Source organism: Gemmatimonadaceae bacterium (genome assembly GCA_035533015.1).
Taxonomy (GTDB): domain Bacteria; phylum Gemmatimonadota; class Gemmatimonadetes; order Gemmatimonadales; family Gemmatimonadaceae; genus JAGWRI01.
Window position 1 is genome coordinate 1 of record DATLUQ010000021.1, and the last position, 40,811, is coordinate 40,811.

At 69.5% G+C, this 40,811-nt stretch carries 36 protein-coding genes, 1 tRNA gene and 1 riboswitch; of the genes, 14 read left to right on the plus strand and 23 right to left on the minus strand.

Annotated features, from left to right (window positions below; translation table 11 throughout):
• The 5 genes from VNF92_04615 to VNF92_04635 form a co-directional block, all read right to left on the minus strand.
• Positions 1-1,049 (minus strand): HAD-IC family P-type ATPase (locus VNF92_04615; protein ID HVA57149.1); only part of this gene is annotated, 1,049 nt, incomplete at its 3' end.
• A 1-nt stretch (position 1,050) separates the two neighbouring features.
• Positions 1,051-2,766 (minus strand): potassium-transporting ATPase subunit KdpA, encoded by a 1,716-nt coding sequence (gene kdpA, locus VNF92_04620; GenBank protein HVA57150.1) that lies wholly within the window; start codon positions 2,764-2,766, stop codon positions 1,051-1,053.
• A 1-nt stretch (position 2,767) separates the two neighbouring features.
• Entirely contained in the window at positions 2,768-2,857 is a 90-nt protein-coding gene (kdpF, locus tag VNF92_04625; GenBank protein HVA57151.1) for a K(+)-transporting ATPase subunit F, read from the minus strand.
• 520 nt (positions 2,858-3,377) lie between these two features.
• Positions 3,378-4,940 carry an ATP-binding protein gene (locus VNF92_04630; protein HVA57152.1) on the minus strand — a complete coding sequence of 521 codons (1,563 nt, stop codon included), beginning with the start codon at positions 4,938-4,940 and terminating at the stop codon, positions 3,378-3,380.
• 13 nt (positions 4,941-4,953) lie between these two features.
• The gene (locus VNF92_04635) at positions 4,954-5,664 is read right to left on the minus strand and encodes a response regulator transcription factor (protein HVA57153.1); all 711 of its coding nucleotides are present in this window, start codon (positions 5,662-5,664) and stop codon (positions 4,954-4,956) included.
• Positions 5,665-5,845: 181 nt separating this feature from the next.
• A riboswitch (Fluoride riboswitch) is annotated at positions 5,846-5,911 on the plus strand.
• A 26-nt stretch (positions 5,912-5,937) separates the two neighbouring features.
• Between VNF92_04635 and VNF92_04640 the strand changes: the two genes are divergently transcribed.
• The 4 genes from VNF92_04640 to VNF92_04655 all read left to right on the plus strand — a co-directional run bounded on the left by VNF92_04640 (position 5,938) and on the right by VNF92_04655 (position 8,347).
• Positions 5,938-6,402: a hypothetical protein gene (locus VNF92_04640; protein ID HVA57154.1), complete on the plus strand. Its 465-nt coding sequence runs from the start codon at positions 5,938-5,940 to the stop codon at positions 6,400-6,402.
• On the plus strand, positions 6,399-6,806 hold the full coding sequence (crcB, locus tag VNF92_04645; GenBank protein ID HVA57155.1) for a fluoride efflux transporter CrcB: 408 nt from the start codon (positions 6,399-6,401) through the stop codon (positions 6,804-6,806). The genes VNF92_04640 and crcB overlap by 4 nt, the downstream gene beginning before the upstream one ends.
• A gap of 2 nt (positions 6,807-6,808) precedes the next feature.
• Positions 6,809-7,222 (plus strand): DUF190 domain-containing protein, encoded by a 414-nt coding sequence (locus VNF92_04650; GenBank protein ID HVA57156.1) that lies wholly within the window; start codon positions 6,809-6,811, stop codon positions 7,220-7,222.
• Between the two features lie 243 nt (positions 7,223-7,465).
• Positions 7,466-8,347, plus strand: a complete 882-nt coding sequence (locus VNF92_04655; GenBank protein ID HVA57157.1) for a sulfurtransferase — start codon at positions 7,466-7,468, stop codon at positions 8,345-8,347.
• 46 nt (positions 8,348-8,393) lie between these two features.
• Here VNF92_04655 and VNF92_04660 read toward each other — a convergent pair whose 3' ends face one another.
• Complete coding sequence (locus VNF92_04660) at positions 8,394-10,004, minus strand: amidase family protein (GenBank protein HVA57158.1); 1,611 nt, start codon at positions 10,002-10,004, stop codon at positions 8,394-8,396.
• 162 nt (positions 10,005-10,166) lie between these two features.
• Here VNF92_04660 and VNF92_04665 point away from each other — a divergent pair, with 162 nt between their 5' ends.
• The 5 genes from VNF92_04665 to VNF92_04685 all read left to right on the plus strand — a co-directional run bounded on the left by VNF92_04665 (position 10,167) and on the right by VNF92_04685 (position 15,139).
• Complete coding sequence (locus VNF92_04665) at positions 10,167-10,943, plus strand: hypothetical protein (protein ID HVA57159.1); 777 nt, start codon at positions 10,167-10,169, stop codon at positions 10,941-10,943.
• 68 nt (positions 10,944-11,011) lie between these two features.
• Entirely contained in the window at positions 11,012-11,581 is a 570-nt protein-coding gene (locus VNF92_04670) for a DUF4129 domain-containing protein (GenBank protein ID HVA57160.1), read from the plus strand.
• On the plus strand, positions 11,578-12,831 hold the full coding sequence (locus tag VNF92_04675) for a DUF4350 domain-containing protein (GenBank protein HVA57161.1): 1,254 nt from the start codon (positions 11,578-11,580) through the stop codon (positions 12,829-12,831). The genes VNF92_04670 and VNF92_04675 overlap by 4 nt, the downstream gene beginning before the upstream one ends.
• The gene (locus VNF92_04680) at positions 12,828-13,790 is read left to right on the plus strand and encodes a MoxR family ATPase (GenBank protein HVA57162.1); all 963 of its coding nucleotides are present in this window, start codon (positions 12,828-12,830) and stop codon (positions 13,788-13,790) included. Before VNF92_04675 ends, VNF92_04680 begins: the two co-directional genes overlap by 4 nt.
• Positions 13,787-15,139 (plus strand): DUF58 domain-containing protein, encoded by a 1,353-nt coding sequence (locus VNF92_04685; protein ID HVA57163.1) that lies wholly within the window; start codon positions 13,787-13,789, stop codon positions 15,137-15,139. The genes VNF92_04680 and VNF92_04685 overlap by 4 nt, the downstream gene beginning before the upstream one ends.
• Here VNF92_04685 and VNF92_04690 read toward each other — a convergent pair.
• From VNF92_04690 to VNF92_04700, 3 genes are read right to left on the minus strand one after another with little or no spacing between them, the layout of a single operon-like run.
• A complete protein-coding gene (locus VNF92_04690; GenBank protein ID HVA57164.1) occupies positions 15,062-16,951 on the minus strand; it encodes a stage II sporulation protein M in 1,890 nt (629 codons plus the stop codon). The two genes, VNF92_04685 and VNF92_04690, sit on opposite strands and share 78 nt — an antisense overlap.
• Positions 16,948-17,979, minus strand: coding sequence for a D-glycerate dehydrogenase (locus VNF92_04695; protein HVA57165.1), 1,032 nt, complete (start codon positions 17,977-17,979; stop codon positions 16,948-16,950). Before VNF92_04695 ends, VNF92_04690 begins: the two co-directional genes overlap by 4 nt.
• The gene (locus tag VNF92_04700) at positions 17,976-19,274 is read right to left on the minus strand and encodes a pyridoxal phosphate-dependent aminotransferase (GenBank protein ID HVA57166.1); all 1,299 of its coding nucleotides are present in this window, start codon (positions 19,272-19,274) and stop codon (positions 17,976-17,978) included. Before VNF92_04700 ends, VNF92_04695 begins: the two co-directional genes overlap by 4 nt.
• 95 nt (positions 19,275-19,369) lie before the next feature.
• On the opposite strand from VNF92_04700, the gene dtd reads away from it, so the two are divergent.
• Together dtd and VNF92_04710 are read left to right on the plus strand one after the other, a co-directional pair.
• Entirely contained in the window at positions 19,370-19,807 is a 438-nt protein-coding gene (gene dtd, locus VNF92_04705; GenBank protein ID HVA57167.1) for a D-aminoacyl-tRNA deacylase, read from the plus strand.
• Positions 19,792-20,400 carry a Maf family protein gene (locus VNF92_04710; protein HVA57168.1) on the plus strand — a complete coding sequence of 203 codons (609 nt, stop codon included), beginning with the start codon at positions 19,792-19,794 and terminating at the stop codon, positions 20,398-20,400. The genes dtd and VNF92_04710 overlap by 16 nt, the downstream gene beginning before the upstream one ends.
• On the opposite strand, the gene VNF92_04715 is transcribed toward VNF92_04710, so the two are convergent.
• Both VNF92_04715 and VNF92_04720 read right to left on the minus strand, forming a co-directional pair.
• Positions 20,364-21,428: a glycosyltransferase family 9 protein gene (locus VNF92_04715; GenBank protein HVA57169.1), complete on the minus strand. Its 1,065-nt coding sequence runs from the start codon at positions 21,426-21,428 to the stop codon at positions 20,364-20,366. The two genes, VNF92_04710 and VNF92_04715, sit on opposite strands and share 37 nt — an antisense overlap.
• Positions 21,425-22,405 carry a glycosyltransferase family 9 protein gene (locus tag VNF92_04720; protein HVA57170.1) on the minus strand — a complete coding sequence of 327 codons (981 nt, stop codon included), beginning with the start codon at positions 22,403-22,405 and terminating at the stop codon, positions 21,425-21,427. Before VNF92_04720 ends, VNF92_04715 begins: the two co-directional genes overlap by 4 nt.
• A gap of 126 nt (positions 22,406-22,531) precedes the next feature.
• Between VNF92_04720 and VNF92_04725 the strand changes: the two genes are divergently transcribed.
• A complete protein-coding gene (locus VNF92_04725; GenBank protein ID HVA57171.1) occupies positions 22,532-23,656 on the plus strand; it encodes a glycosyltransferase family 4 protein in 1,125 nt (374 codons plus the stop codon).
• Here the strand turns inward: VNF92_04725 and VNF92_04730 are convergent.
• The 3 genes from VNF92_04730 to trpE are packed head-to-tail and all read right to left on the minus strand — an operon-like array spanning position 23,628 to position 27,480.
• On the minus strand, positions 23,628-24,386 hold the full coding sequence (locus VNF92_04730; protein ID HVA57172.1) for a lipopolysaccharide kinase InaA family protein: 759 nt from the start codon (positions 24,384-24,386) through the stop codon (positions 23,628-23,630). The genes VNF92_04725 and VNF92_04730 overlap by 29 nt on opposite strands.
• On the minus strand, positions 24,383-25,945 hold the full coding sequence (locus VNF92_04735) for an adenylate/guanylate cyclase domain-containing protein (GenBank protein ID HVA57173.1): 1,563 nt from the start codon (positions 25,943-25,945) through the stop codon (positions 24,383-24,385). The genes VNF92_04730 and VNF92_04735 overlap by 4 nt, the downstream gene beginning before the upstream one ends.
• Positions 25,946-25,980: 35 nt before the next feature.
• Entirely contained in the window at positions 25,981-27,480 is a 1,500-nt protein-coding gene (gene trpE / locus VNF92_04740; GenBank protein HVA57174.1) for an anthranilate synthase component I, read from the minus strand.
• Between the two features lie 152 nt (positions 27,481-27,632).
• Here trpE and VNF92_04745 point away from each other — a divergent pair, with 152 nt between their 5' ends.
• Together VNF92_04745 and VNF92_04750 are read left to right on the plus strand one after the other, a co-directional pair.
• Positions 27,633-29,774, plus strand: a complete 2,142-nt coding sequence (locus VNF92_04745) for a hypothetical protein (GenBank protein HVA57175.1) — start codon at positions 27,633-27,635, stop codon at positions 29,772-29,774.
• A 101-nt stretch (positions 29,775-29,875) separates the two neighbouring features.
• Positions 29,876-31,990 carry an ATPase, T2SS/T4P/T4SS family gene (locus VNF92_04750; protein ID HVA57176.1) on the plus strand — a complete coding sequence of 705 codons (2,115 nt, stop codon included), beginning with the start codon at positions 29,876-29,878 and terminating at the stop codon, positions 31,988-31,990.
• Here the strand turns inward: VNF92_04750 and VNF92_04755 are convergent.
• From VNF92_04755 to VNF92_04795, 9 genes are all read right to left on the minus strand, one after another.
• Positions 31,987-32,847 carry an acyltransferase gene (locus VNF92_04755; GenBank protein HVA57177.1) on the minus strand — a complete coding sequence of 287 codons (861 nt, stop codon included), beginning with the start codon at positions 32,845-32,847 and terminating at the stop codon, positions 31,987-31,989. The two genes, VNF92_04750 and VNF92_04755, sit on opposite strands and share 4 nt — an antisense overlap.
• Entirely contained in the window at positions 32,844-33,599 is a 756-nt protein-coding gene (locus VNF92_04760) for a hypothetical protein (protein HVA57178.1), read from the minus strand. Before VNF92_04760 ends, VNF92_04755 begins: the two co-directional genes overlap by 4 nt.
• A gap of 31 nt (positions 33,600-33,630) precedes the next feature.
• Positions 33,631-34,266, minus strand: coding sequence for a ribosome biogenesis GTP-binding protein YihA/YsxC (yihA, locus tag VNF92_04765; GenBank protein ID HVA57179.1), 636 nt, complete (start codon positions 34,264-34,266; stop codon positions 33,631-33,633).
• Positions 34,263-36,662 carry an endopeptidase La gene (gene lon, locus VNF92_04770; GenBank protein HVA57180.1) on the minus strand — a complete coding sequence of 800 codons (2,400 nt, stop codon included), beginning with the start codon at positions 36,660-36,662 and terminating at the stop codon, positions 34,263-34,265. Before lon ends, yihA begins: the two co-directional genes overlap by 4 nt.
• A 118-nt stretch (positions 36,663-36,780) precedes the next feature.
• A complete protein-coding gene (gene clpX, locus VNF92_04775) occupies positions 36,781-38,028 on the minus strand; it encodes an ATP-dependent Clp protease ATP-binding subunit ClpX (protein ID HVA57181.1) in 1,248 nt (415 codons plus the stop codon).
• Positions 38,029-38,170: 142 nt separating this feature from the next.
• Complete coding sequence (gene clpP / locus VNF92_04780; GenBank protein HVA57182.1) at positions 38,171-38,821, minus strand: ATP-dependent Clp endopeptidase proteolytic subunit ClpP; 651 nt, start codon at positions 38,819-38,821, stop codon at positions 38,171-38,173.
• Entirely contained in the window at positions 38,821-40,068 is a 1,248-nt protein-coding gene (gene tig / locus VNF92_04785; protein HVA57183.1) for a trigger factor, read from the minus strand. The genes clpP and tig overlap by 1 nt, the downstream gene beginning before the upstream one ends.
• 180 nt (positions 40,069-40,248) lie before the next feature.
• Positions 40,249-40,330, minus strand: a tRNA-Leu gene (locus VNF92_04790).
• Between the two features lie 159 nt (positions 40,331-40,489).
• The coding region (locus tag VNF92_04795; protein HVA57184.1) for a hypothetical protein at positions 40,490-40,811 on the minus strand (322 nt) is incomplete at its 5' end.

The following is a 40,811-nucleotide window of genomic DNA, read 5'->3' on the forward strand; positions in this document are numbered from 1 at the left end:
CTGCGGCCCTCGGGAGTCTCGTCGGGGAGCGAGGCGAGCTGCGCGCGATCGGCGAGATGCTCCACGGTCACGCCGAATACCGGGAGGAACTCCACCGCCTGGCGGTTGCCGAGCGTGATCGTGCCCGTCTTGTCGAGCAGAAGGGTGTTGACGTCGCCGGCGGCCTCCACCGAACGGCCACTCATCGCGATCACGTTCTGTTGGATGAGCCGGTCCATCCCGGCGATGCCGATCGCCGAGAGCAGGCCGCCGATCGTCGTCGGGATGAGACAGACGAGCAGCGAGATGAGGACCGGCATGGACACCGTGGTGCCGCTGTACGCGGCGAAGGGTGCCAGCGTCGCGACGGCGAGCAGGAAGACGATCGTGAGTCCCGACAGCAGGATCGTGAGCGCGATCTCGTTCGGCGTCTTCTGCCGCATGGCGCCCTCGACGAGCGCGATCATGCGGTCGAGGAAGGTCTCGCCCTGGTTGGCGGTGATCCGGATGATCAGGTAGTCGGACAGGACCTTCGTGCCGCCGGTGACGGCGGAGCGGTCGCCGCCCGACTCGCGGATGACGGGGGCCGACTCGCCGGTGATCGCCGACTCGTCCACCGACGCCACGCCTTCCACGACCTCGCCGTCGCCGGGAATCACGTCGCCCGGCGTGCAGATGACGAAGTCGCCTACCCGGAGCTGCGACGCCGGCGTGGCGAGCACGGCGATCTTGTTCGTCGGGTCGTCCAGCTTCTTGGCCACGGTCTGCGTGCGCGCCGAGCGGAGCGAATCGGCCTGGGCCTTGCCGCGCCCCTGCGCCATCGCTTCGGCGAAGTTGGCGAACAGCACGGTGAACCAGAGCCAGACGGCGATCTGGAGCGTGAACCCGACGCCGGGCAGGTGCTGCGCGATGTCGCGCACGAGGACGAGCGTGGTGAGGATGCTGCCCACGAACACCACGAACATGACCGGATTCCGGATGATGTCGCGCGGGGCGAGCTTGGCGAACGCGTCGCGCACGGCGCGGCGCACGATGGGCGGATCGAACAGCGGACGGGCAGCGACGGCCATGTTAGAAGAGCCTCCCCGCGCGCATCAGGAAGTGCTCGACGATCGGGCCGAGCGAGAGCGCGGGAAAGAACGTGAGGGCACCGACGATCACGATGACGCCGATGAGGAGGATGACGAACAGCGGCGTCGTGACCGGGAAGGACGCCGTCGATTCCGGCGCCGCTTTCTTCTCGGAGAGGAACCCCGCCAGGGCGAGCATCGGTACGATCATCGCGAACCGGCCGACCAGCGTGTTCAGCCCCAGGGTCGTGTTGTAGAAGTAGCTGCCGCCGGTGAGGCCGGCGAACGCGCTGCCGTTGTTGCCGGCCGTGGACGCGTACGCGTACAGGATTTCGGAAAGCCCGTGCGGCCCGGCGTTGTTCAGTCCGGCCAGCCCCGCCTTCACGGACGCCGCCACGGCGGTGTTCACCAGAATCGCGGCAGCGAACACCAGGGCATAGAGCATCGCCATCTGTACTTCCCGCGCCTGGATCTTCTTGCCCAGGTACTCCGGCGTGCGTCCCACCATGAGTCCGGCGATGAACACCGTGAGCACGACCATCACGAGCATGCCGTAGAGGCCGGCCCCCACCCCGCCGAACACCACCTCGCCGAGCAGGATGTTCGTCAGCGGGACCAACCCGCCGATCGGCGTGAACGAGTCGTGCATGGCGTTCACGGCGCCGCACGACGCGTCGGTGGTGATCGTGGCGAACAGCGCCGAATTCGCGATGCCGAATCGGACCTCCTTGCCCTCCATGTTGCCGCCGGGGTTGGTTGTCGACGCCACCGTGTTCACGCCGAGCTGCCGGTGGATGGGGTTCCCGCGCGCTTCCGCCCAGTACGCGGTGGTCGTCCCGGCCATGAACAGCACGAACATCGCGGCCCAGAGCGCCCACCCGTGCTTCTGGTTCTTCACCATGCGGCCGAACGCGTAGGTCAGGCCGGCGGGAACGAGGAAGATCGTGAACATCTGCCAGAAGTTGGTCCACGGCGTGGGATTCTCGAACGGATGCGCCGAGTTGGCGTTGAAGAATCCGCCACCGTTCGTGCCGAGCTGCTTGATGGCCTCCTGGCTGGCCACCGGCCCCATGGCGAGGACTTGTTTCGCGCCCTCGACCGTCGTGACGGTCACGTAGTGCGCGAAGTTCTGGATCGCGCCCTGCTGGACGAGCAGCAGCGCGAACAGGAACGACGCCGGCAGGAAGACGTACAGCGTGCCGCGCACGAGATCGACCCAGAAGTTGCCGAGCCTGCCCGCGCTGTGGCGCGCGATGCCCCGCGTGAAGGCGATGGCGAGGGCGACGCCGACGGCCGCCGACGCGAAGTTGTGGAAGGCGAGCTGGGTCATCTGCGAGAAGTACGACATCGTCGTCTCCCCGCTGTACGACTGCCAGTTGGTGTTCGTCGTGAACGACGCCGCCGTCTCGAAGGCCTGGCGGTCCACCACGTTGGGCAGGTGCTGCGGGTTGAGCGGCAGCCACTGCTGGACCCGCAGCACGAGGTACGTGAGCAGCATCGTCGCCAGACTGAAGATCAGCATCGACGCGGCGTAGCGCGTCCAGTGCTGGTCCTCGTCCGGGTCGACGCCGCCCAGACGATAGAGCAGCCGCTCCACCGGGCCGAGCCAGTGGAGCGACCCGTCGTAGACCTTGACCAGATAGACCCCGATCGGCTTGGTCACGAGCAGCAGCGCCACCGCGTAGAACGCGATCTGAATCCAACCGTTGGCGGTCATGTCAGAACTTCTCCGGCCGGAGGAGCGTGTAGATCAGGTACACCAGGAGCAGCGCGGCGACGATCGCGCCGACCACGTTGTCGGTCGTCACGTCGTGCGCTCCTCGTGCTCGCCGCCCGCGCCAAGGCGTCGGCACGCGCCGACGTACGCCAGCATCAACGCGAAGAACGCGATGGCCGTGAGCACATATATGAAATCCAGCATGAACGGGCCGCCTGTGAGGAGTCGGGTTTCTGCGAACCGCAGGAACGCTATTCGGGGGGCGTGAAAACCGCGTTAACGAAGCAGTACGCGGATTGCCGGTGCGATGAATAGGGGATTCCCCGGCGTCACCGGCCGGAATCGTTCACGCGTCGTTAATGCGCGGGCCTTAGGGTTCGTCCCGGCCGGGGAGCGGCGATCGATGACGGTCGATCGCCGCGGCCCCGCTGCGGGGGAGGCCGCCATGGGCTGGGCCGTATTTCGTGCGTGGTCTGTCGCGATCGTGGTCGCGGCATTCGTCGCATATCTTGCGATGCAGATGGTCTTCGGCATCGACGTCGCGCGCCTTCTAGAGGCGGCCTCGATCGCGCGCCGTGAACGCAAGCGCGCGGTGATCGGCCGGGGCAGCCTCAGCCGGCCGGGGCGATCAGTGCGGGGACGTCCGCGGCCGGGAGATCGAAGGTGAACACGCTGCCGCCGCCGGGACGCGGCGCCAGGCGGACGTCGCCCCCCTGCGCTTCCGCCAGGCGGCGGGCGATCGCGAGCCCGAGCCCCACGCCGCCCACGTCGGGGGGGCTGCCCGGAGGCCGGTAGAAGGCGGTGAACACCCGCTCGCGCTCGTCCTCGGGGATGCCCGGCCCGCGGTCGGCCACGGCGAACTGCACCCGGTCACCGGCGCGCCGCACGTCCAGATCCACCGGCGAATCCTGGGGCGAGTACTTGAGCGCGTTTTCCAGCAGGTTCACGAGGACGCGCACGGCCTGCACCGTGTCGCACACCACGCCGATCGGGCCGGCTGCTTCGGCGTGGACGGCCACGGCGCGCGCGCCGCGGGCGGCGGTCACGCTCCGCACCGCCGCACCGACGATCTCGTCGGCCACGTTGAGTTCGATGCGCAGCGGCAACGAGCCGGCGTTGAGGCGCGACAGGTCGAGCAGGTCGGCGACCATGCGATTCAGGCGGTCCGCTTCCGCTTCGATGGACACGGCCTCTTCGGTCCCTCGCTCGGCGAGCCGGTGGGCCAGCGCCTTGATGGACGTGAGGGGCGTGCGCAGGTCGTGCGATACGGCGGCCAGCAGCGCGTCCTTGAGCTGTCCCGCCTGGCGGAACGCTTCGGCCCGGTCTGCTTCGGCCGAGAGGCGAGTGCGCTCCACCGCCAGCGCGGCGTAGTAGGCGAGCGCGTCGAGGAATTGGCGTTTGGCCGGATCGAGCGTGAACGGCGCGTCGCTGGAGATGCGAAGCACGCCCACGGTGCGCCCACGAACGCCGAGTGGCACGAGGAGCGCGCGCACGTCGTCGCCGATCGGCCAGAGCGGAAGCTGGCTCCAGCTCTCGCCGGGCGCCGGCGCGAGCGGGGCGATGCGCGTGGTGCGATCCGCGCGTTCGGTGGCCGGCGCTCCGGCTTGCGCGACCCACGCCGCCAGGCCGGCCGGATCGACGTCCGCGGCGCCGCCGCACGTGCCGGCCGCGCCAGCCCGCGAATACGTCGGACCGGGGAGCCGCGCCACGAAGATCTCGCAGCAGGCCACCTCGAGGGTGGCCTGTATCACGCGCGCGATCGCGGTGAGCGCGTCCTCGGCGCGGCCCACGTTCAGCGTCTCGGCGCCGAGCACGGCCAGGCGTTCCACTTCCACGGAACGTTGGCGTGCCGTCTCGGCGCGATCCTCGGCGCGCGCGAGCAGCTGCGCCGCCACGATTCCCGTGACGAGAAAGGCCACTAGCACCAGCCAGTCCAGCGGATCCTGGATGACCAGCGTGTAATACGGCGGGAGAAACGCGAAATCGAAGATGAGGAAGGCCACGGCCGAGAGCGCGATGCCGAGGACTCGGCCGCCCGCCGCGCTCCCGCCGAGGACCACGAGCAGGAAGAGCAGGGCGACGTGCGCCTTGTCCACGTGGCTGCGCACGAGGAACAGCCCGGCGCTCACGGCCGCGAGCGCGAGGAACGACAGGGGCCACGCCCAGCGTCGCATCGGGCGGCGGCCGTTATCCGGCATCGACGGGGTCGATCTCGAAGCGATAGCCCACGCCCGGTTCGGTCACGAAGTGGCGTGGCGTGTACGGATCGGCTTCGAGCTTGCGGCGCAGATGGGCCATGTACACGCGCAGGTACTGCTGTGGGTCGCCGTCCGACGACCCCCAGACGGCGCGGAAGAGCTGGGCATGGGTCATCGTCCGGCCGGCGTTGGCGGCGAGCACCTGCAGCAGCTGCCACTCGGTGGGACTGAGGTGCACGGCCGCGGCGCCGCGCGAGGCCGAGCGGCGCTCGACGTCGATCGTGAACGGGCCGATGGCCAGTGGCCCGCGCGGCGGAGCCGGGCGCCGAGCGCGGCGGAGCTGGGCGCGGATGCGGGCCCGGAATTCCACCGTGCCGAACGGCTTGGTCACGTAGTCGTCGGCGCCGGCGTCGAGGAGCCGCGCCTTTTCGCTCTCCGAATGGCGGGCCGACAGCACGAGGATCGGGGCCTGCGTGAACTCGCGCAGCCGGCGGCAGACCTCGACGCCGTCGCGATCGGGGAGGCCGAGGTCGAGGACGATGACGTCGGGATGTTCGCGTTGCGCAGCGGCTATCGCTTCGACGCCCGTGGACGCTTCAACGCACCGTGCCACGTCGAGCGCGACGGCGTCGCAGACGGCGGTGCGGATTTTGGGCTCGTCGTCCACTACGAGCAGCGTTTGCCGGGACGTCGTGGGCATACGGAGGTGGGGGGAAGCGTCCGGCGGGATTACGGACGGTCGCGGGAGGACGCGACGAGGCCGAGTACGCCGGCGGCCCCCACCTCGTGCCAATTCGCTCGCTGCATCGCGCCTCCCCATCGGTTGGACTTCGCGGTTCGCCCTTGCCTGTTGTCCGCGACCCGAACTATTCTTAAAAAGATAGATACAGGGTGATGGAGCTCACCCGCAACCGCCGGCACCATTGGCTGATGGCTCCTACGCAATCGCTGCGCGGGAGCCATACTTGTGTCCATGACCGACTTGCATCCGGTGCTCAACGAGCATCAGCGGCGCCACTTCGCGGTGCTCCTCGTGGGGCTCGACGAAGCGCTGGCGCGCATCGAAGAGTTGGCCGACCAGGATCGCCAGGCATGGGGCCCCCTCACCGAGTACGCGGACGACCTACCGCCGAGGTTCACCGCCGAGGCGTATCCGCTGATCGCCGACCTGCGGTCGCGCGTTCTCGCGTTGGGCGCGTTGCTGCGCACGGATAGCCGTCACATGTCCCGAGCGCGGAGCATCCGCGCGATGGTGACGTCGGCGACCATCCGGCTGGAAGACAGCCGGGCGCGCGGCCTGCGGGGCTACGGGGCGGTGGACCCGAGCGTGCACGAGCAACTCGACCCGGTGCTCGACGATCTCATCGAGCGATTCCGAGCGGTGGGGCGATTGGCCGCGTGGGAGGCGGCGGGCCCGAACCGGCCGGAGCGGTCATGAGATTTCTCATCAATGTCGGGTACGTGGCCGTGGGGGCGGCGATCGGCGGCGCGCTGCGCTACATCGCGACGGTGTTCATCCAGGGGCGCGCCGGCCCGGCCTTTCCCGTGGCCACCCTGATCATCAACGTCACGGGCTCGCTGCTGCTCGGCTTCCTGGTCGCATACCTGGCCGAAACCTCGGCCGTGCGGCCGGAATTGGGGCTGCTGCTCACCTCGGGCGTGTGTGGCGGGTACACCACGTTCTCGACGTTCAGCTACGAGACGTTCGCGCTGCTGCGCGACGGCGAGTACAATCGAGCGGCGGCGTACGTGCTCTTGAGCGTCGGCGCGTCGCTGGTAGCGATGTTCGCGGGGTTCGCGGCGGCCCATGGCGCCATCCACCTGCAGCGCGGAGGAGCGTGACGATGGCAGACCACCAGGCCGGCAGCATCACCCACGGCTTCAAGGGCGAGCGCATGCTGATGCGCGTGCATATCGGCGAGAGCGACAAGTACGAGGGCAAGCCGCTCTATCAGCAGATCGTAGAACTGTTGCGCAAGCGCCATTACGCCGGGTGCACCGTGTTTCGCGGGATCATGGGATTCGGCGCCACCGCGCACCTGCACACCGACCGGTTCCTCGAATTGTCCAGCGACCTGCCGATCGTCGTCGAATGCGTGGACACGCCGGAGCGCATCGAGGAGATCCTCCCGGAGCTGGACGACATGATCGGGGGCGGGCTCATCACGCTGGAGCGCGCCAGGGTGATCATGTATCGTGGCAACGTGCCTCCCGACCGGCGTACGGGGAGCTGGTCGATCGACCTCGGAGAGGGCTGAGGCATTCGCGGGGCAGTGCGGGCCGCTCCGCTCCGGTGGTGCGCTTGACGCGTTGGCCGGGGACGGCTAGCCATTCACACACAACCGAGACCCGTGGTCATTTCCCGCCTATTGCCGCCACGCAAAACAACGAGCTAAAACGCGACCCGGGCGGAAGTCGTCCCGGGACTTGTCGTTTAGGGGAACTTTCCGCGCGGCCGACGGCTCCCTGCAGTATCACGCCTCATCTCCGGGAGTTCGAACATGAGTACCGCGACGATCGCCGACCAGGCCATTCTTGCCAGGGAATACGCGCACCCCGAGTCGCTGGTGAGCACCGCATGGCTGGCCGAACACCTGAACGATCCGGCCCTGCGCATCATCGAGAGCGACGAGGACGTGCTGTTGTACGACACGGGGCACATCCCGGGGGCCCAGAAGGTGGATTGGCACCTGGACCTCAACGATCCTCTGGTGCGCGACTACATCGACCGCGATCGGTTCCAGGCGCTCGCACGCCGGTTGGGGATCGACGAGACGACGCCGGTGGTGTTCTACGGCGACAAGAGCAACTGGTGGGCCTGCTACGCGCTGTGGGTGTTCCAGCTGTTTGGATTCACGAACGGGCGCATTCTCGACGGCGGCCGCATCAAGTGGGAGCTGGAGGGGCGGCCGCTGGTGACCGACGTTCCCGTCCATCCATCCACGACGTACACGCCGCCGGCGCGCCGCGACGAGCGCATTCGTGCATTCATGGACGACGTGAAACGGCACGTGGCCGCCCATCGCCAACTCGTGGACGTGCGCTCCCCGGACGAGTACACCGGCAAGAAACTGCACATGGCCGACTACCCGCAAGAGGGCGCGCTGCGCGGCGGGCACATTCCCCGAGCGAAGAGCGTCCCCTGGGCCCGCGCGGCGAACGCGGACGGCACGTTCAAAACAGCCGACGAACTCCGCGCGATCTACGAACGCGAGCAGGGGCTCACGCCCACCGACGACGTCATCGCCTACTGCCGCATCGGCGAGCGCTCGTCGCACACCTGGTTCGTGCTCACCTACCTGCTGGGGTTCGAGAAGGTGCGCAACTACGACGGCAGCTGGACGGAGTGGGGGAACGCGGTGCAGGCGCCGATAGAACGGTAGGAGGGTAGGATGGATGACTGCGGAACGCGGTTTACGCTCTATCCTCCTACTCTCCCGCTGTGGGGCGGAGCGGCGGGGTGGTGGGCGGCGGCCGCCGGCGGTGCGTGGCCTGCTCGTACCCGTACGCCAGGGTGATGAGTGTACGCTCATCCCAGGCCCGTCCGAAGAACTGGAGGCCGGCTGGGAGCACGCCACCATGCGTGTAGCCCATGGGCACGGTGATGGCCGGGAACCCCGTGCTCGGTGAGAAGAACTGGTTGTTGTCGCCGGCCGGCGTGTTGAGATCGCCGATCAGCCGCGGCGGGTTGCTCCAGGTGGGATAGACCATCGCGTCCAGGTGCATGGAGTCGAGCAGCTGCGTGACGGCGGTCCGGAGCCGCGCCCGCATGGCCTCCTGGCTCGTACATCCGGGGTTGTTGGCCGCGGTGTCTTCCACGGCTTCGGCATCCTTGAGCCGCACCTCGATCGAGGGATGGTACTCTCGCGTCCGGATCAGCTCGGCCAACGTCTTGACCGGTGGAGTCGGGCTGAGCGAGGCCAGGTAGGCATTGAAATCGCGCTTGAACGTATTGCACCCGGCCGTCTGCAGGCGGCGGATGGCGGTCAGGTCGGGCACCGCCACGGGATCGATGATCGTCGCGCCCTGGCGCCGCAGGTCGTCCAGCGCCGCGGCGAACAGCCGGGCGATCTCGGGATCGAGCGTGGGCGTGTCGTACGCCTGGTGCAGCACGCCGATGCGCCTGCCGCGAAGCCCGTCCGGCACCAGCGCCGACGCATAGTCGGCGCTCACGTGGCCGCGGCTGGCGAGCGTGACCGGATCGCCCGGGTCGGGTCCGGCCATCACCTGCAGCACGGCAACCGCATCGGCCACGGTGCGCGCCATCGGTCCCGTGACATCGGCGCCGAGGAACAGCGGCACCACTCCCGACCGGCTGGTGAGTCCCATCGTGGGCCGGATTCCGACGAGCGCCTGGTGCGACGACGGTCCGCGAATGGAATTGCCGGTGTCGGTGCCGAGACCGACGACGCCCATGCTCGACGCCACCGCCGCCGCGGTGCCCCCGCTGGAGCCCGCGGTCACGCGATCCAACTCGTACGGGTTGCGCGTGTAGCCGGGGAGAATGGAACTGACGGTCTCGTAGGGGCTGAACGCCAGTTCGGCCATGTTCGACTTGGCGAGCACGATCGCGCCCGCGGCGCGCAGCCGGGCCACGACGAACGCGTCGCGATCGGGGGCGAACCCCTTGAAGGCGAGCGACCCACCAGTGGTCTGAAGCCCCTTCGTGTCGTAGTTGTCCTTCACGATGATTGGGATGCAGAACAAGGATCCTGCGGCGGCCCCGCGCGTGGCCACGGCGTCGAGGCTGTCGGCCACGGCGAGCGCGTCGGGGTTCACGAGGATGATGGCGTTGATCGCCGGTCCGTTCTTGTCGTAGGCGGTAATGCGATCGAGATACGCCTGCACGAGGCCGCGGCAGGTGATTGCGCCGCTGCGCAGGGCCGCGTGGACGTCGGCGATGCTCGCCTCCACGACGTCGAACGGTCGTGCAGCCGCGGGCGCCGGGGAGGCCTGCGCGGCGAGCCGGGCCGCGCCGAAGGCCATGGCGGCCAGTGCGAGGCAGCCGCGCGCCGCCGTACCGCTTCTGAATAGTCTCATTTCGCTCTCATGATTGTGGAAATGTCCCAGCGGGATTTACCACATTTTGCGGGAGTCTGCCGCCTGCACCGGTGGAGGCTAGCCGAGCGCGGGGGCCGGGCACATCTTCCCGGAGGCCGCCGACGGCTCGCGTCGGTCCACCCGTTTCCCCCCAACCGTGCCATGACCGAAACCCGATTCCGCGCGCGGTCCGTGTCCGAGATCGTGGACGCGGCGTTCCAACTCTACCGCGAGGACGCGCTCCAATATATCGTCGTGACGGCCGTGGCGTATGCGCCGTGGCTGATCCTGCGACTGCTCTTCGTGCCGGGGGTGGGACTGACGCCATCCGCGCCGACTTTTGGGCCCACGGCGGTCGTGACGCTGGTGCTGAGTGGCCTCGGGACATGGGTGTCGTTCGCGTTGATGACCGCGGTCATCGTGCGGCTCGGATCCGACGCATACCTGGGCGACCCCGGACCGCGCGACGTAGGGGCCACGATGCGCGAGTTGATGCCCCGGATCCCCGCGATCCTGATTGGCGGACTGTACAAGTACGTCCTTGCGATGCTCGGGCTATTGTGCCTGGTGTTCGGCGCCCTCTACGTGGCGGCGCGGTACTTCGCCGTCGACGCGGCCATCGTCCTCGAGGGCCGCGGGGCGTGGGCGGCGCTCGGACGGTCGTCGGTCCTGTCGAAGGGGCGCAAGCGGCACATCCTCAACACGCTGATCCTGATCTGGCTCATCTACTTCGTCCTGGACATCGGAGTGACGCTTGTGGGTCAGATGACCGGGAGCACCGTCATTCTCCTCGTACTCGCGACCGCGTTCACGATCGTGGCCTATCCGCTGATCGGCCTCACGGAAATGCTCCTGTACTACGACGCGCGAATTCGGGGCGAGGGGTTCGACATCGAACTCATGGCGCGGAGCCTGGAGTCCGGCGCGGCGGAGGCCTGACGAACCCGAGCGTCGCGATCGGGCTCCTGCGGCAGGCCCGGGATACGCTGCCGTGGCCGCCGACCGCCGTGCAGGACACGGTGGCGGCGATCGCCCGCGAGGCGGCGTACCGGCGGTCGTTCACGTCGACCCTCTTCGGGCGTCTGCTCAGCTGGTTGGGGCACCTCTGGCGGAGAACACTCGGGCTGTTCGGGACGTCGCTCGATCTGCGGGGTCTCGCGATCATTGTCGCCGTGTTGCTGGTGGTTACCGTCGTCGTACGGATGTTCGTCGCGGCGCGGGCGGCGGCCGCGGATACCGAACGCGCGCGCGGACGCACGGTGGCCGGCCGCCCCGGCGATCCGTGGAGCGACGCGCAGCGCCTGGCGTCGGAGGGGCGGTTCACGGCGGCCGCGCACGCGCTCTACGGCGCGCTGCTGGCGCGCCTCGCGGGCCGCGGCGCCGTGCGGCTGCACCCTTCGAAGACGGCGGGCGATTACGCGCGCGAGCTGCGCCGCCGCGACTCGCCCGATCAATACGGGTTCCAGGCGTTCCGCGTGCGGTACGATCGCGTCATCTACGGGTCGGGCATCTGCACGGCCGATGACTTCTCAGCGCTGCTCCGTGAAGCGCAGCCGTTGCTGGAGCGCGCGGCGTGACGGGCGGACCTCCGGTTACGACCGCTCCGTCGCGCTGGTTCGCGCGGCCCTCCGTGGTGCTGCTGCTGGTGGCCGTCGTCGTGATCGTCGTGGCCCTGCTCACTCCCGAACCCGTGAACGGGCGCTCCGGCGACGCGCGGCTCACCACCTATTCGGCCCAACCGCAGGGAGCGCAGCTGTTCTACGAGTTGGCCGGCCGCCTGGGCTGGACGGTGGCGCGCCGCACGACGCCGGCCGTGGTGGGCGACCCGTCGACCATCCAGGCCGAACTGTCGCCGATCGAGCCGCTGCGAGCGCTCGAGGTGCACGCGCTGCTCGACGCGGTGCGCCGGGGCGGGGCGCTGCTCGTCGTGCTCTCGGGGGCGGCGGGGCCTCTCGGCGATTCGCTGCACGTCTTGCCCGGCGTCGGCGGCGTGATCAAGCCGGTCCGGTCGGCTGATACCGGCGCCTGCCCCGAGTATTCGGGCGTCGCCGTGCCGCTCTGGCCGGCCGCCGAGGAGCGCCTGTACACGCTGCGCTGGTCCGCTCCGCCGCCGAACGACCGCGTGGACTTCGTGTTCGTCTCCTCGTCTGCGCACGGCACGGACAGCCTGCCCGCGGTGGTGGGGTTCCCGCTCGGCCGGGGACGAGTCGTCGTCGCCTCGGACCCCGACTTCCTGCGCAACGATGCGTTGCGGGTCTGCCGCTACGGGCTGAGCGTGGCCGCGGTGCAGGCGCTGGAATACGTCAGCGCCGGCGGACCGGCTCCGCGGCGCCGCGTGGTGTTCGACGAATACCATCAGGGATTCGGGGCGCAGCCGGGCACGATGTCGGCGATCACGATGTATCTCGGCGGCACGGCGTCGGGGCACCTGCTCCTGCAACTCCTCGGCGCCGGGGTCGTGCTGCTGCTCGCGGTGGCGCCGCGGGCGCTCGCACCGCGCGACACCCCGCGTGTGGAACGACGCTCTCCGCTCGAGCACGTCGACGCGCTGGCGCGCGCCTACGCGCAGGTCGGGGCGACGCGCACGGTGGTGACCCGGTTGGTGCGCGGCGTGCGTCGTCGCATCGGGCTCGCCGCCACACGCGCGACGGCGGGCCAGTCCGACGAGGCATTCCTCGACTGGGTGAGTCGCGAGGCGCCGGATCTCACCGCCGACGCGGCGCGCGTGCGGCGGGGCCTCAGGGCGCCGGTCTCCCGTCACGAGTTGGCGGCGGTCGGCGTGGCCTTGAGGCATATTGAATTTTCTCTTACCAGACTTCGATCATGACTCTCTCCATCGAGCAGGGTGCGGCGGTGATGGCGCGGCTTCGGGCCGCGGTCGCGGCGCGCGTCATCGGGCAGGACGCCGCGATCGAGGACGCCATGGTGGCGTTCCTCGCCCGCGGCCATCTGCTCATCGAAGGCGTGCCCGGGACCGCCAAAACGCTGCTGGTGCGCACGCTCGGCCGGGCGCTCGGCGTGCGCTTCTCGCGCATCCAGTTCACCCCCGACCTCATGCCATCCGACGTGACGGGAGTGTCGATGCTCCGCGATCCGGCGCGCGGCTTCGAGTTCCAGCCGGGCCCGATCTTCACCGATCTGCTGTTGGCCGACGAGATCAACCGCGCGCCGGCCAAGACGCAGGCCGCGCTGCTGGAGGGGATGGGTGAGCGTCAGGTGACGGTGGACGGCGTGACGCGACGGCTCGATCCGCTATTCACGGTGTACGCGACGCAGAATCCGGTGGAGCACGAAGGCACGTATCCGCTGCCCGAGGCCCAACTCGACCGGTTCCTGCTCAAGACGGTGATCGGCTATCCCTCGTCGGCCGCCGAACTCGAGATGCTGGCGCTGCACGAAGCGGGGTTCGATCCCGACCGCGCATCGGAGGACGCGCCGCCGCCTGCGGTGACTGGCGAGGAAGCGCGGGAGTTGCGGATGCTGGTGGAAGGCGTGCGCGTGGCGCCGGAGGTGCGGGCGTACATCGTCCAGGTGACGCGGGCCACGCGCGAGGAGAGCGCCCTCTCGCTCGGGGCGTCGCCGCGCGCCACGGTGGCGTTGATGCGGGCGGCGCGCGCGGCGGCCGTGTTGCAGGGTCGAGACTTCGCCACCCCAGACGACGTCAAGGATCGCGTGCTCGCCGCCCTCCGCCATCGCATCACGCTGGCGCCGGAGTTGGAGGTCGAGGGGCGCACCCCGGACGATGTGCTGCTGGCGGTCCTCTCGCACGTCGAGGCCCCGCGGTGACGCTTCGCGCCCTCATCGCGCGCGACGGGCCGATATTCCGGTTCGCGCCAGCACCACGCCTTGCCGTCGCCCTCGCAGTCGGATCGGTGCTCTGGATGCTGCCCGGACGTGTCGGGGAGGTGGCCGGCGTCGGCGGGCTCGCCGTCGTCGTCGCCGCGGCAGCGGTGGACCTGGTGCGCCTGCCGCCGCGCCGCTTCCTCACCGTGACGCGCGCCGTGCCGGGCACCACGGGGATCGGCGACCGCGTCACGGGGGAGTACGCCGTGGTTTCCGTGTGGCCGCGCGCGTTGGTCGTCACGCTGTACGACCGCTTCCCGCCGCTCGTGGCGGGAGGTGTCGGAGAAGCCGCGGTCGTGCTCGGGAGGGAGGGGACGGCGTCCGTGCCGTTCGACGCGACGGGAATGGTACGGGGCAGGGCGGCGCTCGGCGACGTCGGCGTCCGCGCGCGCACCACCGCCGGTCTCATGAGCGTGCGCTACCTGGTGCCGATGACCGACGAGATGCGTGTCACCCCGTCGGTGGCCGGCGTGCGCCGCCTCCGCCTGCTCGCGATGCAGCACCGGCTGGATACGGCGGGGATCCGGGCCCTCCGCCGGCGCGGGGAAGGACGGGGGTTCGCTGGCCTGCGCGAATATGTGGTGGGCGACGATCCGAGGGACATCGACTGGAAGGCGACGGCCCGGCGCGCCAAACTGATCACGCGCGAGTTCACCATCGAGCGGTCGCAGACCGTGCTCACCCTCATCGATGCCGGGCGCAGCATGACGCAGTTGGCGGGCGCCTACACCCGGTTCGAGCAGGCGCTCTCGTCGGCGCTCGTGCTCACCGACGTCGCGGTGACGGCGGGCGATCGCGTGGGCACGCTCGTGTTCGACGACGAGGTGCGGGCGTTCGTACCCGCGCTGCAGAGCCGCGGCGCGCTGCAGCGGATTCGCGACGCGTTCGTCCCCCTCGCGCCTACGCTCCGCGAGCCGGACTATGCGGCGGCATTCCGTTTTCTCGCCGCGCACCAGCGCAAGCGCGCCCTGATCGTCTTCTTCACCGACGTGATCGACGCCCGTGCGTCGCAGTCGCTCGTTGCGTACGTGACACGGAGCGCGTCGCGCCACCTCGCGCTGGTCGTCGCGCTGCGCAACGACGCCGTATTCCAGGCGGCCCTGCCGGCGGCGGCGGGCGGCGCAACCCACGCCTACGAGATTGCGGCGGCCGAAGAACTGATTCTGGCGCGCGAGGAGGCGTTGGAGCGGATGCGACGGGCCGGCGCCGTGGTGCTAGACGTGTCCCCGCTCGTGATGACTGCGGGCGTCGTCAACCGGTACCTCGAGATCAAGAGTCGCGGCGCCCTCTGAACGTCCGACCGCCGTCCGCCCCGCCGTGCGTCCGAGCCGCAGGTACTCCACCAGCGCAACGGCGGTGACGCCGGACACGGCCAGTTTGACCGCCAGCGGCCACCACTCGATGGGCGACACGAATCCTTCGAGCGTGCCGGCGACGACGAGCAGCAGCGACGATGCGGCGACAAGGCGGATGGCACGAGCTCCGTTCTCCACGAGCGCCGCGCGTCGCGTCCGCGCGCCCGGAATGAGCAGGGCCGCGGCGAACAGGAACCCGCCGCCGCCGGCGATGCAGATGGCCGACAGCTCGAGCACGCCGTGCGGCGCGACGAATGCGAAGAGGAGCGAGGCGATCCCCCTGGACGCATAGAGCCCCACGACGGCGCCGATGCTGATCCCGTTGGCGATCAGGAGCCACACCGTCCCGAGCCCCGCCGTGAGCCCGAAGGCGAACGCGGCGAACGTGATCTGCACGTTGTTGGCGATGATCGTCGACGCCATGACCGGGCGGAACACCTGCGGGTCGGAGATGTACCCCTCGCCCGAGCGCGCCCGGGCCACTCCCTCCTGCGCGCGATCCAGCATGGTCGGCGGCAGGAGCATCTGCGCCACCCCGGGATCGCCGTAGACCGCAGTGCCGGCGATGAACGCCGGCAAGAACAGGAGGCCGGCCGCCAGCAGGATCGGCAATGCCGACCGGCGGACCTCCCGCGGCACGTCGCCGAACAGATAGCGCGCGATGTCGCGAGGCGGGATGGCGCGCCTGCGATAGAGGAGGTTGTGCGCCCCGGCGACGAGGCGGTTGAGATAGAACAACTCCGGCGACTCCCGGCCGCGGGCGGCGGTGGTGAGGCGGGCGAGATCGGCCGAGACGTCGCGGTATTCCCGAACGAACTCCCGCACGCCGTCCTCCCCCAGCCCTTTGAGCCCGTGTGCCTTCGCATCGGCGAGGCGTGCGGCGAACATCGCCCACCGCGGCGATCCAGCGGCGATGATGGCGTGCCGTTCGCGCCCGGCGCCCGTATCGCCGTGCGCGGCGAGTCCGGCGTCGCGGGCCGCACGCTCAGCTGCGTGCAGCCGGATCAGACGTGCCCCGTCGGGTCCGACGTCGAAATCCGCCAGGGCACGGGCGAACCGTCGGGCCAGCAGCCCGGAGAGGGCCGTCCTCCGTTCGGGCGCCAACTCCGACCGGCGGTTCACGAACCGTGCGAGCACGGCGTATTCGTCGTCGCTCAATCTCGTACTCAGCGCAGGAATTCCGGAGGCGTCGGGGCCGGCAGCGGCCCGCACCGGCGCCGCGGGCGCGCGAGTGACGTTCTCGCGTACCACGATCGTGCCTGCGGCGTAATCGCCCAGTCGCTTGCCGGTGCGCGAGAGCAGCACGCTGGTCATTCCCACGCCATACGTGAAGAACGGCTGCATGTCGAGCAGGCGTATGAGATTGCGGGTGGCCGACGCGGCGAAGGTGATCGAGTAACCGCCGTCGCGCACCACGCGGAGGTGCAGCAGCCGCTTCCCTGGCGTCTGGCCGTCGGCGAACGCCTCGAAGAGCACGTAATACCCCCACAGGATGGCGAATTGGGCGAGCACGAACACCGTAACCACCCACGCGGTCGTGCTCCGACCGGTCACGACATGCGCGGTCGACTCCAGACTCAACACCCCGATCACCGCGGCGACCAGGAGCACCAGGCCGATCGTGTAATCGATGATCGCCGCGTAGGCGCGCGATCCGATTCCAGCCAGCGTGTACGACAGCTCGACGAGTTCCGGCGTTTCGACGCCGAGGGTCGGCGTGAGGGGGATCGGTCTGCCGGCGGGCGTCATGGTCGCCGCGCGAGCCGTTCGCGGTAGGCCGGGGATTCATACACTTCGGGATTCACGATATTCGGCGCACACTCGCCCGCGAGATGGGCGAGGGCGTTCGCGGCCGCCATGATGGCCATGCGGTCGCGCGTGTCGGTGCTGGCCGACGCGATGTGCGGTACGAGCACCACGTTCCCGCATTCGGCGAGTCCGGGCTCCATGGCGGGTTCATGCTCGAACACGTCCAGCGCCGCGCCGGCGATGGTCCCGTCCTGCAACGCCCGCACGAGCGCGTGTTCGTCCACTACGGGGCCGCGTGACACGTTGACCAGAAATGCGGTGCGCTTCATGAGCGCCAGCGCGCGGGCGTCGATCAGGTGGTGCGTCTCGGCGGTGAGTCTCGGGTGGAGCGTCACGAAGTCGCTCCGGCGGAGCAAGTCGGGGAGGTCGGCCCACCGGGCCGCCGGGTGGGCGTCGATGCCATCGCGGGCGTAGGGATCATAGGCCAGCACGTCCATCTCGAACCCCACGGCGCGCCGTGCCACCGCGGCGCCGATGCGGCCGAACCCGATGACGCCCAGCACCTTGCGGTGCCCGCTGCCGCCCGGACTGACGTCGGCGCCGAGCATCAGGTTCGGGCCCCACAGCTTGTAGCGCCCGGCCGTCATGTAGGCGTTGGCTTCGGGAATGCGCCGCGCTGCAGCGAGGATGAGCGCCCACGTGAGATCGGCCGTGGTGTCGGTGAGGACGCCCGGTGTGTTGCTCACCGGGATGCCCAGCTCGGTGGCGGCAGCGAGATCGACGTTGTCGAACCCGACCGCGTAGTTGGCCACGCCGAGCAGGGCCGGGTTGGCGGAGAGCAGCGGGCGGTCCACCGTCTCGGTGAGCAGCGACAGCAGTACGTGACACCAGCGCGCGCCGTCTTCGAGCACGCGGCGGGCCACTGGGGCTTCGTCGTTCTTCTGCCCCACTCGTACCTCCGCCTTTCCCTCGACCAGCGCATCGAAGCCGGCCTGGGGAATTCGGCGGGTGACGAACACACGGCTCATCGCATCGACTCGGGCTCTGTCATGAAGCGCGCGAACCCGTCGCGGTCGCCGGCAGCGGCGGCCAGGCGGCGAACGCCCTCCCGCAGAGTGTCGAGCGAGGTCGCGATGGACAATCGCACATAGTGCTCGCCCTCAGCTCCCCTCGTACCGAACGACTCCCGGTGCAGCACTGCCACGCCATGCCGGTACAGCGCGAACAGCTGGAACAGTCGCGAGGGCGAAGTGCCCCGCTGAGCGGCCGGGTCGAGCGCGGCGTACGCATCCAGCACACCGAGTCGCTCGCACACGCCGCCGATGTTGGGAAAGACGTAGAACGCCCCCTGCGGCGTTCCGCAGCGCACCCCCGGAATGGCGTTGAGCGCCGGGATCACCCAGTTGCGGCGGGTCTGGAACTCGGCCACCATGCGCGCGATTGCTTCATAGGATTCGGGACTCTCGAGCGCCACCCGTCCCGCCTCCTGGGTAAACGGCGCGACGCACGACGTCGTCTGGATCACCTGCCGCTTGAACACCTGTGCCTCTTCGGCCGAAGGGAGCACGGCGTAACCGAGCCGCCACCCGGTCATCGCAAATCCCTTGGAATGGCCGCTCGCGACGATGGTTCGTTCCGCCATGCCGGGTTGCGTGGCGATGCTGGCGTGTTCCACGCCGTCGAACAGGATGTGTTCGTAGATCTCGTCGCTGTAGAGGCGCACGTGGGGACCGCACTGCTCGCGGATCACCGCCGCCACTTCGGCCAGGAGCGTGGCCGGCAGCACGCCCCCCGTGGGGTTGGACGGCGAACAGAACACGATGAGCTTCGTCTTCGGCGTGATCAGCGCCGCGAGGTCGTCGGCCGTGAAGGTGAATGCGTGGTCCTCGCGCAGCCGTAGCGGGATGGGCACGCCGCGTACGAACGTGGTCCACGACTCGTAGATCGCGAATCCGGGGCTCGGGTAGATGACCTCGTCGCCCGGATCGACGTAGGTCTGGAGGGTGAGCGATATCGAAGGCTTGGCGCCCGGCAGCACCACCACGCGCCCCGGATCGACGGCGATGCCGCGCGTACGCGCCACGTAATCAGCGATCGCCTTGCGCAGCGACGGCACCCCTTGGGGATCGGAGTAGTGCGTGTTCCCGCGCCGAATCTCGGCGATCCCGGCTTCGTTGATGTGGGGCGCGCTGTCGAAGTCGGGTTCGCCGATGGTGAGCCGAACGACGTCACGCCCGCGGGCGACGGCGCGGGCGACGTCCTCGCCGAACGTAAACGAGCCTTCGACGCCGAGGTCGTCGAGTCGTCGTGCAAAGAGGGGCATGCTATCCGTGGCTGGTGGCGGCCCGGACCGGGCGCCATCAAGATGCGCGGCTGAGCGCCCGGGCGCGAGGGTCCGGGCGGGTTATATTCTCGCCCATGCGCATCCTGCTCCAGCGCGTGTCGCGGGCCGAAGTCCGCGTGGACGCGCGTGTCACCGGGTCCATTGGCCGCGGCTTTCTGCTGCTGGTGGGCTTCACGCACACCGACACGGAAACCGAACTTGCCTGGATGGCCGAGAAGGTGACCGGGCTGCGGCTGTTCGCCGACGCCGACGACAAGATGAACCTCGCGCTCGCCGACGTGGACGGCGCGTTGCTCGTGGTGTCGCAGTTCACGCTCTACGGCGACGCGTCCAAGGGGCGCCGGCCGAGTTTCATCGACGCGGCGCGGCCGGACGTGGCGGTCCTCCTGTACGAGCGGTTCGTGGCACTATTGCGGGCCCGGGGTGTGCCAACCGAAACCGGCGAGTTCGGCGCGATGATGGACGTGGAATTGATAAACGACGGCCCGGTGACGCTGTGGCTGGAGACGTGACGCACCCGCGGGTGATCCTCGCCTCCGCTTCGCCGCGGCGGCGTGATCTGCTGACGCTGATCGGCATCCCGCACGAGGTGCGTCCGGCCAACGTGGATGAGGCCCTGCGTGCGGGCGAGGCGCCGGCGGCGTACGTCGAACGGCTGGCGCGCGAGAAGGCCCTTGCCCTCGGCGACCATGACGTGGTGGCGATCGGAAGCGATACGACGGTCGTCGTGGACGCCGACGTGCTGGCGAAGCCCGAATCGGAGGCCGACGCGGCGCGGATGCTGCATCGGTTGAGCGGGCGCTCGCACGTCGTGCTGACGGGCGTGGCTGCGGCCTGGCGGGGACGCATCGCGTCGGGCGTGGAGGAAGTGGGCGTCACCTTTCGCGCCTTGAGCGACGCAGACATCGCACGGTACATCGCCACCGGCGAGCCGATGGACAAGGCAGGGGCGTACGGCATTCAGGGGTACGGCGCCACGATCGTGACGCGGGTGGACGGCGACTACTTCGCGGTGATGGGGCTGGCCGTGAACCGCCTCGTGCGCCTGCTCGAGGATCTGGGGCTGCGCTATCCCTTCGGCCCGCTCGAGGCAACGCGGCCGTAGCCCAGCCCGTACGCCGAGCGCCAGCGCTCCACGCGGTCGAGTACGTCGCGCACCTCGATGCGCGGCATGCGACCGGGGCGGTTCTCCATCGAGATCGGATAGTCCTCGCCGGGATCACCGTAGGCGTCGATCATCAGGTCGTGGAACCTGCGGTACGGCCCGGTGCGCTTGGGGTTGGTATAGCCGAGGAGGCTCACCGCGGGACGATCGAGCGCCACCGCCGCGTGCAGCGGTCCCGTGTCGGGCGAGAGCACGAGCGCGGCGCCGTCCATGATCCCCACCAGATTGCGCAGCCCGCTGCCCAGCGCGGAGCGCGGCGCCACCGTTGAGCGTTCAAGTATAACCTGCTCGGCGTGCAGCTCGCGCGGCGACCGCCCCCCGACGAGCACCGGTTGCAGGTCGAAGTCATGGCGGAGGGCGTCGGCCACCTGGGCCCAGCGTTCCGGCGCCCAGTCCTTGTCGGGTTTGCTCGTCGCGACGACGATGGCCGCGGCCGGTCGCTCCATGGACGCGAAGAACTCGCGCTGCCATGCGCGCTCGGCGGGCCAGGGACCCAGGTCCCACGCCACGGGCTCGTGCGCGATGCCGAGCGCCGTGAGGAACTCGAAATACTGATCCTGCACGTGCTGGCCGACGTGCGGGGGGATCCGGCGATTGGTGAACAGCCAGTTCATGTCCCGCGCCCGCGCTCGGTCGAAGCCGAGTTTGACCGGCGCGCGGGTGAACGACGTGACGATGCCGGCCTTGAAGTACACCTGGAGATCGATCACGAGATCGAACCGCCTCGCGGCGAGCTGCGCGCGGATGTCGGTGAAGGCGCGCCACCCCCTGGTCCGGTCGAACAGCACGATCTCGTCCACCGACCGGTGCCCCCGCACGAGCGTGGCCGGTCCCGGTTGAAGCACCCACGTGATGTGGCTCGCGGGATGGGCGCGCTTGATGGCGTTGATCACCGGCAGCACGTGCACGGCGTCGCCAACGGCGCTCATCATCACGACGCAGATTCGGTCGAGGGTCGCTGCGATCATGGGCGGGAAGATATCGCGCGGGCGCCGAGTGCGATCGCCTCCTGTACGATCTCGGCGGCCGTGATGCCATCGGGCGACGGCCGCACGATCATGCGGAACGGACCCACGCCCTGCGGGAAGGTGCGCTCGGGCTCGCCGGGCGCGAAGATGCCCAGCGCCGGTACGCCGAACGCGCCGGCGACGTGCAACGGCCCGGAATCATGACCGATGAACAGCACGGCTCGGGCCAGCGCCGCGGCGGTGTCCACCAGCCGGCCGCCGAACTGATCCACATAGATCCATCCAGCCCGCCCGCCGGAGGCGCGCACCTCGTTCAGCTCGGCGGTGCTTCCCAACCACAGGGGATCGTAGCCCTGTGCCTCGAGTGCGCGGGCGACGTCGAGCCACACCGGCACCGGGACGCACCGTTCCCGCTTGCTGGCGAACGGATGGAGCGCCACCACGCGGTGCACGAGGGCCCGCTCCACGTCGGGACGCGGCGCGAGCCGGCGCGCGTCGAGCCGGTACCGGAGTGGTTGGGCCGCGACGCCGAACGGGCCGAGCAGACGCGCTTCCTCGGCCATGACGGGGCGCCGTACGTCCTCAGGCGCGAGCGCGTGGGTGAGCCACCGCGCGTTCCGGCGCCGCTCGAGTCCGATGCGCACCGGCACGCCGCACAGCGCGACGGCGCGCGCCGTCCGCCAGGGGGCGGCAGCCAGCACAGCGGTGTCGAACCCACCCCGCCGCACCTGCACCATGGCAGCGGCAAAGCGGAAGAAGCCGCCACGGCCGCGTCCGGGCGCGCGGTCCCAGAACGGGTCGGCGGCGATCACGCGTTCCACGTGCGGGACCAGGGCGCCGATGTCGCGCGTGTAGTCCTTGCACCAGAGGGTGATGCTGAGGCCGGGGAATCGGGCTACGAGCGGCGGCGTGAGCGCCGAGGCGAACACGAGGTCGCCGAGGTTGTCGAGGCTGACCAGCAGCAGACGCCGCGGCACGGGCGGGCGCGTTAGATTCTCGTTCACTCTGCCGCGCAACTTCGGGGGCCGCGGCGGGCGAAGCAAGCCCCGTGTGCGCCATTCGTTCTCCGAACCCCAGGAACTCGCGACCAGGTCCACCCCCGCATGCGCATTCTGCACCTCGATACCGAGCGCGGCTGGCGCGGCGGGGAGCGCCAGGCCTGGTGGCTGGCCGCCGAGTTGGCGCGGCGCGGGCACACGTCGGTGATCGCCGCGCGGGCCGGGCAGCCGCTCGCCCGGCGGGCGCATGAGGCGGGGCTGCCGGTGGTCAACTGCTCGCCGCGGTTCGAGGGCGATCCGCTCCGCGCGTACCGCATGCGCCGGGCCATCGTGCGGTTCGACATCGACATCGTCCACGCCCACACCGGCCACGACGTCACCCTGGGTGCCATGGCCATCGCCGGGACACGAGCCCGGCTGGTGGTCTCGCGCCGGGTGGACTTCCCGCTGCGGGCCAACGCCGGCACGCGGTGGAAGTACGACCGTGCCGCGGTCATCCTCGCGGTGTCGAAGGCGGTGGAGAACGTGTTGGTGGCATGCGGCATCGCGCGGGAGCGCATTCGCGTGGTGCCCGACGGCGTCGACGTGCACCGCGAGATAGAGCCGGCATCGGTCGCCGCGCTGGCCGCGCTCGGGGTGCCGCCGGGCGCGCCCGTGGCGGTACAGGTGGCGCAGTTGGTGGCGCACAAGGATCCCGGCAACTTCGTACGCGCCGTGGTGCGGGCGCGGCGCGAAGTCCCCGAACTGCACGGCCTCCTGGTAGGCGACGGGATGCTGCGGCCGGTGGTGGAAGCGGAGATCCGGAAGCTCGGTGCGGAGCCGTACGTGCATCTGGCCGGGTATCGGGCCGACGCCGACGCGCTGCTCGCCGCCGCCACGGTGTGCGTGCTCAGTTCGCGCCAAGAAGGGATGGGCTCGGTGCTGCTCGACGCGCTGTACCTCGGGCGTCCGATCGCGGCCACGCGCGCGGGGGGCATTCCGGAGGTCGTGGAGGACGGGGTGTGCGGGCTGTTGGCCCCAGTCGAGGATTCGCAAACGCTCGGCGCGGCGATCGCGCGGCTGGTCAATGACCGGCCCCTCGCCCGGCGGCTGGGCGAGAACGCGCGCGCGCGGGCCGCCGACTTCTCGGTGGAGCGGATGACCGAGCGCACCGAACAGGTGTACGCCGCCGTGCTTGCCGGGGGCGGTGCGCTCCTACCACTCAGAGGCGCTCGCGGGCCGCTGCGCTGAGCGCGGCGATCTCCTCGTCGGTCACCGTGGCGCCGAACCGTTGGCGCCATTTGCGAAGCGACCGGGTCAGGCGGGACAGGTTCAGCTCGAGCGTCGCGGCGGGCTCGCCCCCGAAGCTGATGCGGTCGACGTCGAGCACGTATGCAACGGGCCGCGCCGGTTCGCCCGCGACCAGCACGTTCTTGGCGTTGAGGTCGTGGTGGCGCGCGCCGGCCCGAGCCAGGGCGGCGACCAGCGCGGCGGTGGCATCGAGCGCGGGACGGCGGTCGGCGGCGGTCCCGGCGGAGAGGACGGCGGCCAGATCGCGCCCCGGGGCGACCTCGCGCGTGACGACGTCGGAGCGCCCGAGCAGCGCCGCGGCACGATAGACCACGTAGGCGAGCAGTTCGGGGGTGGGGATGCCGGCATCCGCGAGGCGGGCCGTGATGGCGAGTTCGGACGGCGCGCGGGTGGGGAGCAGGAACAGGTCGCGCGTGACGCCGGCCATGGCGCCGCCGTGGCGGTTGTGGCGCACTACCATGCGTCCCGTCTCGGGTGCGGGCAGGGGCACCGCGTACGCGGGTTGGCGACCCGTGAGCCGCGTGTGGTCCGGTGAATGTTTAGCAAAATCATATAGCGTTCCGCGGGCCAGGGCGTGGCGCAGGGTGTCGAGCAAGGCGGCCACGGCCACGGCGTCGGCGCGGCCCACCCGCACGCGTTCGTAGCCCGGGGGCAGGGCGGGCCCGGTCACGCGACCACGCGGTATACTCGCACCGGCTGGTGCTTGCCCTTGAGTTCCATGGGCGGACGTTCCTCCACCGCCGGCCCGTCGCTCAGCGCGACGCGCAGGCTCTCCGAGATCAGGATCTCGCGCGGGCCGGCCGCCCGGCAGAGGCGGTTGGCCGTGTTCACCGTGTCGCCGATGACGGTGAACTCCAGGCGCTTCGCCGAACCGATGTTTCCCGCGAAGGCGTCGCCGTAGTTGAGCCCGATGCCGATCTGCAGCTCCGGACGCCCCTCGGCCCGCCACCTGGCGTTCAGCGAGTCCAGTTCCCGGATCATCTCCATGGCGGCGCGCACGGCCCGGTCGGGATCGCGCGGGTCGCCGATGGGCGCGCCCCACTGCGCCATCACGGCGTCGCCGATGAACTTGTCCAGCGTGCCCTCGTGCCGGAACACGCAGTCCACCATCTCGGTGAAGTACTCGCTCAGCAGGCGCGCCATGTCGTCGGGATTCATGGCTTCCGACAGCGGCGTGAACCCGCGGATGTCGCTGAACAGCACGGCGATCTTGCGTTTGTCGCCGCCCAGCCGCGTGGCCTCGGCCGACGAGGCGATCCGCTTGGCCAGTTGCGGCGCGAAGTACCGCTCGAAGTTGCTGCGGACCAGCGTCTCGCGCCGGATCCGCTCGGCGAACTGGCTGTTCTCGATGGCCACGGCGGCGATGCCGGCAAACGCGACCACGAAGTCCAGGTCCTCATCGCCGAACCGGTGCGTGGTCGACACGTTGTCCACGTAGATCACACCCAGGGCCCTGTCCTCGCTGCCCATGAGCGGTGAGCAGATCGCCGAACGCACCTGCTGCAGCACCACCGACTTTCCACCGAAGCGTGCGTCCTCGCCGGCGTTGTCGGAGAGGATGGCGACCTTGTCGGCCACTGCGGCGCGGGCGATGGACTGCGGTACGGCGCGCGGAGCGTCGCCGCCGCGCTTGTCGCGCGAGATCTTGGGGACGAGCACGCCCCCGTCGTCGAGCAGCAGGATGGCCACGCGGTCGACATCCAGAATCTGGTATGCATACCGCACGATCTGGTCGAGAATGGCGTCGGTGTCGACCGCGCGTCCCAGCCCCTTGGACACCTCGAGCAACGTGGCCAGCTTCTCGCGGTTCCTGTCCGGCGGGAGGGGAGGGACGCCCTCGAGCGACGTGGGCGGCGTGTGGCCGCGCACCGGCAACTGGCGCACGATGGTCGCGGTCGAGGGTGGCGTTGGCTCGGCCGACGGGGCCGGCGCGGGGCGGGGCGCCGCCACCGGTTCGAGCGTGAAGTCCACCTTGCCGAAGGTGACCGCGCTCCCGGTGGGCAGGAACCCCTCCTGGATGGGCGCGCCGTCGATGAAGGTCCCATTGCTCGACCCGAGGTCGCGCACCCGCACGCCGCCGTCCACGCACTCCACCTCGGCGTGCCGCCGTGAGACCGTGGGGTCGATGATCGGGATGTCGGAGTTGGGGGCGCGGCCCACCACCTGCGCACCGCCGGCGCGCAGTTCGAACGACATGGTGTGGTCCGCACTGGTCAGCTTGTAGGGCATGACTGGTTGAATATGCGGAGAGCGGCTGCCCCCCACTAGGCGCCGGTCGACGCCGCGCGCACACGGCCGATGGCCGTGAGCAGGGCCCGCGCCTTGTTCTCCGTCTCCTCCCACTCACGCTCCGGCACGGAATCGTACACGATGCCGCCGCCGGCCTGCACCGACGCGACGCCGCTGGCGATCACGCACGTGCGGATGGTGATGGCGAGGTCCATGCGCGTACCGCCCGCCGACAGGTACCCCACGGCGCCCGCGTACGGGCCGCGCCGCTCGGGCTCCAACTCGTCGATGATCTCCATGGCGCGCACCTTCGGCGCGCCCGTCATCGTGCCAGCCGGAAAGGTGGCACGGAAGGCGTCCATGGCCGACAGGTCGGGACGCATATGGCCCTCCACCTGGCTCACGATGTGGAGCACGTGGGAGTAGCGCTCCACCACCATGAGGTCGGTGACATTGACGCTGCCGTAGCGCGCGATGCGGCCCACGTCGTTGCGGCCCAGATCCACGAGCATCAGGTGTTCGGCGCGCTCCTTCTCGTCAGCCAGCAACTCGGCGGTGAGCGCTTCGTCTTCGGCCACCGTCCGGCCGCGGGGCCGCGTGCCGGCGATCGGGCGCACCGTGACGCGCCCCGCTGATACGCGCACCAGCAACTCGGGCGAGCTGCCCACGAGTTCCACGCCGTCGAGTTCGAGGTGGTACATGTAGGGCGACGGATTCACCACCCGTAGCGCGCGGTACAGCAGGTCGGAGGAGAAGTCGTGGGGGAGCGTGATGCGGCGGGCGAGCAGGACCTGGAACGCGTCGCCGGCCACGATGTACTCCTTGATGCGGTCCACGTCGCGCAGAAACTTGTCGCGCGCGTACCCCGAGGCGCCCACCGCGGGTGGGGCCGCCTCGTGGAGCGCCAGCGGCGGCAGCGACCCGGGGGCGTGCACCCGCTGCATGGCGCTGGTGATATCGGCGTGGGCCCGCTCATAGAGCGCGCGGAGGTCGGCGTCGGTGGCGCCGGCGGGCACCGGCACGGCGGCCACGAAACGGGCCCGTGAGCGAAGGTTGTCCACCACCACGAGGACGTTGGTGAACACGAACAACGCGTCGGGCACATCGAGCGTGCGCGGCGGTGCGTTGGGCAGCCGCTCGATGCACCGCACCACGTCGTAGCCGAAATAGCCCACCGCGCCGGCCCAGAAGTCGCCCAGCTCGGGGACATCCACGGGCGGGTACCGCTTGACGAGCTGATCGAGGTCCTCGAGCGGATCGGCCGGCGCACGCCCACCGTGCCACCCACGCTCGGGGGTCCAGTCTTCCACCCGGCCGTCGATCAGCCGCCAGGCGCCACGGGGTTCGGTGCCCATGAAGGTGTAGCGCGACCAGGTCTCGCTGCCCGCAGGCGCCGATTCGAGGAGAAACGAGAACGGGCCTCGCTTGAGTTTGGCGAACGCCGCGACGGGTGTCTCGGTGTCGAGCACGCTCTCCCGCCACACGGGCACGAGATGTCCGCGCACGGCTCGGGCCTGAAAATCTTCAAAGGACATGGACACTCGGCTCACGGCAAATGGCTCGTCTCGCCGTCCGTTGCCCGGCGGTACGCGGCTCGCAATACTTCATGATAACGATGACTCGCAGTTACAATGCTTCCGAATTCCGCGCCGCATCGGGCCGGCGCGGTACCTGGCCTGCGCGGTCCGTGCTCCGCCCGGGGCTCGCCCGGCGCCCTTTCGGCGCTGCGCTGTTCGGGCTGTGTTCTCTGCTCCCGAGCGTTGCTCTCTCGCAGACCGCCTGGAACTCCCCTCGCACCCTGGCCCTCGTCCGTACGGCCGTCGACCGCCGCAGCGCGCAACTGGCCGACACCGGGCTCGTCGCCTACGACGCCACGGCCCACGGGTATCTGACCTTCCTCGTTCAGTTGGGCCGGGGGTTCCCGACGCCCCCCAAGATCGTGCGAACCGATCAACTGGCGCTGGAAGTCTATTGGCACGCGCCCGACCTGAGCAAGCAGCTGATCATCGGGCGGCGCGATACGACGCTGCTGCCCACCGACATCGCCTACCACCGCGACCACCTGGGGATCATCCAGAACAACTTTCCCAATATCATCCGGCTGGGTGAAGGCGACGAGGTGCGCGATGTGCCGCACCCGCTGTCCACGGTGGGCGTGGCACAGTACGACTACGCGATCACCGACTCGCTGCGCATGACGATTCCGGGTCAGACCATCGACGTGTACGAGGTCAAGGTGCGGCCCAAGGACGACGCGCAGCCTCGCGTGGTGGGGGCGGTGTACATCGACCGGCACACCGGGCAGGTGGTGCGCATGGCGTTCAGCTTCACGCGCGCCGCGTTGCGCGATCCCCAACTCGAGGACATCTCGATCGTGCTCGAGAATGGATTGATCGGCACGAAATACTGGCTGCCTCGCCATCAGGAAATTGAAATACGGCGCACGGGGACCTGGCTCGACTACCCGGTGCGGGGCATCATCCGTGGCCGCTGGGAGGTGTCGGACTACCACCTGAACGAGAAGATCCCCGTCGGGATGTTCAGCGGCCCCGAGTTCGCGCAGGACCCGCCGCAGGTGCTCGCGGAGTATCCGTGGCACGGGAACATCCTCGACTCGCTGCCGCCCGACGTCACCGTGACCACCGACGCCGACGTCCGCCGCGTGCAGGCCGAGGCGCGGGCGCTGGTGCGCGAGGCGGCCCTGCAACGGGCCGAGGCCACCCGGCTCAGTGCGCGAGGGCTGAGCGACTTCGCCAGCGTGAACCGCGTGCAGGGGCTGACGCTGGGCGCTGGCCTGGAACGTCCCCTCGGCACGCATCTGAAGGCCTCGGTGCGCCCCCAGTACGGCATTGCCGACGCTGTCGTGCGGGGGACCGCCTCGCTCGACTGGCAAGATGCCGGCGGGCTCGGCGTGCACCTGTTCGCCGCGCACACGCTGGCTGATGCGCGCGACGAGCCGGAGCGGTCGCGCATCGAGAACAGCCTGGCGGCCCAGGAGTTCGGCAGCGACGCCACCGAGCCGTACGACCTCAGGGCGCTGGGCGCGAACGTGACGCTGCCAGCGATAGGGGTGCAGTGGACGCTGGGCGTTGCCCGTGAGCAGCAGCGCGGCGTGACCATTCACGCGCGGCCCGCCGTGGGTACGTATGCGCCGACGATTCCCGTGGTGCCGCTCGACCCGTGGCACGTGTCGCTTCGCGGAGAGCGAGCGACGCCGCTGTCCTGGAGTGGGTTCGACGTCAGAGCGTCGGTGCAGCTCGATTGGTGGCACGCCACGGTGGCCAACTCGTGTTCGGGCCCGGGTCTCGTCGCGTGCGCCCTGCCGGCGTCGACGGTGCGGCGGGCGTCCGCCATCGTAGACGTGGCACGCGACGTCGGGCCGATCCAGATGGTGAGCCACACGCACGCGACCGTCGCCGATGGCGCTGGCGGCTACGTGCCGGCGCAGGAATTGGCCTATTTCGGCGGTCCGGTGACGGCGCCCGGCTATGCGCTCCACGGCTTGGTGGGCACGCGCGGCGTTTCACAGCGCATCGAACTGCGCGCTCCCATCCCGTTCTTCGGATTCCCGCTCGGCACGTTCGGCCACGCGCCCGCCAGCGCCACCCTCGCCCCCTACGTCAACGTGGTGGCCCTGCCGTTCTCCAGCGCGTTTTCCGAGAACCTGGGCAACGGCGTCGTGCGGGAACAGCGCGTCTTTCCCTCGGTGGGCGTGGGGCTCATCAGCTTCTTCGATCTCGTGCGGCTCGATGTGGCGCGCGGGCTCAAGAGTGGCGGGCGGTGGACCTTCTCCGTGGACATCACGCGGGAGTTCTGGCCCATTCTCTGAACGCGCGCCAGGCGGGCAGTGTGCCTCCGCGCTGCAGTCGATTCATTGCGGTTGCGTGCAAACGGGTGCGCGCGCGCCAGGCGCCGGGGCTACCGTGGCGCATGCCCGCCACCCTTCGCGACCACTGGCCGCAGCGCGTCCTCGATGCCGTGCCCGGCCCACTCCCAAACGATGAGCCCGCGCTGGCGCGGGCGCTCGCTGCCGCGCTGCGCGTGGAACTGGCCGATCTCACTGTGGCCAACCCCGCGGCGCGGACGCTCGTGCCCGAACGATGGGCGCGCCAGTTCCGCGTGCTTCCGCTCGACGCCACCGACGACCGTATCGTGCTCGCCACGGCCGATCCACTCGATCTGGAATGCGAACGCGCGCTGGCGTTCGCCACCGGGCGCGACGTGCGGTTCGCACTGGCCCGCCCCTCGGCGCTCACCGACGCCGTCAACCGGGCATACGTCGAGTCCACGTCGGCGCCGCAGCATCCGGGCGCGACGCGCGAGGTGCAGATGCTCACCGCCGATCAGGAGGTCGCGCCGCCCGTCGCAGGGCAGGATGACGGCGGGAGCGTCACGCGGCTGGTGGACGATCTGCTGGCCGATGGCGTCGGCGCGCACGCCAGCGACATCCACATCGAGCCCGAAGATCAGGGAATCGCGGTGCGCCACCGCATCGATGGGGTGCTGCGCCACGTGCGCACCCTGCCGCGGGGCGTCGCCCGTTCGCTCGTCTCGCGCATCAAGATCATCTCGGGGCTCGACATCGCCGATCGGCTGCGACCGCAGGACGGGCGGGCCCGGGTGGCGGTGAACGGCGCCGCCGTCGATCTGCGCGTGTCCACGCTCCCCGCATCGCGCGGCGAGAAGGTGGTGATCCGCATTCTCGACCGGCGGTCGGCGCTCCGCTCGCTCGACGCCATGGGATTCCGCGCCGACGAGTACGCGCGCGTCGACACGCTGCTCGGTTGCCGCGAGGGGCTCATTCTCGTCACCGGCCCGACCGGCTCGGGCAAGACCACCACGCTGTACGCGGCGCTGCAACGGCTCCAGCAGCGCAACCTGAACATCGTCACCGTGGAGGACCCCATCGAGTACCGCATCCCGGGCATCGTGCAGGTGCAGGTGCACGAGCGGGCCGGACTCACCTTCGCGTCGGCCCTGCGCTCGATCATGCGGCAGGACCCCGACGTATTGTTGGTTGGCGAGATCCGCGACCGCGAGACGGCCGAGATCGCCATCCAGGCGTCGCTCACCGGGCACCTCGTGCTCTCCACCCTTCACACCAACGATGCCGCGAGCGCGGTCACCCGCCTGGCAGACTTCGGAGTGGCGCCGTACAAGATCGCGAGCGCGGTGAAGGGCGTGTTGGCCCAGCGCCTGGTGCGCCGACTCTGCGGCTGCAGCGCGGGCACGCGCGAAGTCACGGCGCGACCCGTGGCCGCGGTGGCCGAGCGATCGGTGTGCGCGCTCTGCGGTGGCGAGGGCTTCCGCGGGCGGCTGGCGATCGTCGAAGTACTCGTGGCATCCACGGAGTTCGAGCGGCGGGTGGCCGCCAGCGAGACTGCCGACCGGCTGGCCGAAGCGGGGCGCGAGGCGGGAATGGTCAGTCTCTGGGAGTCGGGGTTGGCGCACGTGCGGGCTGGCGCGACCTCGCTCCAGGAATTGCGGCGCGTTGCCGCGCCACCGCCGCCTGGTAAGTTGAGGGTGGCGGCCGCCGCCTGGCCGTCCGACACCTCAACCCGAAGGTCCGTGCCCAACTCTCCGATCAGCCTCGACGTCGGGACGGTCGAGGTCTACGTCATCCATCCGCACCCCGACGGATGGCGCGTGCTCGTGCTCGAGCGCGGGCCCGGCGCTATCCGCCCTGGGTCGTGGGAAGTGGTCACCGGCAGCGTCGACCCCGCGGAACGCCCGGAAGCAGCGGCCCTTCGGGAACTGCAGGAAGAAACCGGCCTGGCGGCCGACCGGTTGTATAGCGTGGCCGTGCAGCCGTTCTACCTGCCGCGCCGGTCGAGCATCCAGATGGCGGTGGTGTTCGCGGCGTTCGTGGACCATCCCGGTTCCGTAACACTGAGCGCCGAGCACGGCGGCTTCGAGTGGCTGGACGCAGCCGCGGCCGCCGAACGGTTCACCTGGCCGCGGTCGCGGCGTACGATGGGCGACATCGTGCGCCTCCTCAGCCCCGCCAACCTCGACCGGGTGGAAGACGTGCTGCGCGTGCGCTAGCGGCCGTCGTCGCGTGTGGGTTCGGCGGGCTGGCGTGCGGCCGCCCGGGACACCAGCTCCTGCGGTGGCGCGTTGGGCTTCACGCGCACGCTCTTGGCGGGGATGCCCACGTACACGTGGTAGGGGCGCACGTCCGAGGTCGCCACCGCCATCGCGCCCACCATGCCCTGTTCGCCCACGTTCACGCCGGCGAGAATGGTCGCGTGATACGTGATGCGCACGCCGTCGGCGATCACCGTGGCGCTGTTGGTCACCTCGCGCGGGTCCACGATGCTGTGGGTGTGGCTGTACACGTTGGCGAAGTCGCTGATGGAAACGTTGTTGCCGAGGCGAATGCCGCCGCGGTCGTCGAGCAGCACGTGCCGGTGCACCACCACGTCGTCGCCCACTTCCAGATTGTAGCCGAAGGAGAACTCCACGTGCTGGAACGCCTTGAAGTTCTCGCCGCACCGCTTGAAGATGTGCGGCGCCAGCAGCCGGCGAAGGAGCACGCCCATCCACACGTTCTGTCCGCCCAGCGGCGTGCGGTCGAACGAGTACCAGAGCCAGAGCAGCGGCTTCACCCGCTGGAATCGCGCGTCGTCGCAGTCGGCGTAGTACTCGGGTTCCAGCGTCACGTTGCGCGGATCCATGGCCGAGAGGGCGAGTCGCGTGGCCAGTGGCAGCGCGGCGTCCTCCACGGCGGTCTCCCAATAGCCGGCGTAGTCCGGGTACCACAACTGGGTGAGCGTATTGCGGCAGAGAAGGGCTCGGTCACACGCCGGATCAGCCAGGGTGGCGTGGAGTCCTTCGAGCCACTCGGTGGCGGCTGACGAGATTGCGCGGTCGGGAAGATCCCGCAGCGGAAGAAAGGTCACGGTTGGCGCTCCTGCGCTCTTCCCTCACGTATCCCCGGAGAATCGCCCGAGTTCCCCGGGGCCCTGGCCGCCCGGGCGCGTATGTGAGCCTGCTCGGCCGCGATCTTCCGCGCCGTGATCTGCCAGCTGTTGTCGGTCACGTCGCCCATCGACACCGTGAGCGGCTGGTCCAGTGGCAGCCCGTCGTCGAACAGGTAGAAGGCGCTCTGCACGTCGCGCACCTGCAGCCGGTTCTGCCCGAACCCCGGGGTGATCGGAATGACATGCAGCGGCGTGAAATCACGGCCCGGCGCGCGGATGATCAGGTCGAGCGGCGAGAAGGTAGCATCGGGCGCCAGCCCGTAGAACGACACGTACCACACGTTGTCGTCACGCAGGCCGTACTGCGATGCGTACGCCGAGATCTGGGCGCTGTAGCTCCGCCGCAGGTTCTGCAGGTCGCGGTAGGCGTCGGGCGACAGCGTGCGGATCACCGATTCGTTCATCGGCAGGAGCTGCACGAGCACTCCTTCAAGGCTCAGCTTGATGGAGATGTCGTCCTGGCGCAGGGTGCCATAGCCGGCAGGAATGAGACCCGTGGCGAGCGTATCCCGGCGCGCGCCGAACGGAGTGCTTCGCTCCGGCTCCGGGGCGGCATCGAGGGACGGACCGGCCCCCCCCGCGCCGCCGGCCACCGGCCCACCGCACGCGCCCGCGAGACATGCCCAGACGGCGGCCCCCACGATGGCCGATCGCTTCACCAGGTGCGCCATACGCCCTCCTCGATTTGGTGCGTGCCGCGGCTCACGCCTCGCGCCACGACGGCTGCGCCACCAGATCCAGCATGGCTTCGGCCAACTCGTCGCGCCCCTGGCCGGTGAGCGCGCTGAACGGCACGACATCATCTTCCGCCATTCCGGCGTGCTTCGCCAGAGCGGCCATCTGCGCCGCACGCTCCGCCGCCTTCACCTTGTCCACCTTGGTGGCCACGACGATCGTCGGCACACCGAGTTCGGCGAGGAATTCGAGCATGTCGAGATCGTCGGGCGTGGGGTCGCGGCGCGCATCGAGCAGCTGCACCACGCCGCGGAGCGCCGGCGTGTCCATCAGGTACCCTTCGATGAGCGGCTTCCATTCCGCACGCCGCTCCTTGGAGACGCGTGCGTATCCGTATCCCGGGAGATCGACCAGGGTGAACAGGTCGTTGACGGCGAAGAAGTGGATTTCCCGCGTGCGCCCCGGGGTATGACTCACGCGCGCCGTCTTCTTGCGCCGCACCAGCGTGTTGATGAGCGACGACTTGCCCACATTGGAGCGGCCGGCAAACGCGATCTCGGGACGCGTCGATTCGGGGCGCCAGCCGCCGCGCGTGGCCATCGGTCCCAGGTAGTCCAGCGAGCGCACGACGAGCGGATCGGCGCGCCGCGCCGTCGCGGTCATTGCGTGACCGCGGCCGCGGACGGCGCGTCGCCGGCGTACCGGTCGCCCACCAGCGCGATGCGCAGCACGTCGTCCATGGTCTTCACGGGATAGAAGCGCACGGCGTCGCGCACCTCGGCGGGCAGCTCCTCCACATCGCGCAGATTCTGCTGCGGGATGATCACCTGCACGATGTGGTTGCGGTGTGCCGCCACCGCCTTCTCGCGCAGCCCGCCGATGGGCAGCACCCGGCCGCGCAGCGTCACCTCGCCCGTCATCGCGATGTCGCCGCGCACCGGCACGCCGGTGAGCGCGCTGGCGATCGCCGTGGCGATCGCGATCCCCGCCGAGGGCCCGTCCTTGGGCGTGGCACCGGCGGGAATGTGCACGTGCAGGTCGCGCGACCGGGTCAGTTCGCGGTCGATGCCGAGCGAGGACGAGCGCGACCGCGTGTAGCTCAGGGCGGCGCTGGCCGATTCCTTCATGACGTCGCCGAGCGTGCCGGTGAGCTGCAGCCTCCCGCGTCCGGGCACCGCGCTCACCTCGATCTCGAGCACGTCGCCGCCCATCGGCGAATAGGCCAGCCCCATCGCCACGCCCACCTTGTTCTCGAGCGAGACCGCCGTGGGGTCGAAAGGCGCCGGGCCGAGCAGTTCCTTCAGATCGGCGGCGTGCACGACGTCCGGTTCGGCGGCGGATGCCGCGGCGCGGCCCTGCTCGGCACGGCGGCGTCCCAGCTTGCGCGCCACCCGCGCGATCCGCCGTTCGAGTTCCCTCACGCCGGCCTCGCGCGTGTACTCGTGGATGATCGTCGGCAGCACGTCGGGCTCCCACGTCACCGTCTCCGGCGGCAGGCCGTTGGCGCGCAACTGCTTGGGTACCAGGAACTGTCGCGCGATGGCGAGCTTCTCCTGGTCGAGATATCCTGGAAGCCTTATGACCTCCATCCGGTCGCGCAGCGGCTCCGGGATCTGCGGCAGGTAGTTGGCCGTGGTGATGAACAGCACCTGCGACAGGTCGTAGTCGATCTCGAGGTAGTGGTCGTTGAACGCGCGGTTCTGTTCCGGGTCGAGCACCTCGAGCAGCGCCGCCGCGGGGTCGCCGCGGTAGTCCTGCCCCAGCTTGTCCACCTCGTCGAGCAGGATCACCGGGTTCACCACCTCGGCGCGGCGCATGGCCTGGATGACGCGGCCGGGCATCGAGCCGATGTAGGTGCGGCGGTGGCCGCGAATCTCGGCCTCGTCGCGCACCCCACCCAGCGACATGCGGACGAACTTGCGCCCCAGGGCGCGGGCCACCGACCGGCCGAGCGACGTCTTTCCCACGCCGGGAGGGCCCACCAGGCAGAGGATCGGTCCGTCGAGCTTTCCGACCAGCGCCAGCACGCCGATGTAGTCGAGGATGCGATCCTTGACCGGTTCCAGCCCGTAGTGATCCTCGTCGAGAATCCGGCGGGCATGCGCCACATCGAGCACGTCGTCGGTGCGCGTCGTCCACGGCAGCGCGAGCACCCAGTCCACGAAGTTGCGCGACACCGTGCTCTCGGGCGCGATGGGCGACATCCGCCGCAGCTTGCGCAGCTCGCGGAACACGCGGGTCTTGACCACGTCGGGCAGCCCCTTGCGCTCCACCTGCGCCTCGAGGTCGGCCAGGTCGTCGTCGTCCTGGCCCAACTCACGGTGAATCGCCTTGAGTTGCTCCTGCAGGTAGAACTCGCGCTGGTTCTGGAACACCGAGCCGCGCACATCCTGCTCGATCTTCTGCTCCAGTCGCAGCAACTCGATCTCGCCGGTGAGCGTGGTGTCGAGCGCGCGGAACAGCTCCGAGAGCGGCTCCGTCTCGAGCAGCTTCTGGCGCGTCTCCTGCGGCACGGCCAGGTGGGCGGCGATGGCGTACGCCTGCTTGGCGGGCGACTGAGCCCCCTGGAGGATGGCGACGATCTCGCCGGGAATGCGGCGGTGGAGCGAGACGTACTCCTCGAACTGCGACATGGCGCGGCGGGCGAGCGCAGGGGTTTCGTTCGCGGCGGCGTCGGCTGCCGTGTCTCCCTTGAACGTGGCGCGGAGCACGCCGCCCACCACGGCGTAGCGCGACACCCGGGCCCGCGCCACGCCCTCGAGCAGGAGCCGCGTGGTGCCGTTGGGTAGCTCGGTGTGTTGGAATACGCGCACGATCACGCCCACCCGGTACAGGTCGGCGGCCGTCGGTTCGTCGGCGTCGGCCTGGCGCTGCGTGACCACGAACAGGAAGTGCTCGCCGGGGCCGGCCATGGCGGCCTCGACGGCGGCCAGCGAGGCGCGCCGCCCCACGAGCAACGGCATGACCACGTTGGGGAAGAACACCACGTCGCGCAGGGGGAGCACTGGCAGCCGGTTGCCGACGGGCACGCGGTCGCCGTCGGGACTCAGAATGGGCATTCTGTAAGCTAACAAGACCGTAGGAGGGTAGGAGAGTAGGAGGGTAGGATGGTGAAACGACGACGGCGGGCCGAGTGCATCGGCCCGCCGTGGCGCTGTCCTACTCCCCCGCGCAATGCTACGCTTCTTTCTTCTTCCGCTGGGGCGCAATCTCCAGCAATGGCGGGGCGCCGTTCAGGACCGACGGCTCGGTGACCTTCACCTCTTCGACATCCTCACGCGTCGGGAGGTCGAACATCACGTCGGTGAGGATCTCTTCGAGGATCGCCCGCAGCCCGCGGGCGCCGGTGCCACGCTTGAGCGCCTTGCCGGCAATGGCGCGGAGCGCCGAGTCCTCGAACGTGAGCTTCACCTCTTCGAGCTCGAACAGCTTCTTGTACTGCTTGGTGAGCGCGTTCTTCGGTTCCTTGAGGATGCGCACCAGCGACTCTTCGTCCAGCGCGTCCAGCGCCACCGTGACCGGCAGGCGCCCCACCAGCTCGGGAATCAGCCCGTAGCGGAGCATGTCGTCGGGCTCGACCTCGGCGAACGGGGTCTTGTTCACGCGCCCCGGGGGCGTGACCGTGTCGGCGCCGGTGAAGCCGATCTGCCGCTTGCCGGTGCGCGACTCGATGATCTTCTCCAGGCCGTCAAAGGCGCCGCCGCAGATGAACAGGATGTCCTTGGTGTTGATCTGGATGTATTCCTGTTGCGGATGCTTGCGGCCCCCCTGCGGGGGCACGCTGGCCACCGTGCCTTCGAGGATCTTCAGCAGGGCCTGCTGCACGCCCTCGCCCGACACGTCGCGCGTGATGCTCGGGTTCTCCGACTTGCGCGCGATCTTGTCGATCTCATCGATGTAGACGATGCCGCGTTCGCACTCGGCCACGTTGAAGTCGCCCGCCTGGAGCAGCCGGACGAGGATGTTCTCCACGTCCTCGCCAACGTAGCCCGCTTCGGTGAGCGTCGTGGCGTCGGCGATCGTGAACGGCACGTCGAGAATGCGCGCCAGGGTCTGGGCGAGCAGCGTCTTGCCCACGCCCGTAGGGCCGATGAGCAGGATGTTCGACTTGTCGAGTTCCACGTCGTCGTCACGCAGGGACGCCGAGTTGATGCGCTTGTAGTGGTTGTAGACGGCCACCGAGAGCGCTTTCTTGGCCTTCTCCTGGCCGATCACGTACTGGTCCAGGATGTCCTTGATCTCCTGGGGCGTGGGAACCTGCGTGATCGCCTCGGCGACCTCGCGCTCCTCATCCTCCGCCAGGATCTCGTTGCACAGCGCGATGCACTCGTTGCAGATGTACACCGACGGGCCCGAAATGAACTTCCGAACCGAGTCCTTGGACTTGCCGCAGAACGAGCACCGCAGGTGTTTGTCGTGGGACATGCTGGTCACTCAAGTACCCGAGAGGAGACGTCGCGCCAACGCGCTTCCTGAGGATATACTGGCCGCGCGCGCGCGGTCAAGGAACTGACGACCGAAGCTCGTGAACGTTTTCACGAGCCCCGGATTAGCAACCGTCCCCGCGCTACTTCTTGGCAGCCGGCGCGAGGTCGTTCTCTACGGGAATCTCCGACGCGTTGGTGATTACCGTATCTACCAGCCCGTATTCCTTCGCCTCGTCGGCCGACATGAACCGGTCGCGGTCCGTGTCCCGGTCGATCACGTCGATCGGCTGGCCGGTATGCTTGGCCATCAGTTCGTTCAGCTTGGAGCGCAGGTAGAGGATCTCCTTGGCCTGGATCTCGATGTCCGAGGCCGTTCCGCCCCCCCCGCTCTGCGACGGCTGGTGGATCATGATCCGCGAGTGCGGCAACGCAAACCGCTTGCCCTTGCGCCCCGCCGCGAGCAGGAACGAGCCCATGCTCGCCGCCATGCCCATGCAAATCGTGTTCACCGGCGCCTTCAGGTATTGCATCGTGTCGTAGATCGCCAGCCCGGCCGACACGCTGCCGCCCGGGGAGTTGATGTACAGGTGGATGTCCCGCTCCGGGTTGTCCGCCTGCAGGAACAACAACTGGGCGATGATGATGTTGGCGACGTCGTCGTTCACCGGCGTGCCGAGAAAGACGATGCGGTCCATGAGCAGTCGCGAGAAGATGTCGTAGCTGCGCTCGCCGCGGCTCGACCGCTCGATGACGTACGGGGGATAGATCGTCGACATGGGTTGATCGCTCATCAGTTGGTCTGCTCCACGGTGTTCTTCTCCAGTAGCCACGCGAAGACCTTGTCTTCGGTGATGCTGCGCTCGATTTCCTTCAATCGCCCGGCTTTTTGCAGCGAGGCGTACACCTGCCCCGGCTCGGCGTTGCGCTTCGCGGCCACTTCGGCCACGCGCTCGTCCACGTCGGCCTCGGAGGCGGCCAGCTTCTCGCGCTCGGCCAGCGTGTCGACGATCAGGTCGCGGCGCACCTGACGCTCGGCCACCGGCGCGAATTCGCCCATGAACCGATCCCGTTCGTCGTCCGTGACCTGATACACCTGAAGATACGCCTGGATCATCTGGTTCACCCAGCTCGGCGGCACGTCGAACGGGTTGGCGGCGGCGATCTGCTCGATGAGCTGCTGCCGCACACCCGCGTCCGCGTCGCGGCGGGCGTGGTCCGCGAGGTCGCTGCGCACCGTGATGCGCAGCGCGTCGAGCGAATCGAAGTCGCCCACCTCGCGGGCGAACGCGTCGTCGAGTGGGGGAAGCGTCTTGCGCTTCACTTCCTGCAGCACCACGCGCACCGGCTTGGTCTTGCCGCGCTGGGCCTCGTCCGGGAAGTCCTCCGGCCAGCGGACCGCCCGTTCCAGCGTTTCGGACGGGGCCAGCTCCATGATCAGCTCTTCGATGCCCGGAATCGCCTGCCCACCGCCCAGCACGATCGTGTACTCGCGCCCTTCGGGGATCGCACCGTTCTCGTCGGCGGTGGCCAGGAGCACCGTCACCATGTCACCGGGGAGCGGACGCTCGAGTACCGGCGACCATGCCGCGCGCTGGTCGCGCAGCTGCTCGATCTGCTCGTCCACCGCCGCGTCGGTCACCTCGGGGGCGCGGCGCGTGACCGTGAACCCTTCCACGCGGGCGAGCTCGACATCGGGCCGCACCTCGACATGCAGGTCGAACGTCATGGCCTCGCCTTCATTGAACTTGAGGTCATGGACGTGGGGCTGGGCCGCGACTTTGATCTGTTCCTTGTCGAGCACCTGCTGGAACGCTTCCTGGACCACGCGCTCGATGACTTCCTGGCGGATGGCGTCCTTGTACTTCTTCTTAACGATTTCCGGCGGCGCCTTGCCGGGGCGGAAGCCGGGGAGGCGGACGCTGGAGGCGTAGCGCTTGGCGGTGGTGTTCTCCATCGCCTTGACGTCGGCGGCGGGCACCGTCACGGCCAGCAGTCGCTCGACGCCTGCGCTCTTCTTGGTCGTTATTTGGATGTCCATGGGGTCAGGTCTGGGCTCCGGCGCCGGGCTCCGCCGGTGCCCCGAAAATCAGGGGGCGGCAGGGTTGGTGGCCGTACTTCGAAAGCTAACCGGCGTGGGGAGGGGGGCCTAGGGTGGAACCGCCGCGCCGGGCGAAGAGCCGCGCGAACCCGGGACCGTTGATCTTGAAAGGCCATCCAGTGCGAGAGGGGGGACTCGAACCCCCAAGCCTTGCGGCACAGGATCCTAAGTCCTGCGCGTCTGCCAGTTCCGCCACTCTCGCGTCCCACAAAACTACGCACGATCGGGAACTCTGCCACACCCGAGAGGCGTCGGCAAGCACCGCGCACGGCCGAAACCAGTGGAAATGGATAAGGAAAGGGGGCCGGCGGAACGCCGGCCCCCTTCCAATTTCCTACCGTCCCACTCTCCGACCATCCCCTCACTTACTGATCAGAATATTCACCACCTGCGTCCGCGCCTGCGGTGCGTTGTACACCAGCAGCTGCAGGTAGGCGCCCTTCTTCACGCCCTGCACGGCCTTGTTCAAGTCGTCCACGCTCTTGATGTCCACCTTCTTGGGGTAGAGGCTCCCCACGATGATGTCTTGGCCGGGAAACAGGCCGCTGCCGGCCGACGTCGGATCGGGGAACGCCGGGCTGCTGGGCGACACGTCGGTCACCATCAGCCCATGGCTGTACTGCGACGGCACGCTGTCCTGCTGCACCACCGCATTGGTGAGCGGCGCCACCGAAATACCCAGC

Bases quoted from the DNA above. Each gene is read 5' to 3' on its own strand.
- VNF92_04665 (HVA57159.1), top strand. From the start codon at position 10,167: ATGACCGAAACCCGATTCCGCGCGCGGTCCGTGTCCGAGATCGTGGAC.
- VNF92_04695 (HVA57165.1), bottom strand. From the start codon at position 17,979: ATGAGCCGTGTGTTCGTCACCCGCCGAATTCCCCAGGCCGGCTTCGAT.
- trpE (HVA57174.1), bottom strand. From the start codon at position 27,480: ATGTCCTTTGAAGATTTTCAGGCCCGAGCCGTGCGCGGACATCTCGTG.
- clpP (HVA57182.1), bottom strand. From the start codon at position 38,821: ATGAGCGATCAACCCATGTCGACGATCTATCCCCCGTACGTCATCGAG.
- VNF92_04640 (HVA57154.1), top strand. From the start codon at position 5,938: ATGACCGACTTGCATCCGGTGCTCAACGAGCATCAGCGGCGCCACTTC.
- VNF92_04630 (HVA57152.1), bottom strand. From the start codon at position 4,940: ATGCGACGCTGGGCGTGGCCCCTGTCGTTCCTCGCGCTCGCGGCCGTG.
- VNF92_04735 (HVA57173.1), bottom strand. From the start codon at position 25,945: ATGCCCTACAAGCTGACCAGTGCGGACCACACCATGTCGTTCGAACTG.
- dtd (HVA57167.1), top strand. From the start codon at position 19,370: ATGCGCATCCTGCTCCAGCGCGTGTCGCGGGCCGAAGTCCGCGTGGAC.
- VNF92_04725 (HVA57171.1), top strand. From the start codon at position 22,532: ATGCGCATTCTGCACCTCGATACCGAGCGCGGCTGGCGCGGCGGGGAG.
- clpX (HVA57181.1), bottom strand. From the start codon at position 38,028: ATGTCCCACGACAAACACCTGCGGTGCTCGTTCTGCGGCAAGTCCAAG.
- VNF92_04660 (HVA57158.1), bottom strand. From the start codon at position 10,004: ATGAGACTATTCAGAAGCGGTACGGCGGCGCGCGGCTGCCTCGCACTG.
- lon (HVA57180.1), bottom strand. From the start codon at position 36,662: ATGCCCATTCTGAGTCCCGACGGCGACCGCGTGCCCGTCGGCAACCGG.
- tig (HVA57183.1), bottom strand. From the start codon at position 40,068: ATGGACATCCAAATAACGACCAAGAAGAGCGCAGGCGTCGAGCGACTG.
- crcB (HVA57155.1), top strand. From the start codon at position 6,399: ATGAGATTTCTCATCAATGTCGGGTACGTGGCCGTGGGGGCGGCGATC.
- VNF92_04650 (HVA57156.1), top strand. From the start codon at position 6,809: ATGGCAGACCACCAGGCCGGCAGCATCACCCACGGCTTCAAGGGCGAG.
- VNF92_04715 (HVA57169.1), bottom strand. From the start codon at position 21,428: ATGATCGCAGCGACCCTCGACCGAATCTGCGTCGTGATGATGAGCGCC.
- VNF92_04700 (HVA57166.1), bottom strand. From the start codon at position 19,274: ATGCCCCTCTTTGCACGACGACTCGACGACCTCGGCGTCGAAGGCTCG.
- VNF92_04690 (HVA57164.1), bottom strand. From the start codon at position 16,951: ATGACGCCCGCCGGCAGACCGATCCCCCTCACGCCGACCCTCGGCGTC.
- VNF92_04680 (HVA57162.1), top strand. From the start codon at position 12,828: ATGACTCTCTCCATCGAGCAGGGTGCGGCGGTGATGGCGCGGCTTCGG.
- VNF92_04655 (HVA57157.1), top strand. From the start codon at position 7,466: ATGAGTACCGCGACGATCGCCGACCAGGCCATTCTTGCCAGGGAATAC.
- yihA (HVA57179.1), bottom strand. From the start codon at position 34,266: ATGACCGCGACGGCGCGGCGCGCCGATCCGCTCGTCGTGCGCTCGCTG.
- kdpA (HVA57150.1), bottom strand. From the start codon at position 2,766: ATGACCGCCAACGGTTGGATTCAGATCGCGTTCTACGCGGTGGCGCTG.
- VNF92_04635 (HVA57153.1), bottom strand. From the start codon at position 5,664: ATGCCCACGACGTCCCGGCAAACGCTGCTCGTAGTGGACGACGAGCCC.
- VNF92_04760 (HVA57178.1), bottom strand. From the start codon at position 33,599: ATGGCGCACCTGGTGAAGCGATCGGCCATCGTGGGGGCCGCCGTCTGG.
- VNF92_04750 (HVA57176.1), top strand. From the start codon at position 29,876: ATGCCCGCCACCCTTCGCGACCACTGGCCGCAGCGCGTCCTCGATGCC.